This is a genomic window from Anaeromicrobium sediminis, from assembly GCF_002270055.1.
GTDB lineage: Bacteria > Bacillota > Clostridia > Peptostreptococcales > Thermotaleaceae > Anaeromicrobium > Anaeromicrobium sediminis.
In genome coordinates this window covers 1-57,671 of the sequence record NZ_NIBG01000005.1, presented here as the reverse complement: position 1 = coordinate 57,671, position 57,671 = coordinate 1, and the positions used below count along the sequence as shown (strand labels likewise).

The 57,671-nt window shown below is 31.5% G+C and carries 50 protein-coding genes (1 of these 50 running past the window's edge); 20 read left to right on the top strand and 30 right to left on the bottom strand.

From position 1 onward, the window contains the following. A protein-coding gene (locus tag CCE28_RS07640; protein ID WP_095132616.1) for a sensor histidine kinase crosses the window boundary here: on the top strand, nt 1–435 show its 3' end. Its footprint begins 1,425 nt before the window's first position; only the last 435 of its 1,860 coding nucleotides appear in the window; its start codon lies beyond the left edge, outside the window; it ends in the stop codon at nt 433–435. 38 nt (nt 436–473) lie between these two features. On the opposite strand, the gene CCE28_RS07635 is transcribed toward CCE28_RS07640, so the two are convergent. After that, the gene (locus CCE28_RS07635) at nt 474–2,858 is read right to left on the bottom strand and encodes a heavy metal translocating P-type ATPase (RefSeq protein ID WP_242972930.1); all 2,385 of its coding nucleotides are present in this window, start codon (nt 2,856–2,858) and stop codon (nt 474–476) included. 145 nt (nt 2,859–3,003) lie between these two features. After that, nucleotides 3,004–3,444, bottom strand: coding sequence for a hypothetical protein (locus tag CCE28_RS07630; RefSeq protein WP_095132613.1), 441 nt, complete (start codon nt 3,442–3,444; stop codon nt 3,004–3,006). 491 nt (nt 3,445–3,935) lie between these two features. Between CCE28_RS07630 and CCE28_RS07625 the strand changes: the two genes are divergently transcribed. Then, nucleotides 3,936–4,628, top strand: coding sequence for a response regulator transcription factor (locus CCE28_RS07625; RefSeq protein WP_095132611.1), 693 nt, complete (start codon nt 3,936–3,938; stop codon nt 4,626–4,628). Beyond that, the gene (locus CCE28_RS07620) at nt 4,618–6,108 is read left to right on the top strand and encodes a sensor histidine kinase (RefSeq protein WP_095132609.1); all 1,491 of its coding nucleotides are present in this window, start codon (nt 4,618–4,620) and stop codon (nt 6,106–6,108) included. Before CCE28_RS07625 ends, CCE28_RS07620 begins: the two co-directional genes overlap by 11 nt. 173 nt (nt 6,109–6,281) lie before the next feature. On the opposite strand, the gene CCE28_RS07615 is transcribed toward CCE28_RS07620, so the two are convergent. Then, nucleotides 6,282–6,626 carry a winged helix-turn-helix transcriptional regulator gene (locus CCE28_RS07615; protein WP_095132607.1) on the bottom strand — a complete coding sequence of 115 codons (345 nt, stop codon included), beginning with the start codon at nt 6,624–6,626 and terminating at the stop codon, nt 6,282–6,284. Nucleotides 6,627–6,766: 140 nt separating this feature from the next. Here CCE28_RS07615 and CCE28_RS07610 point away from each other — a divergent pair, with 140 nt between their 5' ends. After that, complete coding sequence (locus tag CCE28_RS07610) at nt 6,767–7,486, top strand: SDR family oxidoreductase (RefSeq protein ID WP_095132605.1); 720 nt, start codon at nt 6,767–6,769, stop codon at nt 7,484–7,486. 131 nt (nt 7,487–7,617) lie between these two features. On the opposite strand, the gene CCE28_RS07605 is transcribed toward CCE28_RS07610, so the two are convergent. From CCE28_RS07605 to CCE28_RS07595, 3 genes are all read right to left on the bottom strand, one after another. Then, entirely contained in the window at nt 7,618–8,229 is a 612-nt protein-coding gene (locus CCE28_RS07605) for a dihydroxyacetone kinase subunit L (RefSeq protein ID WP_095132603.1), read from the bottom strand. 238 nt (nt 8,230–8,467) lie between these two features. After that, complete coding sequence (gene glsA, locus CCE28_RS07600; RefSeq protein WP_095132601.1) at nt 8,468–9,385, bottom strand: glutaminase A; 918 nt, start codon at nt 9,383–9,385, stop codon at nt 8,468–8,470. Nucleotides 9,386–9,492: 107 nt separating this feature from the next. Continuing rightward, entirely contained in the window at nt 9,493–10,278 is a 786-nt protein-coding gene (locus tag CCE28_RS07595) for an IclR family transcriptional regulator (RefSeq protein WP_095132599.1), read from the bottom strand. A gap of 466 nt (nt 10,279–10,744) precedes the next feature. Here CCE28_RS07595 and CCE28_RS07590 point away from each other — a divergent pair, with 466 nt between their 5' ends. From CCE28_RS07590 to CCE28_RS07580, 3 genes are all read left to right on the top strand, one after another. Continuing rightward, the gene (locus CCE28_RS07590) at nt 10,745–11,722 is read left to right on the top strand and encodes an agmatinase family protein (RefSeq protein ID WP_095132597.1); all 978 of its coding nucleotides are present in this window, start codon (nt 10,745–10,747) and stop codon (nt 11,720–11,722) included. A 300-nt stretch (nt 11,723–12,022) separates the two neighbouring features. Next, on the top strand, nt 12,023–12,700 hold the full coding sequence (locus CCE28_RS07585) for a maleate cis-trans isomerase family protein (RefSeq protein WP_095132595.1): 678 nt from the start codon (nt 12,023–12,025) through the stop codon (nt 12,698–12,700). Nucleotides 12,701–12,717: 17 nt separating this feature from the next. Then, nucleotides 12,718–13,956 carry an Nramp family divalent metal transporter gene (locus CCE28_RS07580; RefSeq protein ID WP_095132593.1) on the top strand — a complete coding sequence of 413 codons (1,239 nt, stop codon included), beginning with the start codon at nt 12,718–12,720 and terminating at the stop codon, nt 13,954–13,956. Between the two features lie 74 nt (nt 13,957–14,030). Here the strand turns inward: CCE28_RS07580 and CCE28_RS07575 are convergent, their stop codons facing one another. The 9 genes from CCE28_RS07575 to CCE28_RS07535 all read right to left on the bottom strand — a co-directional run bounded on the left by CCE28_RS07575 (nt 14,031) and on the right by CCE28_RS07535 (nt 26,672). After that, entirely contained in the window at nt 14,031–14,888 is an 858-nt protein-coding gene (locus CCE28_RS07575; protein WP_095132591.1) for a class II fructose-1,6-bisphosphate aldolase, read from the bottom strand. Nucleotides 14,889–14,901: 13 nt separating this feature from the next. Further along, entirely contained in the window at nt 14,902–16,242 is a 1,341-nt protein-coding gene (locus tag CCE28_RS07570; protein ID WP_095132589.1) for a glucose-6-phosphate isomerase, read from the bottom strand. 21 nt (nt 16,243–16,263) lie between these two features. Then, nucleotides 16,264–17,973: a phosphoenolpyruvate--protein phosphotransferase gene (gene ptsP, locus CCE28_RS07565; RefSeq protein ID WP_095132587.1), complete on the bottom strand. Its 1,710-nt coding sequence runs from the start codon at nt 17,971–17,973 to the stop codon at nt 16,264–16,266. Between the two features lie 14 nt (nt 17,974–17,987). Beyond that, complete coding sequence (locus tag CCE28_RS07560; RefSeq protein ID WP_095132585.1) at nt 17,988–18,251, bottom strand: HPr family phosphocarrier protein; 264 nt, start codon at nt 18,249–18,251, stop codon at nt 17,988–17,990. 120 nt (nt 18,252–18,371) lie between these two features. Further along, complete coding sequence (gene ptsG, locus CCE28_RS07555) at nt 18,372–20,402, bottom strand: glucose-specific PTS transporter subunit IIBC (RefSeq protein WP_095132583.1); 2,031 nt, start codon at nt 20,400–20,402, stop codon at nt 18,372–18,374. 290 nt (nt 20,403–20,692) lie between these two features. Then, nucleotides 20,693–21,529, bottom strand: a complete 837-nt coding sequence (locus CCE28_RS07550; RefSeq protein WP_095132581.1) for a PRD domain-containing protein — start codon at nt 21,527–21,529, stop codon at nt 20,693–20,695. Nucleotides 21,530–21,879: 350 nt separating this feature from the next. Then, a complete protein-coding gene (locus CCE28_RS07545) occupies nt 21,880–23,034 on the bottom strand; it encodes an AI-2E family transporter (RefSeq protein ID WP_176461717.1) in 1,155 nt (384 codons plus the stop codon). Between the two features lie 820 nt (nt 23,035–23,854). Further along, complete coding sequence (locus CCE28_RS07540) at nt 23,855–26,293, bottom strand: CoA-disulfide reductase (RefSeq protein WP_095132577.1); 2,439 nt, start codon at nt 26,291–26,293, stop codon at nt 23,855–23,857. Between the two features lie 94 nt (nt 26,294–26,387). Next, nucleotides 26,388–26,672, bottom strand: a complete 285-nt coding sequence (locus tag CCE28_RS07535; protein ID WP_095132575.1) for an ArsR/SmtB family transcription factor — start codon at nt 26,670–26,672, stop codon at nt 26,388–26,390. A gap of 599 nt (nt 26,673–27,271) precedes the next feature. Between CCE28_RS07535 and CCE28_RS07530 the strand changes: the two genes are divergently transcribed. From CCE28_RS07530 to CCE28_RS07505, 6 genes are all read left to right on the top strand, one after another. Further along, nucleotides 27,272–27,622, top strand: a complete 351-nt coding sequence (locus tag CCE28_RS07530; RefSeq protein ID WP_095132573.1) for a hypothetical protein — start codon at nt 27,272–27,274, stop codon at nt 27,620–27,622. 20 nt (nt 27,623–27,642) lie between these two features. Next, nucleotides 27,643–28,491 carry a diguanylate cyclase gene (locus CCE28_RS07525; protein ID WP_207652870.1) on the top strand — a complete coding sequence of 283 codons (849 nt, stop codon included), beginning with the start codon at nt 27,643–27,645 and terminating at the stop codon, nt 28,489–28,491. Nucleotides 28,492–28,650: 159 nt separating this feature from the next. Further along, on the top strand, nt 28,651–28,845 hold the full coding sequence (locus tag CCE28_RS07520) for a hypothetical protein (protein WP_095132569.1): 195 nt from the start codon (nt 28,651–28,653) through the stop codon (nt 28,843–28,845). Between the two features lie 208 nt (nt 28,846–29,053). Further along, on the top strand, nt 29,054–29,827 hold the full coding sequence (locus CCE28_RS07515; protein ID WP_095132565.1) for a DUF169 domain-containing protein: 774 nt from the start codon (nt 29,054–29,056) through the stop codon (nt 29,825–29,827). A 103-nt stretch (nt 29,828–29,930) separates the two neighbouring features. Then, a complete protein-coding gene (locus CCE28_RS07510) occupies nt 29,931–30,578 on the top strand; it encodes a phosphoribosyltransferase (RefSeq protein WP_095132563.1) in 648 nt (215 codons plus the stop codon). Nucleotides 30,579–30,885: 307 nt separating this feature from the next. Continuing rightward, nucleotides 30,886–32,520 (top strand): ABC1 kinase family protein, encoded by a 1,635-nt coding sequence (locus tag CCE28_RS07505; RefSeq protein ID WP_207652869.1) that lies wholly within the window; start codon nt 30,886–30,888, stop codon nt 32,518–32,520. A 76-nt stretch (nt 32,521–32,596) separates the two neighbouring features. Here the strand turns inward: CCE28_RS07505 and CCE28_RS07500 are convergent, their stop codons facing one another. From CCE28_RS07500 to CCE28_RS07480, 5 genes are all read right to left on the bottom strand, one after another. Beyond that, complete coding sequence (locus CCE28_RS07500) at nt 32,597–33,214, bottom strand: LysE family translocator (protein WP_095132562.1); 618 nt, start codon at nt 33,212–33,214, stop codon at nt 32,597–32,599. A gap of 67 nt (nt 33,215–33,281) precedes the next feature. Further along, the gene (locus CCE28_RS07495; RefSeq protein WP_095132560.1) at nt 33,282–34,103 is read right to left on the bottom strand and encodes a MerR family transcriptional regulator; all 822 of its coding nucleotides are present in this window, start codon (nt 34,101–34,103) and stop codon (nt 33,282–33,284) included. A 17-nt stretch (nt 34,104–34,120) separates the two neighbouring features. Continuing rightward, a complete protein-coding gene (locus CCE28_RS07490; RefSeq protein WP_095132558.1) occupies nt 34,121–37,147 on the bottom strand; it encodes an efflux RND transporter permease subunit in 3,027 nt (1,008 codons plus the stop codon). Between the two features lie 12 nt (nt 37,148–37,159). Then, on the bottom strand, nt 37,160–38,275 hold the full coding sequence (locus tag CCE28_RS07485) for an efflux RND transporter periplasmic adaptor subunit (protein WP_095132556.1): 1,116 nt from the start codon (nt 38,273–38,275) through the stop codon (nt 37,160–37,162). Between the two features lie 57 nt (nt 38,276–38,332). After that, entirely contained in the window at nt 38,333–38,911 is a 579-nt protein-coding gene (locus CCE28_RS07480; RefSeq protein WP_176461716.1) for a TetR/AcrR family transcriptional regulator, read from the bottom strand. 193 nt (nt 38,912–39,104) lie between these two features. Between CCE28_RS07480 and CCE28_RS07475 the strand changes: the two genes are divergently transcribed. From CCE28_RS07475 to CCE28_RS07455, 5 genes are all read left to right on the top strand, one after another. Further along, nucleotides 39,105–39,677: a sodium:solute symporter family transporter gene (locus CCE28_RS07475; protein WP_095132552.1), complete on the top strand. Its 573-nt coding sequence runs from the start codon at nt 39,105–39,107 to the stop codon at nt 39,675–39,677. Between the two features lie 19 nt (nt 39,678–39,696). Beyond that, nucleotides 39,697–40,806 carry a sodium:solute symporter family protein gene (locus CCE28_RS07470; protein WP_242972929.1) on the top strand — a complete coding sequence of 370 codons (1,110 nt, stop codon included), beginning with the start codon at nt 39,697–39,699 and terminating at the stop codon, nt 40,804–40,806. A 383-nt stretch (nt 40,807–41,189) separates the two neighbouring features. Continuing rightward, nucleotides 41,190–42,290, top strand: coding sequence for an NAD/NADP octopine/nopaline dehydrogenase family protein (locus CCE28_RS07465; protein WP_095132548.1), 1,101 nt, complete (start codon nt 41,190–41,192; stop codon nt 42,288–42,290). 27 nt (nt 42,291–42,317) lie between these two features. Beyond that, a complete protein-coding gene (locus CCE28_RS07460; protein ID WP_095132546.1) occupies nt 42,318–43,754 on the top strand; it encodes a sodium:solute symporter family protein in 1,437 nt (478 codons plus the stop codon). Between the two features lie 169 nt (nt 43,755–43,923). Then, the gene (locus tag CCE28_RS07455) at nt 43,924–44,649 is read left to right on the top strand and encodes a FadR/GntR family transcriptional regulator (RefSeq protein WP_095132545.1); all 726 of its coding nucleotides are present in this window, start codon (nt 43,924–43,926) and stop codon (nt 44,647–44,649) included. A 64-nt stretch (nt 44,650–44,713) separates the two neighbouring features. Here CCE28_RS07455 and hcp read toward each other — a convergent pair whose 3' ends face one another. The 6 genes from hcp to CCE28_RS07425 all read right to left on the bottom strand — a co-directional run bounded on the left by hcp (nt 44,714) and on the right by CCE28_RS07425 (nt 51,463). Next, on the bottom strand, nt 44,714–46,363 hold the full coding sequence (gene hcp, locus CCE28_RS07450; protein ID WP_095132543.1) for a hydroxylamine reductase: 1,650 nt from the start codon (nt 46,361–46,363) through the stop codon (nt 44,714–44,716). 84 nt (nt 46,364–46,447) lie between these two features. Beyond that, nucleotides 46,448–47,209: an NRDE family protein gene (locus CCE28_RS07445; protein WP_095132542.1), complete on the bottom strand. Its 762-nt coding sequence runs from the start codon at nt 47,207–47,209 to the stop codon at nt 46,448–46,450. A gap of 208 nt (nt 47,210–47,417) precedes the next feature. After that, the gene (locus CCE28_RS07440; RefSeq protein ID WP_242972928.1) at nt 47,418–47,633 is read right to left on the bottom strand and encodes a DUF1450 domain-containing protein; all 216 of its coding nucleotides are present in this window, start codon (nt 47,631–47,633) and stop codon (nt 47,418–47,420) included. 16 nt (nt 47,634–47,649) lie between these two features. Next, nucleotides 47,650–48,861, bottom strand: coding sequence for an NAD(P)/FAD-dependent oxidoreductase (locus CCE28_RS07435; RefSeq protein WP_095132539.1), 1,212 nt, complete (start codon nt 48,859–48,861; stop codon nt 47,650–47,652). Between the two features lie 140 nt (nt 48,862–49,001). Beyond that, the gene (locus tag CCE28_RS07430; RefSeq protein ID WP_095132537.1) at nt 49,002–51,059 is read right to left on the bottom strand and encodes a thioredoxin domain-containing protein; all 2,058 of its coding nucleotides are present in this window, start codon (nt 51,057–51,059) and stop codon (nt 49,002–49,004) included. Nucleotides 51,060–51,277: 218 nt separating this feature from the next. Next, the gene (locus CCE28_RS07425) at nt 51,278–51,463 is read right to left on the bottom strand and encodes a DUF4489 domain-containing protein (RefSeq protein WP_095132536.1); all 186 of its coding nucleotides are present in this window, start codon (nt 51,461–51,463) and stop codon (nt 51,278–51,280) included. A gap of 276 nt (nt 51,464–51,739) precedes the next feature. On the opposite strand from CCE28_RS07425, the gene CCE28_RS07420 reads away from it, so the two are divergent. Continuing rightward, nucleotides 51,740–52,729, top strand: a complete 990-nt coding sequence (locus CCE28_RS07420) for a right-handed parallel beta-helix repeat-containing protein (protein ID WP_095132534.1) — start codon at nt 51,740–51,742, stop codon at nt 52,727–52,729. Between the two features lie 244 nt (nt 52,730–52,973). Here CCE28_RS07420 and CCE28_RS07415 read toward each other — a convergent pair whose 3' ends face one another. After that, on the bottom strand, nt 52,974–53,144 hold the full coding sequence (locus CCE28_RS07415) for a DUF255 domain-containing protein (protein WP_330396829.1): 171 nt from the start codon (nt 53,142–53,144) through the stop codon (nt 52,974–52,976). A gap of 486 nt (nt 53,145–53,630) precedes the next feature. Here CCE28_RS07415 and CCE28_RS07410 point away from each other — a divergent pair, with 486 nt between their 5' ends. Next, entirely contained in the window at nt 53,631–54,548 is a 918-nt protein-coding gene (locus tag CCE28_RS07410) for a patatin-like phospholipase family protein (RefSeq protein ID WP_095132532.1), read from the top strand. A 267-nt stretch (nt 54,549–54,815) separates the two neighbouring features. Here the strand turns inward: CCE28_RS07410 and CCE28_RS07405 are convergent, their stop codons facing one another. From CCE28_RS07405 to CCE28_RS07395, 3 genes are all read right to left on the bottom strand, one after another. Beyond that, nucleotides 54,816–55,010, bottom strand: coding sequence for a DUF255 domain-containing protein (locus CCE28_RS07405; protein ID WP_330396828.1), 195 nt, complete (start codon nt 55,008–55,010; stop codon nt 54,816–54,818). 114 nt (nt 55,011–55,124) lie between these two features. Next, nucleotides 55,125–56,651 carry a DUF4489 domain-containing protein gene (locus tag CCE28_RS07400; protein WP_095132530.1) on the bottom strand — a complete coding sequence of 509 codons (1,527 nt, stop codon included), beginning with the start codon at nt 56,649–56,651 and terminating at the stop codon, nt 55,125–55,127. 248 nt (nt 56,652–56,899) lie between these two features. After that, a partial coding sequence (locus CCE28_RS07395) for a DUF4489 domain-containing protein (protein WP_141228332.1) occupies nt 56,900–57,671 on the bottom strand: 772 nt, incomplete at its 5' end.

Genomic DNA, 57,671 nt, shown 5'->3' with positions numbered 1-57,671 from the left:
TTCATAGACAATATTGAACTTGAGACAAAAATATTATTAGATAATCGATCAAGAAATCTAATCTTCATTAAGGATTCTTTTATTGAATCAAAGGATACCATATTTATAGATGATTCTAAAATGAAAAGAGTTTGGAGTAACCTCATAAGTAATGCCATAAAGTACACAAATGAAGGTGGTACCATAGTTCAATCCTTTAAAAGGATAAACAATCATATGACATGGATTATAGAAGATGATGGAACGGGCATAAAAAAAGAACACATGAAGAAAATATTCAATATGTTCTACAGGGCCAACACCATAGATAAAAAGGGGTATGGATTAGGCCTTTATATAACAAAATCCATATTAGATGCCCATGGATTCACTATCAAAGTTGAATCTGAGTATAATAAGGGAACTAAAATAATAGTTAATATACCGATTGATTAAGGGATGGTTAATTATAACCATCCCTTAATTTTATGATTTTATTCTTTTAATATTCTCATGGAATTCATTACAGCTAATGTGGACACACCCATATCGGCAAATATGGCTAACCACATGCTACCTAAATTCATAAATGTTAATACGAACACTAATAATTTTATACCTATAGACATACCTATATTCATATTTACTATTTCCTTAGTTCTCTTGGCTATTTTAATAGCTGTGGCCAGTTTAGATGGTTCATCATTCATTATTACCACATCGGCAGCTTCTATGGCCGCATCAGAACCAACACCACCCATGGCAACTCCCACGTTAGCTCTTGCCAATACAGGAGCATCATTTATACCATCACCTACGAAGGCTAAGCCTTTAATATTTTCATTATATAATTCTTCTACCTTTTCCACTTTATTTTGAGGTAAAAGTTCTGAATATACCCTATCAATATTTAAGTCTTTTCCTACTAAGTCAGCTACTTCTTTCTTATCACCAGTAAGCATGACTACTTTCTTTATATTATTGTCTTTAAGTTTTCTTATGGCCTCTTTAGAATCTTTCTTAACTTCATCCTTTATTATTATATAACCTGCGTATTTTCCATCTATGGCCGTATATACTATAGTTCCTACTTCTTTTACAGGACCACATTCTACTTTAAATTGCTCCATGAGTCTTTTATTACCACTGGCTACACTCACTCCATCTACTAGAGCCATAACACCTTTACCCGTCACATCTTTATATTCTTTAACTAGCTTTTTATCTATTGCCCCTTCATATTCCTTAATTATAGATAGGGCAATCGGATGGTTTGAGAAACTTTCAACGTAGGATGTATATTTTAATAATTCATCCTTTGAAGTCCCATTAACACCTACTATTTTATCTACCGTAAAGTTTCCCTTAGTTAAGGTTCCTGTCTTATCAAATACTACCGTATCTATTTCAGTCAATGCCTCTAGATAATTTCCACCCTTAACTAGAATACCATTTTTAGAAGAAGCTCCCAGTCCTGCAAAGTATCCCATTGGTACAGATATTACTAGGGCACAAGGACAAGAGATTACTAGGAATATAGCCGCCTTATAAATCCATGTATCAAAACTTTGACCTTCCATTAAAAGTGGTGGCAATAAAGCAGTCATAGTAGCAGCTATTATTATTACAGGAGTATAGTATTTAGCAAATTTAGTTATTCTCTTTTCTGTTTTGGCTTTTTTACCGCTGGCATTTTCAACTAAATCTAATATTTTAGACACGGCTGATTCTTTAAAATTTTTAGTAACTTTTATAGTAAGAACTCCATTTATGTTGATGAAACCACTTATGATTTCATCCCCTTTTGTTACATCTCTTAAGGCTGATTCTCCAGTTAAAGCTGCTGTATCTAAAGAAGATGATCCTTCTATTATTTCACCATCTAATGGTACTTTCTCCCCAGGTTTTACTACTATTATATCTCCCCTATTAACATCGTAAGGTGAAACTTTTTTCAAATCATCTCCCACTTGTAAATTTGCATAATCAGGTCTTATGTCCATAAGATCTGCTATGGATTTTCTAGAAGATTCTACTGCCCTTTCTTGGAAGTATTCTCCTACTTCATATAACAGTACAACCATTATAGCTTCTGGATATTCTCCTATGGCAAAGGCTGCCACTGTGGCTATAGTCATTAGGAAGTTTTCATCAAATAATTCTCCACGTAATATGTTTTTTACTGATTTTAATATGATGTCCTTTCCTATAGCAAAGTAACTTATTATGAATAGGGGTAAACTAAAAGGTTCTTCTTTAAAATATAATGCCCCTAAGAATACTAATATTCCTAAAGCCATTCTATAAAGGCGTGACTTATTTGAAGTATCTTCTTCGATCTCCTTCTTATCTATATCTTTATTACTTGTATGATTTTTTTCTGTTACTATTGTTCCAGGCTCCACTTGGTCTACTATAATTTTTACTTCATCTACTATAGAATCCATATGTTTTTTACTACCTTCTATAGTTAACGTAGAAGTGGCAAAATTCATAATTACTCTGTTTACATTACTTAATTTCCCTGCTTTATCTTCTATCTTAGCTGCACAAGATCCACAGTGTAATCCCTTTACTAAAAATTCTTTTATCATATAATCGCTACTTATTGAAGCAGCTGTTTGTTTTACAGTATTATTTATTTCATTTTCTATATGCTCGTGTCCACAACAATGGTCATTGCCCTCATGTTCTTCATGGTCATTATGATGGACCTGGCCACAACACCCAACTTCCTTATGCTGATGGGATTCATCCTCATCTTCTTCACACTTAGTTTTAGTATTACATGTATCTACACCTTTATGTTCTTCATGATTTTTATGCTCATCATGTCCATGACAACAACATCCTTGATTATGTGTATGTTTTTCATTCATTTTCAAAACCTCCCTATGTGGCTTTATTATATTTATTTTTATAACATGTGAACAATTGCTCATATGTTAATTTAATGATACACCCTTTTTATCATATAGTCAATAAAAAAAGTGCCTTTTATTGAAAGACACCTTCTTTTATAATTTATTTAGATTTCTTTTTAATTCTAGCAGGAGTAAGAACTGTAATCATTACCAATATTAAAGTAAGGATATTTACTATATTCACCACATACTCCTTATAAGAATTTATAATGACCAGTTCCTTGTTATCTTTAGAATAAATCAATTTTACGTTCTCACCTACACCGTATAGGCTATTATACTGAAACTTTCCTTTAAATATTCTGGCCACATTATTTTCATCTACAAATTTTATAAGTGGAGCCCTTTTTATATAAGTTTCATCTCCCATGAAATTAACCTTATCTTCAAAACCTATAATTTCCCCTACAGTATTTACAGTATCTTGTCCTATTATTATGTAAGTAATATCCATCAAGTTTATATTAATACTCAATAATGCTACCCAAACTATAATTCCGAAACTGATTATAGATACATGTCTATTAAGTTCCTTTCTCATATAAGCCCCCCACAATATAATCTCCTAATTTCATTTTACCACTTACTTTAAAATACAGCCCGATTTATATTTTACCATTTTATGGATGAGAATAGTTATGTAAATAGATCTTATTTACAATTTTCTTCCTTTCCTTTTATAATTCCTTTTACTATGATAATATTTAGTTTGTTGTACAATAAAATTTTGCCTTCTAAAGAACATAAATATTAAGAAAATCATAAGGCCTAAAATGGTTAACAAAATGTTAAAATTAATCATAAATAAAGACGGTTAGTTAGTAGTTCTTATAAAAACTTTTATGTTAAAAACACATGGATAGTATGAAACTATCTAATAAGGTGAAACTTAATTCAAATGGAGTTTTTATTCCACCTGAATTTTAACTGAACCAATCCAGGGACTTTACAATTCTTTACTCTCACTTGCAAAAGAGAGAATATTAGAATTATTAGTCATCGTATAAGGTGCAACTTAAAGGAGTGTGTATTATGGAAAATGAACTTATACTAGTTGTTGATGATGAAAAAGAAATTAGAGACCTAGTTAGTATATATCTCAAAGGAGAAGGTTACGATACTGTCTTAGCTTCTGATGGTCAACAAGCTTTAGATATACTTAATAATTCAAAGATAGATCTTATAATATTAGATGTGATGATGCCTAATATGGACGGAATATCTGCATGTATAGAAATTAGAAAAAGTAAGAATATACCTATAATAATCTTATCTGCCAAAGGCGATGACACGGATAAAATATTAGGATTAACTATTGGAGCTGACGATTATATGACTAAGCCCTTTAATCCATTAGAGTTAATGGCTCGTGTAAAATCCCAACTAAGGAGATATAAACAATTCAATTCTAAATATATGGAAAATGATTTAATAGAAATAGATGATTTATCAATAAACACAAGTACCCATGAAGTTACTGTAAAAGGTGAAAAAGTAAAATTAACACCTAGAGAATTTAATATTTTAAAATTATTAGCTGAAAATAAGGGAGTAGTCTTTAGTATAGAAAAAATATATGAATCCGTATGGGGAGAAAGTTTTTTCGAATCGGATAATACAGTAATGGTTCATATAAGAAAGATTCGTGAAAAGATTGAGGAAAATCCTAGAAGTCCAAGGTATTTAAAGACTATATGGGGAGTAGGCTACAAAGTTGAAGGATAAAAAAAATACTCTAGCCTCCTCCTTAGTAAATAAGTATAATTCTACTACAAAAAATTTCAAATCATACTTAAGACTACAATTGTTAGCCATAACAGGCATATGCATAATAATGTCCATTATTTCAGTTGCATTTACAGTTAAAGTTCTTAAGTATAATGACTTTGGTAGAATTACTTATATTGACTATACAAATAGTATGAACTATATAGATAGGCTATCTACAAATGTTTCTTCTGAATTAGCAAATAGTAATTTTTCTTTAGAAAATAAAATAGGTATAGAAGAAATAATTAATAAATATAATATGAACTATAACTTAAATATTATGATTACAGATTTAGATGGAAACATTTTGATGTCTGTTGGAGATAATCCTTCTATAAAAGTAGACATACACAAATTAATACGAGATATACTTCATTCTAGGATAGATACTTCATTGTATCAACGAAAAGTATTTTATACCTTCTACCCCATCAATTTTAAAGATGAAAAAACTTATTTAATAGTAAGTTCCATACCAACTCCCGAAGTTAAATATAAGTATTCTGAAAATATATTAGGTGCAGGACTTTTAGTAGGTATTATTACATTTATAACTCTATTTTTATTTTTGACTAAAAAGGCCGTATCCTATGTAGAAGAAATATCTAGTGGTCTTATAGAAATAGCAAAAGGAGATTTAGATTATAAAGTTCCTGTAAGGGGAGGTAATGAACTAGCCCTCCTTGCCCAAAATATAAACCATATGGAATCAGAACTAAAAATAAAAATAGCAAAGGAAAGAGAAGCGGAAATAACTAAGAACCAGTTAATCACAAATGTATCTCACGATTTACGTACTCCACTGACTTCTATTATAGGTTACTTGAACTTAGTTAAAGATGGCAAATATTCAAATGAAGAAGAATTAAAGGAATATTCAACTATTGCCTTTAACAGGGCTGAAAAATTAAAAGTATTAATAGATGATTTATTTGAATATACAAAATTGAACAATAAGGGAATTGTCCTTAATGAATCTCCCATAAGATTAAATGGTATGCTAAAACAATTAGTTGATGAGATGATTGTTATGGCAGATAATAATAATGTGACTTTAAATTTACTTGTTCCAAATGAGCCTGTTATAGTGAAACTAGATGGAGATAAAATGGTTAGAGTTTTTGAAAATCTCATATCCAATAGTATAAAATACAGTATCAAACCTAGTATAGTCCATATAAAATTATATAATGATATGAACCATGTTCTTTTATCTGTCACTAACAAAGCAGATACTATTGATTCTAATGAACTAACTAAAATTTTTGATAGATTCTATAGGTTAGAAAAATCCCGAAATAGCTCTAAAGGTGGTAGCGGCTTAGGTCTTAGTATATGTAAAAGCATAGTGGAGCTACACGGTGGAACTATCTGGGCCGAATCTAAAAATGAATATGTAACCTTTAATATAAAACTACCAAAAGGCAGAGATTAGTTCTCTGCCTTTTAGGCATATGAAAATAAATAACAAGTCAAAGATGCGACGTATATTTTTCAAAATGCCAAGAGTTGGGCTCTGCTGATAGTAGACCCTATCAGTAGGTTCCAAGGATGAAGCAGTTTGTAAAATAGACGAGTATACTGACTAGTTATTTATTTGAATATGCCTTATTCACACAATGGATTTATAAGCTCATATTTGTCTCCCATGTTTTTCTCTCCCCATTCACACATGGCTTCTAGTATGGGCATTAAGGTCTTTCCCTTTTCTGTTAAGCTGTATTCCACTCTAGGAGGTACCTCTGGATATACTTTTCTCTGAACTAAACCATTATCTTCTAGCTCCCTCAATTGATTAGTCAAGGTTTTATGAGACACATTACAAATGAAAGATTTTAGTTCTCCAAATCTTTTTGTCCCTTCTTCTCCTAGGACATATAAAATTATGGCCTTATATTTTCCACCCATTATATCTACAGTGACTTCCATCTCACAAACTACCTTTTTTTTCATGAAAAACCTCCTCCATAGTTACCTTTTAGTTACTATGTTCATAAAAAGTGCATACTTAACAAACACTCCTTATGTCTATTATAATGTAAACATCTCAAAAATGAAAATAATATGAATTGAATATATAGGAGGATTTCAAAATGAAAAAATTAGTTGTTATTACAGGAGCAAGTTCAGGAATTGGAAGAGCTACAGCCATTAAGTTCTCAGAAGCAGGCCATCCAGTATTATTATTAGCTAGAAGATTAGAAAGACTAGAAGAATTAAATTTACCAAATTCCATGTGTAGAAGAGTGGACGTAACAGATATAGAATCTTTTAAGTCTGCTATTAATGAAGCTGAAGAAAAATTCGGATCAGTAGATTGTATTGTAAATAATGCAGGAGTAATGTTACTTGGAAATATACAAACTCAAGATCCTATTGAGTGGAAGAAAATGTTAGATGTTAATGTATTAGGTGTATTAAACGGAATTAAGTGTGTACTTGATTCTATGATTAAGAGAAACGAAGGAACTATTGTAAATATAAGTTCAATTGCAGGAAGAAAGTCTTTCGCAGATCATGCAGCTTATTGCGCTACAAAATTTGGGGTTCATGGATTAACTGAAACTATCAGAGAAGAAATAGCTCCATATAATGTTAGAATGACTACCATTGCACCAGGTGTTGTGGAAACTGAGTTATTAAGCCACACTACTAGTGATACAATTAAAGGTGGATATGAAGATTGGAAAAAGACTATTGAAGGTGGAATATTTCCAGAAGACATAGCTAATGCCATATTCTATGCTTACTCTCAACCTCAAACAGTTTGTATCCGTGAAATTGTCTTAGCTAAAACTCAGCAGGGAGCATAAATAAATAAAGCCGATTGAGTCAATATCCTAAAATAGACTCAATCGGCTCTTTTTATTTAGATTCCATCAATACAAATATAATATACCTCTAATTTATATACATTCCATTTGTATTGAATTATATAGACATATTAACTTAATCCTATTACCAACCCCTCAAAGAATAAAGCTATAGATACTGCTCCTGGGTCCTTATAGCCTAGGCTCTTTTCTCTAAGATTTTTAGTCCTACCATATTTAGCTACTAAATTAATTGTGCTGTCAGCTCCATTTTGGGCTGCTTTAGCGCCTCTCTCAAGGGCGTTAAATACAGATTCTTCTTCCTTTAATATGGCTTCTACGGCTGGGATTAAGCTATCCATCATAGTCTTATCTCCGACCTTTACTCTTAATATGTGATTCAACTCATCTAATCCACATTGAAATAGCTTCTTCGTATCATCTAAATTGAGTTCCTCCTTTTTACCTGCCCCTTTAGAAAATCCTAAAAAAAGTGATGCCCAAAGGGGCCCTGCTGAACCACTACGCACCCCCATTATGTTCCATCCTATTTGTTCAAATAGATCAGAGTAGTATTTAATATCCTCTTTACTAGTTTCTTCTATAGCCTTCACTATCTTACCTATAGTAACTCCATAATCTCCATCCCCTGTGGCAGAATCTAATTGGTATAAATAATCTACATTTTCTTTTAACACTTCACAAGAATTAGATAGGGCTTTTTTAAACTCATGTATATTCATATTTACCCTCCTTTTGCTTTTCTAGTTTTCTTATATTTATTTTTCCAATTAAATAAGCTTTGTACACTTATATATATGATTAAATGTACAAAGCTTATGTTAAATTTCTTATTTACCAATCACAGATTTTCAATTTTTAATAACAATATAAAACCTCTCAAGGATATATATTTTTCTCAAGAGGTTTAATTTTCACCTATACTTGTATTGTTTAATCTCATTTTACGATTGATTTTTCCTAAAAAATACTTAGATCCAGCCTATTGGATAAATCTTTTAAAATCTGAATACCACCAATACTATTACCTTTTTTATCTAATGCAGGGCCTACAACCCCTATACCCATTTTTTTAGGCACAACAGCAACAATACCTCCACCAACACCGCTTTTTGCAGGTACTCCAACACTTACTGCAAATTCACCTGAGCCATCATACATTCCGCAGGTAGTCATAACCGCCTTTACTATTTTACAAATATCTTTTGTCGTTACCCTTTCCCCATTAAAGGGCAACACACCGTCATTTGCAAGCAAAGCACCAATATAAGCTATATCCTTACATGTTACCTCCATGGAACAAAGTTTAAAATATACATCTAATATCCATTCCACATCATCCCCAATAATCCTTGTACTTTTCATAAAATAAGCAAGTGCTCTATTCCTATCCCCTGTATTTTTTTCAGAATGATAAACGTCATGATTAATATTTATATTGGGGTTATTTGTAATTTTCTTCATGAAATCTAAAATTCTATTAAACTTATCCTCAGGAGTATCCCCTTTTACCATGGAAATTGTAGCAATGGCACCTGAATTGATCATAGGGTTAAGGGGTTTATGTGAGTTTTTAGTTTCAAGATTTACAATGGAATTGAAGCCATCATGTGTAGGTGCTACGCTAATTTTTGTACAAAGTTTTTCAAAGTTATTATCCATGAGTGCACACATAAAAGAAACAATCTTTGAAACGCTTTGTATGGTAAACTTCACATCATAATCTCCTGAAGAATATTCATTTCCATCTACATCATAAACATAAACACCTAGTGCATGAGCATTGCCCTTAGATAATTCTGGTATATAGGTTGCAACATTTCCATATTGTGTCCAATGTCTATTGTTTTCAACAATTGCATCCAATAAATCTTTCATAGTGTATCTCTCATCCTTTCACTTGAATATTTAAATGAATTATCTACATGATATACCATTCAAAATTTATTTGCAACAGTCGAATTCAATCCTACATTATCAAATTGCTATAAATTAAATAATTCTTCTGTTATCTTTTTACTACTATTTTTCATATCCATTACTATTTCTTGAGTCATATCTTTTACTCTTCCAACGGGTGCCGTCAAACTGATCGTCCCAATGAAAACTTTATGATTATCATATATGGGTGCAGAAATTGAAAATACACCTGACTCTACTTCTTCATCTTCTATACAATACTCAGTACTTATAATTCTTTCTAACTCTTCCTTTAATCTATCTATATCCACCAAAGTCTTTTCCGTAAACTTTGTTAAGCTTTCCCCTTGAAGATAATTTTCTAATTCACTTTCTGTCATATGTGCTAAAACTATTTTGCCAGATGCCGTAGCATGTAAAGGCATTTCTTTGCCTATTACAGAGCTAACGATGTAATAAGCATTGCTTGGTGTTATCTTTTCTACAAATGAAAGTACCTTGTTCTTATAAGAGAATAGATGGGTGGTACTGCTATATTTTTCTGTTAATATTTTAAGATACTGTATGCCAATATCCTTGAGTCTTACTGCAATGCTATCTGATACCAACAAGCCCTTCATCATAAATTTCTTCCCTAACATATATTTCCCACTTTCAGAATTTTGTTCAATATATCCATTAATATGTAAAGTATTGATAATCCCATGTGCGGTACTCTTGTTTAAACCCAATCCTTTACTTATCTCATTTAAAGACAACTCTGTATCTGATTTAGTAAAGCAATCAATTATATCTAGGGCTCTTTGGATGGATTGTATTACTCTTGGATTACTGCTTTTTGAACTTATCATTTAGATTGCATCCTTTCTAGATTTTATCGAATCATAGTTTTCATTCTTAAGATAATAACATTATAGCATCTATTCAATAGTCATATAATGCCTTTTACAAAACTCTACCTATGATTCACTGTTATAGTTGAAAATGAATCTGTCTCTTCTTTGTTAATATTTTCCTCACATAGTATGTGGAAATACAAATACCTTAAATAGTAAAACCGATAGGATCTTTCTCCAACCTGTGCCCCTTGAATATTTTATCATGTGACCATAACATCAACAGGGTTTTATTTCATATTACCATATTCCATTTTTAATTTTTATAATTTTCTGTATTTTTGTTGACTTATTTTTCCTCCTCGTGTTAATATTATATTATCAAATCAAGTTCTATATTGTCATACATAAAACATTGTCCGTATATTAATAATTTTTCTTATTATCTTATTTACCAATTAAAAATGAGGAGGTATATTTTATGGAAAATAAGCCTGTATGCTATGTAAAAGACAGAGTTATCCCTGAAATTTATAGTGGAACACCAACTTTTATGGGTCTTCCAAAACTAAACGATGAAAAAGAGCTTAGAAATTATGATATTGTCTTTATGGGAGCTCCTTGGGAAGGAATATGTACCTGGGGATCTTATTCCGGATGTGAATTGGCAACAAAGTCCATTAGAGCGGCATCTGTGAGATATGGAGGATATTTACCAGAATTCAATTTAGATGTATTTGATTATTTTTCTGGTGCTGATTATGGAGATGTAGCTATAAATAGCGGGAATATTGAAGAAACACTGAACAATATCGAGACAAAAGCTGAAGAAATAATAAACGCAGGAGCATTTCCTGTAACATTTGGAGGGGACCATTCCGTTGCATACCCAATTATAAAGGCTTTAGCAAAAAAACATAATGGCAAAATAGGAATCATTCATCTTGATTCACATTTTGATAATATGGATACCTTTGGTGACAGCAAATATGCAAGATGTTCTCCTCTACACAGAGCCTATGAAATCGAAGGGATAGATACTAAAAATATCGTTCATGTAGGTGTAAGAGGTCCTAGAAACAATCCTTTAGGTATGAAAGCTATAAATGACACAGGCGCTACGTTAATCACAAGTTTTGAAATTAAAGAGAAGGGAATAGATTATGTTATAGAGAAATCTTTAGAAATTGCAAAGAAAGATACAGAAGCAGTATATGTAACTGTTTGCAGTGACATTCTTGATGTTGCCTTTAATCCTGGTGGCCCACCAGACCTTTGCGGCCTTACATCCTATGAGCTTGCAAAATTTCTTCATGTAGTAGCATCTAAAGGCATTGACGGATTTGACTTTGTAGAAGTATATCCGCCAACAGATAGTAATAATGTATCCAGCCACGCAGCAGTTTGGATGACACTTTATACCTTAAGTGGATTAGCTAAATACAAACATTTCAAATAAAAACTATAGACATTTTAAAAAAGACTATTACACTGAATTTACACACATTAAAATATGAAAAGAATACCCTAAGCTATTTTATAAAAATATTCTTGCATGAGTGCTTCATCTCTTATCATACAATATGCGTAATAAATCTTCCATCCATGGTGTTTCATGCATAATTACAATTTTTATAACATTAGGGTATTCTGAGATTATTTACTTTTTATGAAAATATACTTAAATCATCTATGTATTTTTTCAATTCAAATTTTCTGAATAATCAGAATCGATCCCGTATTGTTTGGAGGTATTATTTTGGAGAAAAAGAGGATTGCTTTACTTATTCCCCACACGGATATAACATTAGAAACAGATTTACAAAAGTACTTACCTGATCATTACACACTTCATACACAAAGAATATGGCTTAATGATGTAAGTGAAGCTGCAGAAAAAAAAATGGTAGATATAGATTTTCCTAAAGGCATTCAGTACTTAAAAAATATTACTACATTTGATACTTCAGTATTCGGCTGTACATCTGCATCGGCAGTTTATGGTGCCACAGGATTGAAAAGAATTGAACAACAATTATCAAATGAATTCGGTTGTAAATCCATTTCAGCACTTGGGGCCGTATTAAGACAAATAAAAAAGCTCCAAGCTAAAAGAATTGCCCTCTTTACACCATACACTGACTCTGTCAATCAATTTATGATTAATAGTTTAAAAGATTTTGGTGTCAATATTGTTTATTCAAATGGACTTGACTTAATTAATGACTTGGATATTTGTAAAGTTGAGCCAAGTGCTATATATGATTTTATCCATAGTCACAAAAATCATCTTAAACAAATAGAAACAGATCTATGCTTTGTATCATGTACGAATCTTCGTGCAATGGAAATCAGGAAAGATCTAGAAAATATGTTAGATATAAATGTAATCACAAGCAATTATTCCATTTACCAGTTTATACTTGATCATGATTAAAAAGGGGGAATATTTCAATGAATAGTTCAAATGTAAAAGTAAAATATACATGGAAAGATAAAATTAAGGCCATTGGACCGGGAGCAATGATTACTGCCTCATTCGTAGGACCAGGTACAGTTACAACTGCAACAAGAACTGGTACTACTTTTGGTTACTCATTACTTTGGACCATAGTATTTTCAATCATTGCAACAATTGTCTTACAAGAGATGGCTGCTCGATTAGGTATTGTTACAAAGGAAGGCTTAAGTGAAGCCATAAAAAAGCAATTCGATAACCCTATTTTGAAAGGACTTAGTGTCTTTTTAGTTGGAAGTTCCATCACTTTAGGTTGTGTTGCTTATATGGGTGGTGACTTAACAGGTACCGCCATTGGCTTATCAACTATTACGGGAATTTCAAATAGAATTTTAGGGCCTATTATGGGAGTCGTTATTTTATTAATAATTACTCGTGGCTCTATTCGTTGGTTAGAAAAATTATTAACATTCCTAGTTGCGCTCATGGCCGCTATATTTGTCCTCACCATGGTTATTGTAAAACCAGATTTAGGTGCAGTGGTAAAAGGGCTTATGCCAGTAGTTCCTGAAAATGGTTTAATGCTATGTATTGCCTTAATTGGAACAACAATTGTCCCATACAATTTCTTTATTCATGCTATTTCAGCTAAGAATTCATTCGATAGTACAGATAAGCTTGAACTTTCAAAATGGGATATCTATTTATCCATTAGTGTTGGTGGTTTAATTACTGCAGCAATAATGATCACTGCAGCAACAGTAATGCATGGTTTTACAGTAAAATCTGCAGCTGATTTATCCATTCAATTAGAACCGTTACTTGGCTCATCAGCAAAAATATTTTTAAGTATCGCACTTGTGGCAGCTGGCTTATCTTCTGCTGTTGTAACCCCACTTGGAGCATCTTATGTATTAGCAGGTTTATTCGGTTGGCAATATAGTAAAAAAGACAAGCGATTTATGACCGTTAATATTGGAATTTTAGTATTAGGAATCTTTGTGTCTGCAACAGGTTTCAACCCCTTAACAATTATCGTATTAGCACAAGCATTAAATGGAATCATTTTACCGGTTGTAGTAATTTACCTTGTCTATGCAACAAGTAGCAAAAAAATCCTAGGAGACTTTACAAATTCACTTTTTATAAAAATTGTTGGTATTGTAATTTCTGGTATTACAATCGTTCTAGGTACTACTAGTCTAGTTTCAGCAATTCAAACACTGTTATCCTAATCAAGTGAAAATCATATAAAGATAAATTTGAAAAATAAAAGAGTTCCTGATGTAAATCAGGAACTCTTTTTATATTATCTCCACGCTTTTCCAGTTGAACCGAACATTTCCATTTTAGTTTTGATTACTTCTTTCATAGCGTCTCTTGCAGGTCCTACAATCTTTCTTGGATCGTAAACATCTGGGTTTTCAGCTACGAATTTTTTAACTGCTCTATGGAATGCTTGTCTAATGTCTGTATCAATGTTGATCTTGTTGATTCCTAAAGATACAGCTTTTCTAATACTTTCTTCTGGAACTCCAGATGAACCGTGTAATACTAGAGGCATATTTAATCTTTCTTTGATAACTTTAATTCTATCAAAGTCTAATTTTGGCTCTCCCTTGTATGGTCCATGAGCTGTTCCTACAGCGATTGCTAAATAGTCAACTTCAGTTTCAGAAACAAACTTAGCAGCCTCATCTGGATCTGTGTATGTAGCATCCTTTTCGTCTACAGCAATATCATCTTCTACTCCACCGATTTTTCCAAGTTCTGCTTCTACAGAAACTCCAACAGCTTTAGCCATTTCAACGATTTGCTTAGTTCTTCTGATGTTTTCATCTAATTCATAGTGAGAAGCATCGATCATAACAGAAGTAAATCCATTTCTTAGACACTTCATAATTTGAGTAAAGTCAGTTCCATGGTCTAAGTGAATAGCCACTGGTACTGTAGTGTTTTCAGCAAGAGTCTTAGCCATTGCAGAAATTATCTCAACACCTGCATACTTAAGTCCACCTTGACTTGCTTGAATAATTACTGGAGATTGAGTTTCTTCTGCAGCTCCAATAATTGCCTGAACTTGTTCCATGTTATTTACGTTAAATGCTCCTACAGCATATCCATTTTCGTGTGCATGCTGAAGTATAGATTTTCCTGATACTAACATTTTGACACCGCCTTTATATTCTCTTTAATAATTCTTCTCTTAAGTCTTCAAAACCTGGCTTACCAAGTAATGCAAACATGTTTTTCTTATAGCTTTCTACTCCTGGCTGATCGAATGGATTTACACCTAATATGTATCCACTTAATCCACAGGCCTTTTCAAAGAAGTAGATTAATTTACCAAAATAGTATTCACTCATTTCAGGTATATTAATTATAATATTTGGTACTCCACCATCTAAGTGGGCAAGTAATGTTCCCTCAAAGGCTTTCTTGTTCACAAAGTCTATAGTCTTACCTGCTAGATAGTTTAGGCCATCTAAGTTTTCTTCATTAGCTTCAACTTCCATCTCAAGCTCTGGAGTTTCTACATTCAATACGGTTTCGAATAAATGTCTTTTTCCATCTTGAATATATTGACCCATAGAATGTAAATCTGCTGAAAAGTCTACTGATGCTGGGAATATGCCCTTGTTATCCTTTCCTTCACTTTCACCATATAATTGCTTCCACCATTCAGAAACATAGTGAAGAGATGGTTCATAGTTAACTAGTAACTCTATGTCTTTACCAGCTCTGTGAAGGGCATTTCTAACAACTGCATATTGATAACAATAGTTTTCATCTAAATTATCATTATTATACTCTTCCCTTGCGGCCTTAGCACCTTCCATCATTTTCTCAATGTCAATTCCAGCAGCTGCAATAGGTAACATTCCTACTGGTGTAAATATGGAAAATCTTCCACCTACATCGTCTGGAATTACGAAGGTCTCATAACCTTCCCCAGTAGCTAATTGTCTAAGTGCTCCCTTAGTGCTATCTGTTGTAGCATAAATTCTATTTTTAGCTTCTTCTTTTCCGTACTTTTCTTCCATATACTTTTTAAGAACTCTAAATGCAATAGCCGGTTCTGTAGTAGTTCCAGATTTGGAGATCACATTAACACTAACGTCCTTATTTTCTATTACCTGTAAAAGGTGTCTTAAATAAGTAGAACTTATATTGTTTCCAGCAAAATAAATTTCTGGAGTTTTTCTTTGTTCTTTTGAAAGCATATTATAAAAAGAGTGGGATAAGGCTTCTATAGCAGCTTTTGCTCCTAAATAAGATCCACCGATTCCAACTACAATTAATACCTCAGAATCATTTTTAATCTTCTCAGCTGCCTTTTTAACTCTTTCGAACTCATCTTTATCATAGTTAACTGGATAATCAACCCATCCTAAGAAGTCATTTCCTGGACCAGTTTTTTCATGAAGCATTTTATGAGCTACCTTTACTTGCTCTTTTAAATACTCTGTTTCATGTGCTTTAATACCTGATTTAGAATAATCTAGAGTTATATTTTTCATTATTACCCTCCTTTCCCTTTATTATTTTCTGAAAGTTTCCTCTATATAACTTTCTATTTCTTGCGCTGTAGCCATCCCTAATATTTTATCACTAAAGTCCTTCATTTGGCTATAGCTTAATGACCTAATTAAATTTCTTGCTGGTAAAATAGAGCTTGCACTCATACTAAACTCATCAAGACCGAATCCTAATAATATAGGAATCATTCTCTTGTCTCCAGCCATTTCTCCACACATACCTACCCAAATTTCATTTTTATGACCATTATCAATTACCATCTTAATAAGACGAAGGACAGCTGGGTTAAATGGATTATATAGGTTATGGATTTTCTCGTTCATTCTATCTACTGCCGTAGTATATTGAATTAAATCGTTAGTTCCTATACTAAAGAAATCCACATGTTTAGCTAGTATGTCACTAATAATAGCTGCTGCTGGTACTTCTATCATCATACCCACTTCTATATTATTAGAGTATCCAATTTTTTCTGAGTCTAACTCTACCTTACATTCTTCTAATATTTCTTTAGCTCTTAATAATTCCTCTAATGAAGAAATCATAGGGAACATGATCTTTAAGTTTCCATATACACTAGCTCTAAGTAATGCTCTTAATTGAGTTTTGAATATATCTACCTTGTCTAAACAAAGTCTTATGGCTCTATATCCTAAGAAAGGATTCATTTCTTCATCTATTTTTAAGTATGGTAGATTTTTATCTCCACCTATATCTAATGTTCTAATTACAATTGGCTTATCTTTTAGACCTTCAAGAACTTCTTTATAGCATTTAAACTGTTCATCTTCCGTTGGTAAATGATCACTATTCATATAAATGAACTCTGTTCTATATAGTCCTACACCTTCACCATCATTTTTTATAACTCCAGGTACATCATTTGGAGTTCCTATGTTAGCTGCAAGCTCCACATGTTTATCATCTGTAGTTACACTACTTTTTCCAATTACTTCCTGCAATTGTCTCTTATATTCTTCATAAGCTTCTTTTTCTGATCTCATATTATTAATTGTAGCTTCTTCTGGGTTTATTATAACTTCTCCACTTTCACCATTGAAAGCTATAATGTCTCCATTTTTAACTTCTTCCGTTATATTTCCAAGTCCTACTACTGCTGGAATCTCTAAACTTCTAGCCATAATGGCAGTATGGGAAGTTCTTCCTCCAATATCCGTTAAAAATCCTAATACCTTTTCTTTATTCATTGTAGCCGTATCGGATGGAGTTAAATCATTTGCTATTAAAATAACTTCTTCTTCTAATACAGATAAATCAACTACACTTTGTCCTGTTATATTTCTTAGAACCCTTTCTGATACGTCTCTAATATCAGCAGCTCTTTCTCTCATATATTCATTGTCCATAGACTCAAAGATAGTTATGAACTGATTAGTTACTTCTTTAAAAGCAAATTCTGCATTAATGGATTCACTCTCTATTTTTCCTAGAGTAGAATCAACTAATTCAGGATCTTGTAATATCATTAAGTGAGCTTCAAATATGGCAGCCTTTTCTTCACCTAATTCTCTTAACGCTTTTTCCTTAATCTTTGTTAATTGTTCTTTTGATGCCTCTATACTGTTCTTTAGTATATCCTTTTGTCCGTCTACGTTAGTTATTTCCTTTTTCTCAATATTTAAAGGTTCGTGAGTGATTACTAAAGCTTTGCCTATACTAATCCCAGGAGATGCTCCAGTTCCTTTTCTCATAGCTAGTCCCCTCCTTATTCTTCTCCAAACTTAGAGTTAACTAAATCAACTAATGCATCTACTGCAGCTTGTGCATCTTCACCATTAGCAGTAATATTGATTTGATCTCCCTTTTTAAGGCCTAAGCTTAATAAGTTCATGATTGATTTAGCATTAGAAGCTTTTCCGTTAAATTCAATGTTTATATCTGATTTAAAACTATTTGCCACCTTTACAAAATTACTTGCTGGTCTAGCATGCATTCCCGTTTCATTTAATATAGTTACTAATTTTCCCATAATCAAAATCCTCCTCTTTATTTTACAGGGGGCCTAAAAAGGCCCCACATTTATTATATTTTAACAGGGTGTTAGTTATACAGTAGAATAACCAATTGTCTTAATTTATATTTTAAAAACCTATTTTTCAATAGATATAATGTTTTCTTGTCCAGAGTTTACTTTCTTTCCAGATTCAAATACTACTTTTTCACCTTCTGAAAGATTAGTGAATATAACTGGTGTAATAATTGATGGAACTTTATCTTTAATAGAATCAATGTCTACTTTAAGAAGTTTTTGCCCCTTAGTTACCTTATCTCCTTGTTTAACTAAAGCTTCAAAACCTTCTCCATTTAAAGTTACCGTATCTATACCAAAGTGGATTAAAACTTCTTGTCCACCAGTTGATTTAATACCAATAGCATGTTTAGTTGGGAATAATGTTTCAATAGTTCCATCTACAGGAGCTACTACAAGTCCATTTGTTGGCTCAATAGCAAATCCATCTCCCATCATTTTTTGCGAAAACACCATATCAGGTACTTCTTCTAATCCTACAATTTTTCCTTCTATAGGAGATACAAAATTATTATCTGTTTCAACTGTCATTGCAACTTTTGCCTTAACTTCTTCTACTTTTTTTGATTTAGGAGTAGTTTTTCCACTCATGATATTTTTCATCTCAGTCTTTAATTGATCAGACTTAGGTCCAAATATGGCTTGAATGTTATTTCCTACTTCTAGTACTCCTGAAGCTCCTAAAGACTTTAATCTTTCTTTATCAACATTTTTAATGTCATTTACACTTATTCTTAATCTAGTGATACATGCATCTAAGTTCTTAATGTTTTGACCTCCACCTAGAGCTTCTAATATATTTGAAGGTAGTTCTCCTGATTCTACATTAACAACTTCTACACCATCTTCATCATCTTCTCTACCAGGAGTCTTAATGTCAAACTTTCTAATAGCAAATCTGAATCCAAAGTAGTAAATTGCTGAGAATGCTAATCCTACTGGTATTACTAACCACCAAGCAGTTCTGTTTGGCATTACACCAAATAGTAAGTAGTCAATTATTCCACCAGAGAATGTCATACCAATTTTAACATTTAAAATATGCATTAACATAAATGATAATCCAGCAAATACACAGTGTACTGCATAAAGAACTGGTGCTACAAATAAGAATGTAAATTCAATTGGTTCTGTAATACCTGTTAAGAAAGATGTTAGGGCTGCTGATGCCATAATACCTGCCACTAACTTTTTCTTTTCTGTTTTTGCTTCATGGTACATTGCAAGACCTGCTGCTGGTAATCCAAACATCATGAATGGGAACTTTCCTGTCATGAATGTACCTGCTGTTAATGCTACGTTATCCTTTAATTGTGCAAAGAAAATAGCTTGATCTCCTCTTACAACTTCTCCTGCTTTGTTTATATATTCCCCAAATTCAAACCAAAAAGGATTATAGAAAATATGGTGTAATCCAAATGGTATAAGTGCTCTTTCTACAACTCCAAATATGAATGCTGCTACCGTTTTGTTAGCATCGATCATTCCTGTTGAGAATGCGTTTAATCCCGCTTGAACTGGCGGCCAAATAATTATCATACCAAGACCTAATAATAAAGCTGATACAGCTGTTATTATAGGAACAAATCTCTTACCTGCAAAGAATCCTAAAAATGGAGGTAACTCCATGTTGTAATATTTATTATAAAGTTGTGCTGCTAGTACCCCTATGATAATACCACCAAATACACCTGTTTGAAGTGTTGGTATTCCAAGTACCATAGCGTATGCCTTACTTGTTCCTACCATCTCTGGAGTAATTCCTTTTACTACTCCCATAGTTACATTCATAACTAAGAATCCAATAGTTGCAGCAATTCCTGCTACACCTTCTCCTCCTGCTAAACCAACTGCAACTCCTACTGCAAATAATAATGGTAAGTTAGCAAATACAATTCCACCTGCTTGCTCCATAACCCTTGCAATTAATTGAAAACCATTAGCTCCTAGAGCTGGAATACTTTCAAGTAATGCTGGATTTTGAAAAGCATTACCAAAAGCCAATAATAAACCTGCTGCTGGTAATATGGCAACTGGAGTCATTAAGGCTTTACCTATTTGTTGTAAAACTCCAAAAAGTTTTTTAAACATTTGCACATCTCCTTTTCTATTTAATCTAGGTTATTAATTAATATTCTCTTACATAACTTTAAAGATACAAATAAAAAAGGCATGAATAAAGATACACGAAGCAAATCTTTTATGATTTACTTTCTTCGGTTCCTTTACTCATGCCTGATCGAATCAGTTACACGTAAAATAGAAATTTCTATATTTTATTTTTAATCAACTGTACTAGTACTAGGTTACGTTACGTATATTGAATTATATCATGGAACGTTTTCCTTTTCAATAGAGTTTTTTGCGAATTATACATTTTTCTACAAATTTTTCATTCCTCTTAATTTGTGTAAATGGAGAGCTATATAGCCTATTTCCCCTTGGGATACATGGCATTTTAATGTGTTCTCAATGATTTTTCCAATTTCTGTAGCCACCGCTATTTCTTTCCTTAATTCAAATTTTAATTTAGACATTAATATATTTTCTATATTTTTATTTTCATTAACTCTACTGATAACACCCTTTAAGTGCAGTATAAATCTTTGACAGATGAAAGAATTCCTATCTAAATTCACCCTTAATGTTTTTTCTACAAAATCCAATATATCCCTCATCAATTTTGATTTTTCTAAGGCTTCCATTTTATTTTTTTCTCCTCTTCCACCATAAATATGAAGAGCTAAAAAACCAATTTCCGCTTCTGGAATGGATATGTCCAAACCATGGGATAAAATCATTACTGCCTTTTCTGCCAAAGAGTATTCCTCTGGATATAGGAACTTAGTTTCTGTTAAAAATGGATTTACTATTTCAATACCTTCCTTTAACCGTTGGATAGCAAAGTTTATATGATCTGCAAAACCTAAGTAGGTATTAGGATTTAATTCTTCTCCTAAATCCTTTTTAACCATTTCTACAATTTCTTTTACTAGTTCAATTACCTTTGGATCTATTTGGTTTATGAAATTTTCCTTTTCATCTTCATCTAAACCTTTAAGAGATATAAATTTTTCGTCAATTCGTGGATTTTCCAAAAGATGCCCCTTCTTCTTTGAAAACCCGATTCCTTTTCCTACTAATATGTAGTTTTGATTATCCTTTTCTGCCAATACTACATTATTACTCAGAACCTTATTCACAGTGTACTTTTCCATTTCATTCCTCCATAACTTAAATACACATTTCATCAATTTATAATATCAAAAAATTATTAGAATTTTACGAACTATTAATACATGTCCATATTATAATATATATTTATTCAAAATTCCAAACAAAAAATTCATACGACCTATGATTCGTTATGGAACCCTATGGTTCCCGCAGGCGTCTGCTAACGCAATCTGAACACCTTCCTTCAAAGAGGCAGGGGAATTCTTCCCCCCTTCATTTTTTACTTATTTACAGTTTTGAAAAATTTATAATTTCCTAGTAAGTAAAAAATCTGCATTCTTATTATTATGCAGATTTTTATCATGTATTAGCCCTATGGAATTATATTTTTTTAAGATTTGCTAAATATTTTTTTCTTCTTTTTCTTTTTACTAGATATGGGAGCCAAGTCATTCATACACAAATCTTCCATATTCTTTTTTTTCAATTTTTCATGTACTACTTCTTCTATTAAAGTCTTAATAAGAACTAATACTGGTACTCCTAAAAGCATTCCTAATACTCCTGCAACTGCACCACCTACTGTTACAGCTACAATAATCCAAAATGCCCTTACTCCAACCTTATCTCCTAATATGATTGGCCCTAATACTAGTCCATCAAATTGTTGTAGTGCAAATATTACAATTCCCACTATGGCAGCCTTATCTAGTCCAGAAAAAAGAGTGATTAATACGGCTGGAACAGCTCCTATTATAGGTCCAAAATAAGGAATCATATTAGTTATTCCTACCACAATACCTATAACCATGGAAAAAGGAATTTTAAATATTAATAATATTACAAAACATAATAATCCAATAATTGCTGAATCTATGGCTTTTCCCACAAAAAAGTTGGAAAATATCTCATGGGATTTATGGGTAATATAAACTAGATAGTCTGCAGTTTTTGTATCTAAAAATGCATAATTAACCCTTTTAATTCTGCCTAATAAATCTTTTTTATCTAGTAACATATATATGGCTATAACGAAAGATACTATTATGCTAATAATACTTGAAGTAAATTTAATAGCTGTACTTAAAAGACCTTCTAACAGTTTTGACGAAAATTCTCCTACTTTTAAAAGTATTTTTTCTATGGCCGTTTTAGCATAAGTTACAGCATCAGCAAAATATTCTTCACTTCCCTTAGGTATATACTTTTCTACTGATTCAAATTGAAAATTATCTATCTCTGGAATTAATTTTAGTATATTAGATATATTCTCTACTACAGTTGGAATTACAATGGTAGCAGATATTAGTAAAATGGCAATAATTATTACTAATGATATTATAACCCCTGTATTTCTTCCCATTTTAGGTTCAAAAGCTTTTACTAAATTATCTAATATGTAAGCTATTGCAAAGGCCACTAACAATGGGTTAAATATTTTTATTACATAAACTTTCACATTAGGATTATTAATAAACATGTATACAAACATGCCTAAAAAAATCACTCCAATTATCTTCCTGTAGGAAAACTTTGTATCCGTCAAATTACCACCCTCTCCACTAAAAAACCCTTCTATATACATAAATATATACTAAAAAAAATGTCAAAACAATAGATTTTATGACTTTTAATATTTTTTAATATTTAATTAGATTTTTTCAAATGATTTTTACTAAAATCCCAATTAAAAAGTAAAAAAATGCTTCAATTGGAAATCGAAGCATTATACTTAAAAAATGAAATAGTTGAATGTGTTTATTATGGAATATTTAATAGAACATAAAAATCATGAAAAATACTAAAAATAATAGTAAGAAAAAGTTATAAAGGAAGTGAGTGTTTGTCATACTTTTTCTAACATTACTAAAATAATATTTTAATAATTTTAGTATAATAAATATTCCACTAAATTATACCTATTATCCCTATCCTTTTATTGTAAATTTCATCTTTATTAGTTTCATTATGTAAATAATTTTTCATCTTCTTCCTCTTATTGTACTAGTTCGGTTAAGATTCATTTTATTCATCATCTTCCTTGTGCGGATTAAAATAAAACTCAATTTTCATTGAGTTTTATTTTTCATTTATTTTATAACAACAATTTTAAAATAACGACATTTTTCCCAGGAAATAAAAATAAAATACTACTTTAATTGACAAAGTAAAGAGGTGGCAAAGCCACCTCTCAAATTGTAGACAAAGTCTACAAGATGATAGGCTTTTGACTAATTTGAAGTTCGAGGCGTGTTGAAACCGAGAGACCGTAGCGTATATAGACATACGTAAGGGTTCTTGGTTGAAACAACAACGAAGAAATTCGGGTTTGTCAAAAGCCTAAGAGGTGGCAAAGCCACCTCTATTTATATGAATAAATTTATATTTGAATCTTCTGCTTCTCCTAAATAAGCGGCAACTCCACCTAACTTTACACCATCTATTAATTCTTCCTTCTTTATACCCATTAGATCCATAGACATGGAACAAGCTACTAATTCTACTCCTAAATCTATAGCATTTTTAATTAAGGTTTCTAAACTATCCACATTCTTTTTCTTCATAACGTGTTCTATCATCTTAGTTCCCATTCCACCCATGTTCATATTAGATAGGGTTAATTTATTTGCTCCCTTTGGCATCATCATACCAAACATTTTCTCAAGTGTATCCTTCTCTACATTTGGTGAATCTTCTTTTCTTAGTACATTAAGTCCCCAGAAAGTGAAGAACATGGTAACCTTCTTGCCCATAGTAGCAGCTCCCGTACCTATTATAAATGAAGCTAAAGCCTTATCAAGATCTCCACTGAACACTACTAAAGTGGCACCTTCTTTTTCACTCTTTACAGATTGGACTACTTCACCATTTTTACTGCCTTTTTTTATGAATGCCTTAAAGCTTTTATTTACAAACTCTGTTTTTAAAAGGGTATTTCCAGTTTTTTTACACCAAGCTTTTATATCTTGCGAAAAGGCAGGATCTGTAACAGAAATCTCTAATATTTCTCCATCTTCTATTTGTTCCATGGCCTTATATACCTGTGTAATAGGTCCTGGACATTGTAATCCACAAGCATCTATTTTAATATGTGCACTTATATTTTCAATCATTCCATCATCCCCCACATCTTCATTGCAAACCATCTGGCTTTCTCCATCATCACTTACACATGCATAAGTTCTATATCCACCATCTAGATTTATGGCTTTAAATCCATTTAATTCAAGTAATCTACAAGCTAAATATCCCCTAAGGCCTACTTGACAAGTTACATATATAGGTTTATCCTTTGGAAACTCATTTAAATGTTCTCTTAACTCTCCTAATGGAATATTTACTGTTCCCTCTATATAACCCATTTCTGTCTCTAGTACTTCTCTCACATCAATGAACAATGATCCCTTTTCAATAACCTCATCCACTTCATACCATTGTATTTGCTTTAAGGATCCTTCCATAATATTTGTAGCTACGTATCCTAACATGTTAACAGGATCCTTTGCAGAAGAATAAGGTGGTGCATAGGCCAACTCTAAATCTTGTAAGTCTTCTACTTTAAGGCCAGCTTTTATGGCTGTTGCTATCACATCTATTCTCTTTTCAACGCCATCATACCCTACACCTTGTGCTCCATAAATAGTTCCATCTTCAGGGTTAAAAGTTAATTTAAAAGCTATAGGTAATGCTCCTGGATAATAACCTGCATGGGATTTAGGATGTATATGGGCAACCTCATATTTAATTCCTAGTCTCTTTAAAGTCTTTTCATTGTTACCTGTAGTTGAAGCAGTCATATGGAATACTTTTGCTACACTAGTACCTAAGGTTCCATTATATTTTCTATTTTTTCCATATATATTATCTGCTACTAATCGTCCTTGTCTATTGGCTGGCCAAGCTAATGGAATCATAGTTGGCTTTTTATTCACATAATCAATTACCTCGATGGCATCTCCTATGGCATAAATATTTTTATCATTAGTTCTTAAATATTCATCAACTTTAATTCCACCTCTGTCACCTAAATCTAAACCAGCATCCTTTGCTAATTTATTTTCTGGTTTAACACCAATGGCTAATATTATCATATCCGTATCTATTTCTTTTCCACTTTGTAATACAACCTTTGTACCATGATTTTTAAATTCTGCCACACCATCTTTTAGAATCAAATCTACACCATTTTCCTTCACATGATTGTGTAGGATAGATGCCATTTCAAAATCAAGAGGAGCCATTATTTGGTCCATCATTTCAACTAAACTTACCTTTACTCCTCTTTCATGAAGGTTCTCAGCCATTTCAACTCCTATAAATCCACCACCAATTACAACGGCTGACTTAGGAAGATTTTCATCAACATAGGCCCTTATTTCATCCGTATCCTTCATGTTTCTAAGGGTAAATAAACTCTTAGCCTCATCTATCCCTTTAATAGGTGGCTTTATAGGACTAGCCCCTGGAGATAAAATCAGGTCATCATATTTTTCTTCATATACTTCTCCACTTTTTAAATTCTTTATTTTTATTTTTTTATTTTGTCTGTCTATACTTTCTACTTCACTAAAATTTCTTATATCTAAGTTGAACTTTTTAGACATACCTTCTACCGTTTGCACCAATAGGCTACTTCTTTCCTTTATTACATCTCCTATATAATAAGGTAGTCCACAATTGGCAAATGAAATATATTCGCCTCTTTCAAATACTATTATTTCTGATTGTTCATCTAATCTTCTTAGTCTGGCTGCTGCTGTAGCTCCGCCTGCCACACCACCAACTATTAATATTCTTTTTTTCATAATCAGTCCCCCATCCTTATATTCTTATATCGTTATATCGTAATATATAGATATTATGTTTGTTTTTTTAGGACAATTCACTTGTCCTTTTAGTTTAAAAAATTTCTTTTATGATCTTTTTTACCTTCTCATTTGAAACTCTATAAAATACTTCAAGGCCTTGTCTGTCACCTTCTATGACATTTGCCTTCTTTAAATTAGATAAATGCTGCGATATGGTAGATTGAGGCATATCTAGGCAACTGTGCATACTTGTCACATTGCTAGGACCTCTTTCTAAAAGGCCTTTCACTATACATAATCGCACTGGATGTGCTATGGCCTTTAGTATTGCTGCATTCTCTTCGAATAATTTAGGATTATTCTTATAATATTCCATACCTTATCCTCCAATATCATTATATTGTAATAATACGATATAGTTTTATTTTTGTCAATATTTTATTATTTCCTATAAGACAAAAAAAATAAGAAAATCTATCAAATAGATTTTCTTATTTAAAAGGGTTTAGAGAATGTAGTATGTTAGTAAAGTTGTTTTCCTTTCGGAAAATTTAATTTTTTATCTTAAGGGCCTTAAGGGCTTCCCTTGTCTATAATTATATACTTAATTTGTGAATATTCTTTTAAGTAGAGTTTAACTTTTTCTTAATTTTATTGCTATATATTGACTTTTTATCCTTTTATACCTTTTTTTCACCCTTCAAAACCTATAAAATTTTGTAATTTAATCTTTTCCTATGAATAATTTATAGGTCTTTTTTTCATCTATTAAATCATCTCCTGTATAAATATCCATTTTTCTTGTAATCAAATCCTTTAAAAACTCATTTAATACATTTACTAATGGGTTGTTACTATTTGTAATATTTTGTAATATCTTAGTAATTTAGTCCTATAATTATGATATACTATTATCTATACGAAGTAAATTATAATCATAGTCATATATTAGTAAAATAGGAGGTTGAATTAGTAATGTCTCAATATATAGATACTGCAAAAAAAGCTGAAGTTAGTATACGTTTATCTGAATTTGAAATGCCACCTATGCAGGATGTTTTACTAGTAGGAAAAAGAGCTCCAATTGGAGCTGAAGGTGCAAAACGAATGGTTAATATTTTATCTCCTGATCAATATAAAATCATTAAACTGGACCACCATGCGCTCGAGGCTCTCGTAGTGAGAAAAACTTTATTAGAAATGTTACCTGAGGATAAATTGGTGAAAGTAATTCTTGAAGAAGGAGGGCAAATTGCTAACGAATCCATTATTCTAAAAATGCAAGTTAATATTACTATACAAGTTAGCAGATCAATAGACTTATGATAAAAAAAATTTCTGAAATTATGCTTAATAATTTTATATGTGTAGATGTATGCGATGGCATATTAAAAGTAGAAAGAATGATTACTGAAAAAAAACTAGATATGGCTTTAGTCTTTGAAGGAGGCACTTTAGTAGGTCTTTTAACATATAAGGACTTACTCAAAAGTCATCCTAATAGGATAGTTGCCGATGCAATGAATACCAATATAATATTCATAGATCCTAATAGTTCCATATGGCATGCTAAGGAAACCTTTGATAAACAGGATACATCTGTTTTAGTAGTAATGGATAATTATATGCCAATGGGATTCATAACGGACAATCATGTGTATGTGGAAATAGGTAGATATATAGATTCATTGACAAATTTATATAAAACTAACTATATATTTTATAAGGCAGATGAAATAATAAGAACTAAAACTACTCTAGGCATTATATTCATAGATGTAAATAATTTTGGGTATATAGATAAACATTATGGACATTCTATTGGTGACGTAATTTTAAAAGAAATCTCTTATCTATTAAAAAATAGTATTCCTAAGGATACATATATTTGTAGATTTGGAGGAGATGAATTTGTCTTAGTAACACCTTATGAAAAAAAGAATTGTACCAACCTAGCTAGAGAATTATCCGCATTAATTGCTGGTCACAAATTTATAAAGGATATACGTTTAACAATTTCTTGTGGAATTGTTTCATTTGATAGTAATAATAACAGATCAGAGAATTATTTTTCACATATTACTAATCTAATTAATATGGCTAGCTTAGCATCTACAAAAGCAAAAAAAGAAAACGCAGAAATATCTGTTGCAACAAATTTAAACCAATTAGAAATGACCTTGGACTTAGCTTAGAAAATCCTAACTTAAATCCATGGCATTTATTTTTTATAAGCAAGTTCAACTATATATATCCTTACGAATTTATTTACCTCATAATGCATATTAATGTAATATTTATCTTATTTAGTTTAATAATAAGATTAGATTTTATTCGTTTAAGGAGGGATATATATGGATACTATTGAAAGAAATCAATTTGAAACCTATCAACATGAATTTAATCAATTAGGCTATGTCTTAGATAAGTTTGAAGGATTTTGTGGCTATGGTTATTATCACATGACAAAATCCAAGTTTGATAAGGGATCTAAAATATGGTTTTTCACAGGAGATGTGGAATCCACATTAGAACTATTGAAAATCTAAAAAACAAACCCAGACCCCATAAGGACTATTTCCCTTATGGGGTTATTCATGGAATAATATCTATTATTTATTCATTCTTATAATTGTAAGAACATAATTCCGTCTAAATTTCCATAATTTTTGCTCCTTAAATATTTATTTTTTGACTTTATATAGATGATAGTTTTATATAATATATATAATTAATAATCTTACGGAGGTGTACCTTTTGAATTCTAATATGATAAAAAAATTAAATTGTACTCTTAATTTAGAGAGGCAAATTGTAGGAATAAAGTTCATATTCACTGAAGAAGAGTTTGAAAAAATTAATGTGAAGCAAGTTGTTCATAAGCTTTCTTATTGTAATACAGTAAGATTAGCCACTAAGGGTAGCTCTTTTAAATCTTGTATTGATAATTTCTTTTGCAAAGCTTCTGCTAGGGCATTAGGTTTAATGGATGTTAATAATGATATAGTATCAGGAAGAGTATATCATTCCTATGGTATGTACAACAGCCTAGGTGTGGCTAAAAGTGTTCAAAAGGAAGTAACTTATATTGACCACAAAATCTATGGAGTAGTAGTAATGCCCCTTGAAAAATTTGAGGAGAAGCCGGACATAGTTATAATGATTGTCAATCCATACCAAGCCATGAGAATAGTTCAAGGTTATTCTTATAATTTTGGAGTAACTAAAAACATTAAATTCACAGGAAATCAAGGACTCTGTTCTGAATGTACTGCTACACCTTATGAAACAAACGATTTAAACGTTTCCCTTTTATGTTCAAACACTCGCCTTGCAGCTAAATGGGAAGATTCAGAATTAGGAGTAGGCATGCCTTATCATAAATTTGAATCAGTTGCCAATGGAATACTAGAAACTTTAAATTCTAGTGACCCAAATAAAAAGAAAAGGGAAATGATAGAGAGAATAAATAAAGATAATTTAGATTTAAATGTAACTTTAAACAGTAGCTATTACAGAAGTGGTAAATAGAGTAATTATTTATTATTATATTTTTTCATATTAATATTATTTCTAAATTTTACACACACTAAGGTATGATATTTTTTAAGTATTAGCAAAAGGTGTGAACTATATGTTTAAAGACAGATTTGAAGCTTCAAAGAGATTATCTAAATTATTAAGTAAGTATAAGGGACAAGATGTGATAGCTCTCCCTATTCCCCGTGGCGGATTACCAGTAGCCTATGATTCCATAATAGACAATAATTTTTCCTGGGATTTAATCATTCCTAGAAAAATTCGTTCTCCTATAAATGAGGAAGTAGCCATAGGTGCTGTGGCTCCAGACGGCACTTACTTTGTGAACGACAATTATGTTTACGATGCAAATATATCTCAGGAATATATTGAAAGGGAAGTTGAAACTCAAATAAAAGAAATCCATAGCAGAACAGAAAAATTTAAAGGAAATACTAACTTTCCAAAGGTAAAAGATAGAATTGCCATATTAATAGACGACGGTATAGCAACAGGCTTTACTATTTTAGCCGCAATTGAAGCTTTAAAGAAACACGGTGCTAAAAAGATTGTAATAGCTACCCCTGTGGCTCCAGAAGATACGGTACATTATTTAAGTACTTTAGTAGATGAAGTAATAAGTATTGTAACCCCCATAAATTTCATGGCAGTTGGTTTTTATTATGACGATTTTAGTCAAATAGAAGATAATGAAGTATCCTCCTTAATAGAAAAATTATCTTCATATCAAGAAAACAGTTAGATATTAGGAGAAACACCTAAAATCTAACGCCATAAAAAGCATCTTTCCCATAGTCTAAATATCCTATGGGAAAGATGCTTTTTATGTTAAAAAATATCATGTGCAATATGAATCTATATAAGATAGCTAAATTGTTATTTCTTAAAGATCTAATAAAAGGGCATAAAATAGAATGTTATTTATAAAAATATATTATGAACCATTTTAAAGAAGTAATAATCAAAATAAGATTGTAAATAGGTTGTGATATTAATTGATACCCATTAGTAGATATAAGCATATAAAACGATATAGAGAAATAATTAGAGTGTTCATAAAATATGGTTTCGGCCTAGTGTTAGACCAACTGGGTATTTTAAATTACTTAGATATAAAAAGTAGAATAATAAATAAAGAAGAAAATGAGAAACAACTATCAACTGAAGAAAGACTTAGATTAGCATTAGAGGAACTTGGACCAACCTTTATAAAACTTGGTCAAATAATGAGTACAAGGCCAGATTTGCTACCTGAAAATATTATAACTGAGTTGGAGAAGCTCCATGATAATGCTCCCACCTTTTCCTTTGACGAGGTTAAGTCATGTATTGAGTATGAGCTAGGTGAAAAATTAGAAGATATTTTCATTAATTTTAATAAAGAACCCTTAGCAGCAGCCTCCATAGCGCAAGTCCATTCAGGAAAACTACAGGATGGCCAACAGGTTGTAGTAAAAATACAAAGGCCAAGGATAGAAAAGAAAATTGAAGAAGATATGATGATTCTAAAAGATTTAGCTTGGTTTATTGATAATCATACAAAGTACGGCAAACTGTATGAATTTAGCACTATGGTTAGTGAATTCCAGAATATATTAAGAAATGAATTGGATTTTATAATTGAAGGAGAAAATACAGATATTTTCAAAGAAAATCTGTCAAAGGATAAAAAAATTATTATACCAACAGTTTATTGGAATTATACAACTAGACGAATATTAACTTTAGAGCATATAGATGGTATTGGTTTAAATGATTTTGAAGGATTAAAAAAAGCTAATGTTGATTTTAAATTTACTGCTAGAACAATTTCCAAATCCATATTTGAACAGATACTACGAGATGGCATTTATCATGGTGATCCACATCCAGGAAATATTATGGTTTTCCCAGATAACAAAATTGCATTCTTAGACTTTGGAATGATTGGAAAATTAAAAGAAGAACGAAAAAAACAGTTTTTAAAAATATTATTAGGAATTACTTTTAGAAATAGTAAGCTCATAGTTGAAGCTATAACAGGACTGAACATAATGAATAAACGTTCAGAGATAAAAAAGCTTCAATATGAGATAGATAATCTAAGGGATAAGTATATTGAGTTACCATTAAATGAGATAAAGTTAGGAGAATTTTTTAATGAAATCTTTAATTTAGCATTTAAATATAACATTACTATACCAAATGAGTTTACCATGTTAGTAAAAACTTTAGGTACTATGGAAGGGGTCGTTGAAAAACTGGACCCCGAATTAAACGTATTAGAAGTGGCAGAACCTATTGCTAAGAAACTTATGCTAAATATATTTTCACCCAAAGCAATTAAAAACAACATAACAGAAAACATATTAGACTATGGCACTCTTGTACAAGGTTTTCCAGAGTTTATCCTTAATTTTTTTAGAAAGTTGGAAGATGATGATTATAATCTCAATTTAAAGCTTACAGGAACAAAGGTCATACTAAAACATTTTGATAAGATAACTAATAAAATTTCCTTTAGTATTGCCTTATTATCTCTGAGCATTATTATAGCAGGACTTATTGTAGGCTTTGGAATGGCTGCCCGTGTTGGAGCAGAAGAGTACCTATTTAGCTTATCTATCTTAAAATTTGGATTAGTTGCAGCATTACTTATGTATTTATGGTTAATATTTTCCATATTCAAAACGGGACGTTTCTAAATATGTTTTTTACAACTTTAAAACAAAATTGCCCCCAATAGAATATGGGGGCAATTTCATGAATTCTTTCTAAGTTCTAATCTATAGCCATTTTTAAACCTATCATGGTAAATACTAAGGACTTTACGATACCTATTTTTCCCCATATATTTTCATTGTGCATAATCTTTTCACCTAGCTTCTCACTAAATAAACATATAATTGTAAAAATTAATAGGGCTTGCATTATAAATACTAGTCCTAAGAATACCATTTGTAGAGGAATACTTCTTCCACTTTCATTTATGAATTGGGGTAAAAAGGCTAAGAAAAATAAAGATACTTTAGGATTTAGTATATTCATTATTACTCCCTTTTTATATAGACTCACTGAATCTAGCTTCTCCCCTTCTTGTGGATGTAAAATCTCATTTTTATCTTTATAAGCCTTGTAGGCTAAATATATTAAATAAAAGGCACCTAAATACTTAACTAATTTAAACATTAAGGCAGACTTGTATATAATAGCAGATATACCCAATGCTGCTGCTGTAGTATGAAATAATACACCCGTACATAGCCCAAGAGATGTGGCTATACCAGCCTTTTTACCTTGAGTAATACTTTGAATCATAACAAATAAATTATCTGGACCTGGTGCTAATGTTAACACTATTGATACAGATAAAAAATAAAATATTTTACTAAATTCCATAATTGACCTCCTAAAAAAATAGACATATAATCATATGCCTATTTTAAAGGTTCCATTAACTGGAGAGTCAATAGCTTTCTATAGGAATTTGAATTTCCGTTAGATAATCTTCCTTTTCTTTAGAAATGAACTGATCTATTATGGTTCTTTCCATAGAATCACCTATTATCTTATAATTATTTTCTTTCAAATACCCTTCTATTTTCTTGTAATATCCCTCTGATTCACTATGGTTTCCCCTATAGTATATACAAACATATAAACCCTCTTTTATAGAATCTGTCTCTATATTTTTATCTACCTCATCTTCCATAAGAACAAAGACGGAATTATATTTATTAAAGTAACCCTTTTCTAAATTTTCTTTAGACACAGTAAGGCCTACTCTTCCTATGAATATATTGGATTTCATATTAAATTTATTTTCCAATTTCCTAATGGATATTTCTAGTTGAGGAATAGAATTTATACTTTCTTTTAATCTAATTATATTTCTTTTTTTTATGTTCTTTGTAAATACTTCACCTATATTTGTTATCTTCCTAGCTTCATTTATTTCTTCTATTCTATTTTCAAATCTATTTTTTATTTTTTCTAGTTCCCGTATCCTTCTATCCGTTTCCTTTTTCTGAGCTTCCAATAAATCTAAAAAATCATCTATATTCCCCTTACTTAAATGATCTTTTATTGACTTTAAGGGAATACCTAAAAATTTTAGATAATTAATAGTATTAAGCTCCTCAAATTGCGCTGTAGAATAATACCTATATCCATTTTCCTTATTAACTTCTATAGGTTTAAATAGATCTATTTCATCATAATATCTAAGAGTTTTAACTGGCGTATTGTGAATCTTAGCCATTTCTCCTATGGTAAATCTATTTTTCATATTAATTATCTCCCACATTAATTATTAAAGGATTTCTCCTTATTGACCAAGGAGTATACTGTAGGTACTACTATCATAGTTAAGAAAGTAGATATTAATAACCCACTCATCAATGCTATAGACATACCCGTAAATAGTGGGTTTTTTGATAAATAAAGGGGTACTAATCCTATTATGGTAGTGGCTGTAGTAGATATTATAGGTCTATATCGTTTATCAACTGCTGACTTACAAGCTTCATCTAAAGTAAGCCCTACCTTTCTACCTTCTTCAATATATTCTATTAATAGAATACCGTTGTTTACAACAACTCCTGATAAACTTATTATACCAAGCATTACCATTAAACCTAAAGGTTCTCCCATTAAAAATAATCCATTAAATATACCTATAGTTGATAAGGGTATGCTTACCATTATTATAAATGGACTTTTAAAGGAATTAAACTGTACTAATAAAATAGAATATATTAATAATACGGCTAACATAAATAGTATTTGCATATCACCAAATACATCATCTATCTCTTCACGTTCTCCATCAAATACAACCCTATTTATGAATACTTCCCTATCCATTTTTTCTTCAAGTATGTTTTCTATATCTATAGGACTATATCCAAATTTATTATCACTAGTTACCGTGATAGATAATTCACCGTTATAATTTTTCAAAGTATTTATTTGGGATTTTATATTAGTTTTTGAAAACTCCTTTAATAAAACTTTATTTCCTGTCATAGAAGATTTTATCTTCATATTACCTAGGCCTTTTAATGAAGCTATGTCCGTATCTACCACCACATCATATTCATTTCCACTTTTTCTAAATAGGGTAGCCTTGTTCCCCTTTAGAGCTATATTTATTTGTCTCCCTATGTCATAATTGGAAATTGCATATTTCTTACTTAAATTATGATCTATATCTAATGCGTAGGCTATACTTCTTTTTTCTCCATCATTTTTAACATTCACACTTCCCTCAATAGATTCTAATATGTTTTCTATTTTCATTACATCTTCATATATGGAATCATAATTGGTTCCTATTACTCTTATTCTTATGGGATTACCTATGGGTTTTCCATATTCTAGCATCTTAACAGTAGCTTTACCACTAATTATCTTTGAATCTAATTCTTTCTGAAGATAATCTGTTAACTCTTCTTTATTTTCAAATCTATCACCCTTATTCAAATCAAATCGCAACATTATTTGACCAAAATCTTTAGATGGCACGGAAGGAAACATGGACATATAAAACTTAGGCATACCATCACCAATGGCAGCTGTAGTGCTAGTTACTTCTGGCGTATTTTTCAATATTTTTTCAATGTCCATTATTAAATTTTCTGTTTTATCCATATCTCCCGCCACTTCATTATCCACATTTATATATAAAATATTTTTATCTGCATAAGGGAAAAACTTTGTTCCTATTACATTTTTCATATTCATAGAAAATGCAAACATTAATAAGACTATGACTATGGCCTTTTTCTTATTATTTAAAGCCATATTTAATAATTTTTCAAAAAATCCTTTAAATGGAATAGTTCTTTTCTTTTCATCTGATGGCTCTAAGAAAATATAGGCCATAACAGGAGTCATTATCATGGCTATTAAATAGGAATTTAATAAGGTGGCAATTACAATCTTAGGAATATCTCCTATTACTTTCCCTGGTGCCCCTGGTAAAAATAAAAGTGGTAAAAATGCTCCTATAGTAGTAAGTGTAGATGATAATATGGGAGAAGAAGATTTTAAAGCTCCTTCTATTATTGCCTTTTTCTTATCCATGCCCTCATCTAAATTAACTTGTATAGTATCGGCCACTACTATGCCATTATCTACTAACATTCCTAGGGATATTATGAGACCTGCCGTTGACATGAAGTGAATATCTACCCCTAGAATATTCATTATGTTAAATGTAAATAGAACAGATAATGGTATTCCAGCAGACACTACTAAGGCATTTTTAAATCCTGTTATGAAAAATACTACTATTATTACGAATGCCATTCCTTGGATTAGATTCATACCAAAATCTGTGATTGATTTATTCACATCTTCTGGCTGAAACATAACTTCATTTATTATTAGATCTTTAGAAAAGACTTCCTTTATCTCATCTAATTTTACCCTCACATCTTTTCCAATTAATACTATGTTTTCTTTTTCTTTAAAATATCCTGCTATTAATATGGCATTCTTTCCATCTTGCTTAAATTTTTTACTGCCATCTTCCAAATCCATGTAAATTTTTGCAATATCCTTTAGTCTTACCATTCCTCCATCCCTTGTTCCCATTAGGATAGTTTCCTCTATATCTCTTATGGAATCATATGTTTGAGGAATTATTATTTCCATCTTTCCATCTTCATACTGAATCTCTCCCGATGGCAATTGTATATTTTCAGCACTTATTATCTTATAAACATCTTCTAGAGATAAATCATATTGATTTAATCTATCCATATTTACTTGAACTTTTACTTCTTTTTCCACTTCTCCTATTATATCTATCCTTGACATACCATCAATAGTGAGAAGTTCATCTCTAAAATCCTCTGCATAAGAATTCAATTGCTCATAGGAATATTTTTCTCCAGATAAACTTATTATAATTCCTGTGGTTTCTGCTATATCAGTATTTAACTGAGGTATGAAGCAACCCTCTGGCAATTGATTTTCAACAGCTTTTAACTTATCTTTCAAATCATCCCAAGCCTTATCTGTATCCGTATCCATTTCAAGCATGACTAATATATTAGATACACCCTTTTTACATGTGGTTTCTATGTGATTAAGACCATCTATATCTATTATTTCATCTTCAATTTTTTTGGCCACCAACTTATTCATGTCTTCAGCTGTAGCCCCTGGATAAATTGTAGTTATTATGGCGGCAGGAAGAGATACATCTGGATTTTCTTGTTTTGGAACAAAATAATAGGATATGATTCCTGTTATACTAAAAAATATGGCAAAGAATAAGGTTATCTTTCTTTTGTTTATGGCTTTTTCTATAATCTTTCTCATCCTTTATTCCTCCTACTTTTTAATATTAACTAGATATCCGTCTTTTAAATTACTCATACCGCTTATGACTAATTTATCTTCTTCTGATAAACCCTTTACTAATACTCTGTTCTCATCTATCTCTTCTATACTAACTATTTTTTTAAAAGCCCTCTCATCTTTTATTACGTATACATAATCTTCTCCATCATTTAGGACACTTTTAACAGGTATCCATATACCCTTTTCATCTCCTAATTTAATTGTTACGTCTACTATAGCTCCCACTAAAAAATCTTCCTGTGAAAATTTATCTATTATTTCTATATCTATCATATAAAGATTAGTCCTTTGGTCAGGACTTTTTTGTATATTAGTAACTGCCCCTTCCTTAGATATGTCATTTAAGCTCACATATGTTTTTTGGTTTATTTTGATTGTATTCATATCCCTTTGAGAGATTCCCACATTTACAATTTGTGTCTCTCCCCTTTGAATAATTACAGGAGCAGATGGGCTAGTATTTTCTCCTTCCTTTCCAATAACATCTACCACATAACCATCTTCTACTGCTCTAATAGTTCCATCTTCTATAGACTTTTTAATAGAATCATATTGGGCCATGACCTGATTTTTCTGTTTTTTTACAGTGTCTAATCCTAATTTCGTTTTATCATATTTAAGTTCCATTTCATCTAAGGCATTTTTAGATATAACACCACTTTCATATAACTTTTTAGTTTTCTCATAATTAGTTAATATAAAATCATAATCTTTTTTGTTCATTTCAAGTTGAGTATCTAATATGCTTAATTGTTCAATTAATTCTTTTTCCTTCAAGTCTAAACTAGTAGTGTCCATAGTAGCTAAAATCTGTCCTTTGGATACTTTCTCACTATCTTTAACATATATTTTTTCTATTTTACCAGGTGATTGAAAGGATATTTTTCTTAGATTATCTTCTCCTATAACACCCGTATACTTTAATGTTCTTCCATAGGTACTACTCTCTACCTCCAACACCTTCACGGGCCTACCTAGTATTTTATTTTCACTGGTGGCTTTTTTATTTAAAAGCCCCCTAGCTGAAAATAAAATCACCACAATCATTGGTATTACTAATAATTTTTTAACTCCTTTTTTACTCATTATTCTTCCCCCTATTTCAAAACGCAAGTATTGACTTGCATTTTAATTTAAAAATTTTTATACCTCATATCCTTTTACATAAATAGGAATCATATGGTCTATACATTCACCCTTACTTAATTTTGTTATGTTTCCATTGGTCAGCAAATTGGACATGAACATACCAAAACAATATATCAAAAAATTAGCTGCTAATAATTCAGGGTTTTCTTCTTTTACTTTTCCCATTTCCTGCATCTTTTTAAAATACTCTACTAATAGCTCCTTTAGTTTTTTAGGAAATTTTGTGAGTTCATAATTTTCTTTCATGTGAAATTCCTTAAAAATTATCATAATTATTTTTTTATTTCTATCCAAGTATTCATTATATTTTTTAGCTATATATGTAAGGTCCCTTTCAAGGTCATAGCTTACAGTCTTATGAAAGACTTCCTCAACGGCCACCTTAAAAACAAGCTCTTCTAATATATTTTCTAATATATTTTTCTTATTTCCAAATCGTCTAAATACAGTTACCTCATTTACACCTGCTGCTTTTGCTATCTCCTTTGTAGTAACTGAGTTGTATCCCTTTTCTGAAAATAAATCTAATCCTGCCTTTAATATGTTATACCTGGTTATTTCTTTCCTGTTCAAACTCTCTCCTCCATTTATGCAAGTCTCGACTTTCATTTTTAGAATACTCCTTTATGTATTATTTGTCAACGCCATCATGCTCCATTTTTTATAAATAACTACTTAGACATTTCTCATATGACAAAAAAGGAAATAGTTGATTACTCGTCTAATATTATATCTTAGAGAACTTACAAAGCGAGGAGGATAATTAATGGATCTTGGTACTTTAATATGGATTTTAACAGTTTTAATGTGTGGAGTTTTTTTATATATTTCAGTAAAGGTTAAGGATACTGCCCAATCAAGTTTTTCCAATTACGCCATAGGAGGGAAGAACTTCCCCTTATATCTTCTGTTATTTACTCAGTTATCCACCATAATGGGAGTAGGAAACTTTGTAGGTCATGCCGGAAAAGGTTATCAAATAGGTTTGCCTTGGCTTGCCTTTATATTAGGTGAGCAAGGATCTAAGATTATTTTTGCATTAGTATTTGCAGGACTGGCAGGAAAATTTAGTTATAATACTTTCCCTGAGATGATTGATAATATCTTTGTAAATGACAAAATTACAAGGGCTTTCGGAGGAATTTTGGCATCTGTGATTATGATTGCATGGGTTGGAGGTCAAGGAAAGGCTTTTGGGAATATATTTAACATAATTACAGGAGCAAATCCCATCCCAATAATTTTAGTATTTTCTAGTATATTTATCCTATATACCACTTTAGGTGGCATACATNATTATTTTTGCATTAGTATTTGCAGGACTGGCAGGAAAATTTAGTTATAATACTTTCCCTGAGATGATTGATAATATCTTTGTAAATGACAAAATTACAAGGGCTTTCGGAGGAATTTTGGCATCTGTGATTATGATTGCATGGGTTGGAGGTCAAGGAAAGGCTTTTGGGAATATATTTAACATAATTACAGGAGCAAATCCCATCCCAATAATTTTAGTATTTTCTAGTATATTTATCCTATATACCACTTTAGGTGGCATACATTCTGTTGTTTGGACAGATTTAATACAGGGAATTTTAGTAGTTTTCTTTGGTGCTGCCTTTTATATTTATGCCTTTTCTCCTGTGCACTGGAGTTTTGCAGAGTTAGGTATACAATTAGCTGAAGTAGGAAAAAGCCAGCTGTGGACCTTTGAACATACTGATAAAGTCACTCTCTTATCTAAATTTTTCACAGGTTGCATAGGTATTTTAGTAGTCCAAGCCTATTGGCAAAGATGTTTCTCTGCAAAGGATAGTAAAACAGCCAGAAATGCCATGTTATTTAGTGGGTTCATAGCTATTTTTATGGTAATACTTACTACATTTACAGGAATGGTAATTTTAACTTTAAATCAAAATTTATCTCCAGACGATGCCATACCATGGTTTATGCTAAATCATGTACCCCTATGGATATCCGCCATGATATTTGTTCTTATTCTTGCAGCTGGAATGTCAACTGCTGACTCTAGTTTAAACTCTGCTGCTGTTTTAATAGTTAACGATATTATAAAACCTTTCAAAGAAAATGTTTCAGAAGATGATTTAGTAAAATACGCAAAAATTTTAACTGTCTGTATTGGCGTCTTCTCTGCTTTGGCAGGCATTTATGCGAGTTCCATATTAGGATTATTTTCTAAAGCTTATGCCATAGCTGGAGGAGGCTTAGCCCCCCTATTAATAGTAGGTCTCTTATGGAAAAAAGATAAGAGTGTTGATTTTAAGGAAGGAACTATTAATAGTAACATAACTCCTTGGGGTGCACGAGTTGGAGTAATAATAGGTTCTATATTAACTCAAGTGAATGCTCTTGGTAGTCATAGATTATTAATAGCTCTTTTAGCTTCAACAATATCAATTATTGTAGTTTCCATGCTCACAAAAGAAAAGGAAAAACAAATACTATAAAACATCTTTATATAAACATTAAATAATAAGTTAAAAATAGGATGTGAAAAAAGACTCTAATATCTTTTTTCACATCCTATTTTATTTTATCCTAATATAATTTGAAATCTTCATGGGCATACTTTTTTCATAAAATTTCACAAGTTCATATTTCCTTTGTAATAACTGAGTTGTATCCCTTTTCTAATCTTGCCTTAATATACTATTTGTCAATGCTGTCATGGATATTGTCCTTTTGTTTGTTTTTTTAAAATATAAATATTTTTAAAAATTTTAAAAGTTTTTTGAAAATTAAGAAGGGATTGAATGTTTTATGCAGAATTGTTTATTTGTACAATTGTAGGACAATTAAACATATTAATTTAATTAAGGGGGAATTCAAAATGATAGGTGAGTACAAATTTGCAATCTTAGGTTGTGGAAATGGCGGTAAAGCGCTAGCAGGACAAATAGCATCTCAAGGATATTCTGTCAGCATGTTCGAAGCATTATCAGAAAGTGAAGATTTCAAAAAATTCCAACAAGAAAAAAATCTCCATGTAAGAGGATCAATTTCTTGTGATGGTGCATTAGACCTTATAACTACAAATATGAAAGAGGCTGTAAAAGATAGAGACATAATTTTTGTTGTTGTGCCTGCTTTTGCACACAAACCAATTTTTGAACTACTAGTTCCACACTTAGAAGACGGACAAAAGGTGATTGTTACTCCAGGTAATTATAGTACATTTATGATTAAGAAAATCATGAATGAAATGAACGTACATAAAAATATATCCATAACAGAAGTGGCTTCTTTACCTTATGCCTGCAGAGCTACTTCCCATGATACAGTAATGGTTTATAAACAAAAAAACAAACTAAAAATAGCCACATGTCCTACAGATAAGAATGATGAAATATTGAAAATCATGAATTCTATAAGTGATATATACATTCCGGCTAAGAATGTATTAGAAGTAAGCTTAGATAACTTCAATGCCATACTACATCCTTTACCAGTATTATTAAATATTGCAGGTATTGAAAAGAACTCTGATAATTTTAGACATTATATAGATGGCGTAAGTCCTCTAGTTTCAAAAAAGATGGAGGAAATGGATGAAGAAAGACTTTATATTGGAAAAGAATATGATTTAAACCTTATAAGTACTTTAGAACAAGAAAAAATGTATTACGGACTTAATGATTCTTCTAGCTTATATGAATACTTCAATAGTGACGAGAGCCCTTATAAAGAAATATATGGCCAGAATGTATTTGGTCGTTACATAACTGAAGATTTACCTTATTTATTAGTTCCAGCAAGTCAGTTGGCACAAAAAGTAGGTGTGGATACGCCTTTATTAGACATGTGTATCAGCTTGGCATCTACATTACATGATAAGGATTATATGGAAAATGGATATAATTTGGAACATTTAGGTATTTCTCATATGACAAAAGAGGAAATACTTGATTACTCGTCTAATATGATATTTTAGTGAACCTACAAAGGAGGAGGATATATAATGAGTCTTGGTACTATAATATGGATTTTAACAGTTTTAATGTGCGGAATATTTTTATATGTTTCAGTAAAGGTTAAGGATACTGCCCAATCAAGTTTTTCTAACTATGCCATAGGTGGAAAGAACTTTCCTCTATATCTTCTGTTATTTACTCAATTAGCCACTATAATGGGAGTAGGAAACTTTATAGGTCACGCAGGAAAAGGTTATCAAATAGGTTTACCTTGGCTAGCCTTTATATTAGGTGAGCAAGGATCTAAGATTATTTTTGCATTAGTATTTGCAGGGTTAGCAGGAAGATTTAGCTTCAATACTTTCCCTGAAATGATTGATAATTTATTTGTAAATGATAAGATTACAAGGGCCTTTGGAGGAATTTTAGCATCCATGATTATGATTGCATGGGTAGGAGGTCAAGGAAAGGCTTTTGGTAATATCTTTAATATAGTTACAGGCGCAGATCCAATTCCAATAATTCTAGTATTTTCTGCTATATTTATCCTATATACCACTTTAGGCGGTATACACTCTGTTGTTTGGACAGATTTAATACAGGGAATTTTAGTAGTTTTCTTTGGTGCTGCCTTCTATTTTTATGCTTTTTCTCCTGTACACTGGAGCCTTGCAGAGTTAGGTGTAAGATTAGCTGAAGTAGGAAAAGCTGAGATGTGGACCTTTACACATACTGATCCAATCGGTCTCCTATCTAAATTTGTCACAGGTTGTATAGGTATTTTAGTAGTTCAAGCATATTGGCAAAGATGTTTCTCAGCAAAGAATAGTAAAACTGCAAGAAATGCCATGTTATTTAGTGGATTCATAGCTATTTTTATGGTAATGCTTACTGCTTTTGTAGGAATGGTAATTTTAACTTTAAATCAAAATTTATCTCCAGATGATGCAATGCCGTGGTTTATGCTAAATTATGTACCCGTATGGATATCAGCCATGATATTTGTTCTTATTCTTGCAGCAGGAATGTCATCTGCTGACTCTAGCTTAAACTCTGCTGCTGTTTTAATAGTTAACGATATCATAAGACCTTTCAAAGAAAAGGCTTCTGACGATGATTTAGTAAAATATGCAAAAATTTTAACAATCTGTATTGGTGTCTTCTCTGCTTTAGCAGGTATTTATGCTAGCTCCATATTAGGGTTATTCTCTAAAGCTTATGCCATAGCTGGTGGAGGATTAGTTCCCCTATTAATAGTAGGTATTTCATGGAAAAAAGATAAAAATGCAGATTTTGAGGAAGGAAAAGCTAATAGTAATATAACTCCTTGGGGAGCACGAACTGGAGTAATCGTAGGTTCTGTATTAACTCAAGTAACTGCTCTAGGTGCTAATAGAGTATTAATAGCTCTTGTAGCTTCAACAGTATGTATTATTGTAGTTTCTATACTTACAAAAGAGCCTGCACAAAATAAGGCATCTTAATATAAATTAAACATAATTCATTCTTATGAAATTAATTAAATATACTTAGGGGAGATTTTTTCTGAATCTTCCCAATTTTTTTCTAATTCAAAGTATTTATTGTAAATTCAAACCCTCTATGGGATAATAAATAATATATACCTAAACTTATATAAAGGGAGGACTTTAGATGATTAAGCCAGCATCTAGAACTACACTCTATGAGGATATTACAAAACAAATCATAGATCAAATAAAAAATGGACATTGGATCCCTGGAGAAAAAATCCCTGGAGAAGTTGAATTATCAAAACATTTCCAAGTGAGTCGAAATTGTATTCGGGAATCCCTTAAGGCTTTAGAATTATCAGGAATTATTAATGCAAAAGCTGGAAGAGGCACATATTTATCAGATGGTGCCCTAAAAAATATACACAAAATGGAATTATTATGGTTACTAAAGGATAAGGATGCTTTAGTTGAATTGATGGAGATTAGATTACTCCTTGAAGTACAATTAGCCCATATGGCAGCTGAAAAAGCCACACCTTCCCAAATTGAAGAATTAGAAAATTTAGTAGATGAAGCTAAAAAGGCTATTGAAGAAAAAAAATATTCCATTGACTACGGTTATGACTTTCACATGAAGCTTATTGAAATATCCGATAATAGAATAATGTCTCGATTTTTAAATTCCATAACAGATGAACTTATGGCTCAAAGAAGTATGCTCATAATAAAACATTTAGATGAAAATCAATTAATAAAAGAAAATGATGAACACAGAGCCATTTTAAAGTATATCAAAGAAGGTAATGGAAAAGAAGCCAGTAGGGTAATGTATCAGCATCTATACGATGCCATGAAACTCCTTAACAAGGATTTTTCCTCTAGAGTAGGTTATTTTCAAGTTTAATAATCATATGAAAAATAGGATGTGACTAAAGACTTTAATGTCTTTTGCCACATCCTATTGTATTTTATCCTAATATAGTTTTTAAATCTTCATCTGGTGTACTTATACTTTGAATATTAAATTTGTCTATTAGGACTTGTAATACATTAGGAGTAACAAATGCTGGTAGTGTTGGTCCTAAGTAAATATTTTTTAATCCTAAATATAACATAGTTAAAAGTACTGCCACTGCCTTTTGCTCATACCAAGAAATTATATATGAAACTGGTAGTTCATTTACATCACAATCAAAGGCCTCAGCTAAAGCAAGGGCTATTTGTATAGCAGAATAAGCGTCATTACATTGTCCACAATCAAGTATTCTAGGGAATGGTCCTATACTTCCTAAGTCAAGCTTATTAAATCTATACTTTCCACAGGCTAATGTTAAGATAATTGTATCTGGTGGAGTTTTTTCAGCAAATTCAGTAAAGTAATTTCTACCTGGTCTTGCTCCATCACAGCCACCAATTAAGAAGAAGTGTCTTATTTGTCCAGCTTTAACTGCATCTACTATAGTTCCTGCATGGCTAAGTACTGTATTTCTTGCAAATCCAATAGGAATTTTCTTTTCTTCTTCATCCTGTGGGAATCCACCTAGTTCTAATGCCTTTTCGATTACTGGTGTAAAGTCTTTTTTTCCATCAATAGTTTCAATATGTTGTACGTCTTCAAAACCTACTATACTAGATGTGTATATTCTATCCTTATAGCTTTCCCTTGGCTTCATAAGACAGTTACTAGTCATTAAAATGGCTCCTGGTAAACTATCAAACTCCTTTTGTTGGTCTTGCCATGCTCCACCAAAGTTTCCAATTAAATGCTTATATTTTTTAAGTCCTGGATAAGCATTACATGGTAACATTTCTCCATGGGTATATATATTTACGCCCTTTCCTTCTGATTGCTCTAATAGATCTCCTAAATCTCTTAAATCATGTCCTGATACAACTATAAAAGGTCCCTTTTTCTTAGTTATTAATACTTCTGTTATTTCTGGATGACCAAATGTATCTGTGTTAGCTGCATCTAATAAAGCCATACATTTTAAATTTACTTTTCCTAATTCCATATTTAAATCAAAGTAATCTTGTACAGTTAATTTTTTATCTAAAGTTGAACCCATGGCCTTACACATGAATTCTGCCACTTCTTCATCATATTTACCTAATACATAGGCATGATGATGGTAAGCACCCATTCCTTTTATACCATAAATTAAAAATTCCCTTAAGGCACGAATATCCATATCTAGATTTTCGTCATCCATAACTCCTAAGTTAGGCATTTTAGGGATATTTAACATTTCACCCTTAGTCTCTGGAGCTATAAAATCAGCACCTTCTGGCACCTGGCCCACATCTCCAGCGCTTTCTTTTAATTGCATTTTAACTTGGTTTGCTTTTCTTATGTATTTTACAAATCTACCTTCATCAAAATTCACATTAGTTAAAGTTGCAAATACACATTCTGTAAAAAATTCTCCAATTTCTTGAGATATTTTATTCCCCTTTTCTATATTCTTCATGGCATAGAAACCTACGCCTTTCATTAAGAATATGAGTACATCTTGCAGGTTAGCTACGTCAGGAGATTTACTACATACTCCTACCTTAGTACATCCCTTGCTCCCTGCCGTTTGTTCACACTGATAACAAAACATGGCATTATCCATATGACATCCTCCTAATTTAATTTTTCTCTAGAATAGTTTTCCCTAAAAAAAAAAATCTAGTATAAATACTAGAATTTTTTTTCTTTACTTTATATTAAATTCTACTTTTTTCAATCTCCAAGTGTAATCGTTAAAACTCTTTTCTACTAAAGTGACCCTGTCCTTTTTATCTACTAAAAGAATAGTACAGGCTCTAGTACCATATTCAGGACTTTCTACAAACAAAGGAGCTAAAATTCTTTCCCACTCAATTCCTACTCCCGTATCTGGAAGCTTGTCATCACTGGGAATAGTCTTATTATATAAAATATTTAGTAAGTCCTCTTCGAATATTTTTTCCTTATTTTCTATTAAACCTGTAAGCTTCTCCTTAGCCTTGTTTACTTTAAACCAATCCGTATCTAAAAGATTATTGCTAAGTCCATACACACCTGGTTCTAGTTCTTTTATTTCATCTGATACATTTGAATAATAATAAATGGAATTTAAACTTCCTACCAATAAATTATATGGATCATATAAGTTCTTTTCCCTCTTAACTTTGTTCATATACTCAAGTGGAGATTCTTCACCTGTTAAATAATCCTTTACTAGATTTCCCCTACTCTTAGGATTTTTTACATTTAATGAATTATCTCTATAATTTGTAACTGCCGAAAGTCTTCCTTCCTTAGTTATGCCAAGCCAAGTCCCCATTTTTTCCAAATCTCTGCCTGCTAACACATTTTCATGATCTTCCCAAAAGTGTACTTCCCTTGTTGGACGACTATAAAATTCATCTCTATTGGCTGCCAATATTAGTTTATATTCCGGATGCTTCTTATAAGCTAAGACTATTGTACACATATGATTTAATTCCTACTTTCTCTATTTATTTTCCTTATAACAACTTAACTAAAATTTTTTCATGCTCCCTCTTAATATTGTAACTAAAATAGAAATTAAATCAACTTTTTGCACCTATTAAATTTATTGTTAATAAATAGGCTACTCATATAAAAAGAAGGCATAAGCCTTCTATATATATGTATATTCCCATTGTTTTTTATGTCTTTTACAAGTATCCTTTAATTTCTTCAAGTAATTCTTCTGGTGTATCTGCCTGGACTAATTCATCATCTACTAATGCAAAGGGACCTACAGCACAATCGCCACAATAGCCTAGACAACTTTCCACTTCCACAGTGACATTTTCCAATTGTTCCTTTATCTTATTAACTACATCTTCTATTCCATGGGTATAATTATTTTCACAAAATTTTATTTCCAAAATAAACTCTCCTTACTTATATATTTTTATTTTTTATTATTCCGATCAACTCATTTATTGATACATTTTCAAAATCTACTTCTTCTAAATTTATTTCTTTCTCTATGGCCTTTTTAAGTGCTGGAGATTTTTTCACATCTCCCACCACAATGGCACCTATTACCCTATTATCTTTTATGAAAATCTTCTCATATTTATTCTCTTCTGGTTCCTCTACTATCACGTAATCAGCTTCTTCTATTGTTCCCATGGAGAAGAGTCCTATTCCAAAGGCATTTAGAGTTGTTACAGGGACCACTTCTTTGTAGTTTTCACCTTCACATACCATATTGTGTCCAGCAGTTTTCCCCTGTTCTATGGCTATATTCCAAAGTCCATATACATGTCCTTTATATTCTGCCACATCTCCAGCGGCATAAATATTCTCAATACTAGTCCTCATCTTATCATCTACTATTATGCCCCTATTAGTTTTTATATTAGTGTCCTTAGTCATACTAATGTTAGGCTTTATACCTGTAGAATATATGACCATATCACACGCCACATGATCATATTTATCAGAACTGACACCTTCTACCCTATTCTCACCTAGGATTTCATTTACCCCCGTATTTAATAGTATGTTAACACCAGAAGATTCCACAGTATCTTTTAATATTTCAGAAGCTTTCATATCTAGTTGCTTAGGCATGAGCCTTTCATTTATTTCTACCAATATTACTTTCTTATTTGATTGGGACAAAATATAGGCTGTCTCTAAACCTTGGATTCCTCCTCCAATGTTTAATATGACATTTGAGTCCTTTACCTTGTCCATTATTCCCCATGCATCATCTAAGGTTCTTAGGGTATATACACCCTCTTTTTCAATTCCATCTATAGGGGGCTTAAAATTGTGGGCTCCACTTCCTATTAATAATTTTGTGTATTCTAAAGAAGTTTCATCAGATAAGAGTACCCTATTATTTTTTTCATCAATGGATATGGCTTTTACACCCTTATGTAAATTTATATTATTAGTTTCATACCATTCCCTCTTTTGAAGAAGTAATTTATCCTCCTCTAAGGTAGATAATAAACCTTTAGATAACCTTATCCTATTATATGGATAAAATCTTTCTTCTCCTATTAAATGTATTTCCACCTGAGGATTTTCTTTTCTAATTGCTTTAATTGCCGTTATGGACCCTATTCCATTTCCAATAACCACTATCTTTTCACTCAACTTCTACACTCCCTTTATTTTTATGGTTCACTTATTTTCTCCATTGGTAAATGGGTCTATTCTGGATTTTCAATTATAAGTAAAAATGCAAAACCTATTCTTTATCGGAATAGGTTTTGCATTTAAAGATTTATTAATAATTATAATTTATTGTTTTTAATAATAGTTTCAAACTCCTGAACATTATTTGTAGGTATGTTGCAAGTAAAATTCTCACATACATATGCCGTAGCTTTTTCATCTACCATTTCTTTATTCTTTCCTATTGGAATTATCTCATCTAATTCTTCATTTGCATCCTTTAATACGGTTACTGTAAAGGGTGAAAAATCTTCATTCACAACTTTTAATAACTCCCTTGTATCTTCCTTATTCTTATCTCCCACAACTACAACTTCTTTTACTCCCATTTCATGAAGTAAAAAGGCCATCATAAAATGAGTATAGGCATTAGGTATTTCAGATACCTTTCCACCGAAAGTAGTAAATTGAGATATGGCTTTTTCTTCTAATTCTGTATTTCCCGTTAATTTTGATAATCTTAACATATTCATAGTTGCTACAGAATTTCCCGATGGAAGAGCACCATCATAAATTTCCTTTGGTTTCATTATTAAGTCATGGCTATCTTTCCCTGCTATGAACAGCCCTCCATGTTCCTTATCCCAGAATAAATCCAACATGGAATCATTTAATTCTATGGCCTCTTTCAAGTACTTTGTATTAAAGGTACTTTCATAAAGTTCTATTAATCCCCATATGAAAAAGGCATAATCATCTAGTGTTCCAATATATGCAGCTTCACCATCCCTATACCTAGCTAACAATCTTTTATCCTCTCTTATTAAATTATTCATTATAAAGTCATGGGATCTCTCAGCAAGCTTAATATACTCTTCATTGTTAAATACTTTTCCAGCATTAGCTAGAGCACTTATCATGAGACCATTCCAACTAGTAATTATTTTGTCATCCTTGTGGGGATGTATTCTCTTTAACCTATATTTAAATAACTTCTCCCTGCACTTGTTTAGTAGGCTTTTCAGTTCTTCATTATCTTCTATCTCATCTAAATTCTGATCTATTAAATTAGGAATACTACTCTTTTCAAAATTTCCTAGGGCAGTTATATCGTAGTGTATACAAAAGATTTCCCCATCCTCTTCTCCAAGTACATCTATTACCTCACTCTTTTCCCACACATAAAATTTACCTTCTACACCTTCTGAATCTGCATCCTCTGCTGAATAAAAGCCACCTTCTGGTGATGTCATATCCCTTAATACATACGTGAATATATCTACAGCAACTTCCTTATATCTTTCTTCTTTAGTTATTTGATACAATTCAGTATAAGCTATACCTAAGAGGGCATTGTCATAAAGCATTTTTTCAAAATGAGGTGCTAACCATTTTCTATCTGTTGAATATCTAGCAAAACCAAAACCTATATGATCAAATACGCCCCCCTTATACATATGGTCTAATGTGTCTATGACCATATTTAGGGACTTTTCATTTTTAGTAGCCATATAATATCTAAGTAAAAAAGATAAATTATGAGGTGTGGGAAATTTAGGAGCATTTCCAAAACCACCATAGGTAGGATCGAATAATTTTTCTAACTCATTAAAGGTTTTATGAATAATATCCTTATCTATAGAACTCTTTTTACTAGATCCAAAGGAATCTAACACTGCACCATAAATGTCTTCACTAGATTTTTCTAGACGATCTCTCTCTGTGCTCCACATTTCATTTATCCTATGTAATAATTCTATAAGTCCTATTCGACCATATTTATTAGTTTTAGGTAAATAAGTTCCTGCATAGAAGGGCTTTTTATCAGGAGTCATAATAATAGTTAAAGGCCATCCACCACTTCCTGTTAAAGCCTGACAAAAGGACATGTATATGGAATCCACATCAGGTCTTTCTTCCCTATCTACCTTTATAGATATGAAGTCTTTATTCAAGATTTCACCTACTTCATCATCTTCGAAACTTTCATGGGCCATCACATGACACCAATGACAGGTAGAATATCCAATACTTAGAAATATGGGTTTATCCTCTTCTTTAGCTTTCTCAAAAGCCTCATCATTCCAAGGGTACCAATGTACAGGGTTATCTACATGCTGTAATAGATATGGGCTTTTTTCATTTATTAATCTATTAGATTTTTTATCTGAACTCATACTATCATCTCCAAATATTTTCATAGTTACTTTTATGATGCCCAAAAAATAATGAGGTATTATAAATTGTATACCTCAAAGCCTAATGTATTGATTTTTATTTTCGACTCATAAAGTAATTTAATTTTAAGTCCTGAGACTTCAACAGTATATACAAAAAAGAACAAAGACCGCCATAATAGCTTGCTCTTTCAAGTTCCTGATTTCTAGTAGCTTTTTTATCTTTCCTGTGCCAATGCAGCTATTCTACCATTCCCCACCGTTACTATGGCATCTCCTACTTGAATAGGAGTAACTGTAACAAAATATTCACAGCATCCTGGCCATGTAATATAATCGCAAAAAATAAAATTGAATATGTTTGTGGTTTTATCAGAACGAGAGATATCTATTCTTTCTGACATCCAAATACCTAGGAACACAGGTCTTCTATTGTCACATACTCTAATAAATCATTTCTTTCTCAAAATAAAAAAAGAATATGCTTTATGCATTTTCTCTCTCATTTCTTTTCATTTTGTTGAATATAGTCTTTTTTAACTCTAGTAGTTCTCTACATAGCTCATTTCTAACGAGGAGCTGCAGATTGTAACACTGTTATGCTTAAAAACATATATTTGTACTAGCTAAAGGTTCTTTAGTGACTTATTAAAAGATTTTATAAAATAAGGAGTGATTTTATGGCAATATTAATAGTTCCAACAGATTTTCCCAATATTCAATCTGCTGTTGATGCAGCTTCGCCAGGTGATACTATTTTAATACAAGAGGGGATTTATCCTAACTCGGTAATAGTAAATAAAAACAATATTACAATTAAAGCAATGGATAACGAACTTGTTGAGCTTAATGGCGTAACTGATGAAGGTATAGGTATTGATATAAGCGGAGCTGAAAAGGTCTTATTACAAGATTTACGTATATCAAACTTTTCTATAGGTATTTTTTTAAGAGGAGATAATAATTCAATTGTTAATGTGAGATGTGTATCCAATGGACGTTATGGTATTCTTCTAAGAGGAAATGCAAATAAAATCGAAGAATGTGTACTTGCAACAAATAATCTCTCTGGAATAAATATGTTTGGTAGTGATAATGCCATTAAAAATAATATAATCAATTTAAACACTATAGGAGGAATCATCAATGTTGGAGGAAAAGCATGTGAAAACTTAATAGAGAATAATTCCATACGTTTTTCCAGAGTAGCAATTGGATGGTATTCATCAGATTCTTCAGGAAATATTTTCAAAGAAAATTTATTTAATGACAATGAAAATGCTTTCATTATGTATGGAAAATGTAATAACATACAGCAAAACATTCTTATAGGTACTTCAAAGACAGGGATAATTATCAATAACAGCTATAACAAAGTTATAAATAATAATATAAGTTCCAGTTTGGATGGAATCATTATACAAGGAACCAACACTTCCGTCATTGGTAATATCATACAATCAAATGTTCAAGATGGTATAAATGTATTAAGTGATAGTAATTTATTTCAAAGAAATATAATAAACTCAAATAATATAGGTGTGTCTATAACTGGCAACTTTAATTCAATAAATGACAACGTCATTTCAGGCAATGAACTATTTAATATAGTAAATAAAGGTACCGACAATAACATCTTTAGTAATATCACTGATGGTAAAGTTGTGTGAATATAATATAAATAGTTTGCAGCATCTAATTAATTTAGTTTAAAATAACACATACATCAGATGTGAAACCAAAGTAAGTCTTTAGTTCTGGACACTAAAAATGATTAATCAATTACAAGATGATTTCTGTATTCAATAGAAGTCATCTTTTTCTTATTCTATTCTCTCAGTATTGTAGAACTCAATATAGCTAGAAATTATAACTTTCAAATCCTCAAAAAAGGATACCTTAGTAAACATGACATCAATGACAGGTGGAGTACCCAATACTTAGAAATATGGTTTTATCCTCTTCTTTAGCCTTTTCAAAGGCTTCATCTTTCCAAGGATACCAATGTACAGGGTTATCTACATGTTGTAATAGATATGGACTTTTTTCATTTATAAGTCTATTAGATTCTTTATCTAAACTCACACTATCATCTCCAAACATTTTTCATAATCAGTAATATAATACCAAAAAAAATAATGAGGTATTATAAATAATCTACCTCATAGCTGAATGTATCGTTTTCTTTTTTGTATTGTTGAGTAAGTAAATTCTCAAGGCCTCTGACACTCTATTGGACTTACCATTTGGGTTCATAGCATCGGCTCCATAAAAAATATATTCACATTTATATTCACCTGCAACTCTAAACATATGCTTTCAATGTCCTTTATGAACTAGATGGCTTTAAATAAAAAAAATAACAGACTATTCACCTGTTACTTTTTGTGTATCCTCTATCAAACCTCCCTTGTTTAATGAATTAGCGTGAAAATAATTTATAAGAGAAACAGCATAGATCATAACATGATCTAAAATACGCTAAAAACCTTAGAGAATTTTGTTTTTTGGAGCATGGGCTTTCCTACTTTCACATAAGTTATATAAAAAGTTTATTAAGGAGTGTGTTTTATGGATAAGTACAGGATTATGACCTTTGACGGTGGAGGCATTAGGGGTGTGCTGACAGCAACTCTCCTAAAGAGATTAAAAAATGAACATGAAATTTCTGAGTTTATAAATATGACTGAACTTTTTGCCGGCACCTCTACCGGTTCTATCATTGCCTTAGGCCTTGCTTACGGTCTTTCACCAGAAGATCTTGTAGATTTATATGTCCGTTATGGTAAATACATTTTTACCCCTCGTTATTTGGAATATTATAGGCCTAAGTATGATAATAAACACCTCAAACAAGCACTCAGTATGATATTTCCTAAAGATCTACGCCTATCTGATTTATCTCACAAGGTGTTGATACCTTCATTTAGGGTATCTGGTTCTTATTCGAAACCTTATTGGAGTCCTGTCTTTTTTAACAATTTGCCCGGTTCTACAAATATGGAAGAATTAGTGATAGATGTGGCCCTCGCTAGTAATGCCGCACCAACCTATTTTCCCTCTTACAAAAGTCATGTTGATGGGGCAGTTATAGCGAATAATCCTAGTACAGCAGCTATAGCTGCTGCAAGAGGTGAACAGGGAAATATAAAAGCCCTTGATGACATGTATCTTTTATCAATCGGTACCGGAATATATCCTCAGCAAATTACCGCTGATACAACTAAATGGGGAGCTATTGATTGGTCTTTCTATCCCAAACCGCCCTATCCTCTACTAGAACTCTTGTTCAACAGCGATATAGGTGTTAACGAATTTTATAGTTCCCAGCTTTTAAAAGAGCAGTATTGTCGCTTAAATTTAGAAATTCCCAAAAAAATTGGGCCAATACCGCTTGATGCATATTCTAAAACACCTACCTTGATATCCCTAGCCAATGATTTAGACTTGGAGATGACTATTAAGTGGATTAAAAATAGTTGGTTTTAATATTAAGAATATTAGAGTATGGTTATGTCTCTTTATTTTATCTTTTTATATATTCTGTGAGATAAGAAATAAATATACGTATGGCACATTACAAGAAAAATGTGTACTAAATGAATGATTTTCTCCATGAACATTTTCTTTAACAGTTCATTAGATAGTAAATATAAAAAGAGGAAAGGGAGAAAGTAATAGCTTGAACGTACAGTTTATATAAAAGAGTCATTATTGGCTCTTATTTTATTATTGGATACTTTATTAAACATAGTACTAGTGGCAGGTAGAGTATCCAATACTTAGGAATATTGGTTTATCCTCTTCTTTAGCTTTCTCAAAGGCTTCATCTTTCCAAGGATACCAATGTACAGGGTTATCTACATGTTGTAATAGATATGAGCTTTTTTCATTTATTAGTCTATTAGATTTCCTATCTAAACTCATACTATCATCTTCAAATATTTTCATGGTTATATTGTTACATATATATTACCCCCAAAAAAATAATGAGGGATTATGAGTTGTATGCCTCATTATTTTTTTTAGGTATTAGTTTTCTTTTTTAAGTTTCTATTCGTTCTACTATTCTTCTTGTACCAATGCAGCCATTTTACCATTACTAACGGTTACTTGACCTTCCTCTATTTGAATTGGTGTTACTTTTACAAAATATGTGCAGCAGTTTGACTTGCATATTATAGATTCACAGAAAGTAAAATCAAATGATTCTGTAACCTTAATAGTATCTTGATCTACTCTTGTAAGCACCCAGACTCCTTGTGATTCTTCACTACCATCGTCCCATACTCTAAATAATTCATATCTCAGCAAAGCATTTAAGTCATTATTGGTTCTCTCGAAGCTTACAATGCTTGAAAACTCAATATTAATCGTAGGCTTACATAACTGTGTAGTATCTATGGTAACCTGTGCTAATTGAAAAGCAGAGTCGTCCGATGAAGTAAAAGTTCTCCTTCCAGTTCCACTACCACATTCTAATAATATTTCTTTAGACTTGATGTGTTTTGGTTCACAATCTATTATGCCATAGTTTCCATCACCAGCTTTAGATGATTGAGCAAGTGCAGTCATTCTTGAATTACTAATCATTGCATTCTCTGGATCTCCTGTGGGTACTTCAATAGGAGTTAATATTACAAAATATTCACAGCAACCTGAAAAATTCACGCATTCACAGAAAGTAAATCCGAACCCTTGTGCTGATTGAATCCCTCCTCCTATTTCTCCCACTTCATATGCCCAAACACCTCGAGATATGGGCTCTTCTTTATGGCATCTTCTAAACAATTCAAATTGAAGCTTAACAGTATTATCAGGTAATGTCTGTTCAATATAGCTAACAATGCTAGAAAACTCTATTAAAACTTTAGGCTTGCACAAACCTGATGTATCAATTGTAACATTTGCTATGCGCACTGGTGGTTCGTTTTCCGTTCTGAAAATAACACTTCCATTTCCATTTCCGCATTCTAGAATTGTCTCTTTTGATTCAAAAAACTTAGTTTTATATTTAGTACACTCATATTTTGGTTCATGCGTTTTACATTCATGATTTGAACGGTCCTTTAAGGATTGAGCCAAGGCTGCCATCCTACCATTACTAACCGTTGCTGTAACATCAGTTACTTCAATAGGGGTAACTTTCACAAAATAATCGCAGCAGGAAGGGCAAGTAGAACATTCACAAAAGATGAAATTAAATGATTCCTCAGCAGCATCTTCAAAATCCGAATCTGAAATGTCAACTTTCTCAAACATCCAAGTTCCAAGGGGTATAGGCTCTTCATCTTCACATGATCTTAATAATTCGTATTTTAATCGAACTGTTCCTCCACTATTTAATCTTTCCACTTTAACTAGACTAGAAAACTTTATTAAAATTTCAGATTTATTTAAACAGGTTGTATCAAGAGTAACATGGGCTAATTGGAATGGCGCATCATTGGATGAAGTAAAGGTTTTGCTTCCAGTTCCCTCCCCACATTCCAGGAGTATTTTTTGGGGTTTAAGATGCTCTGGTTTGCATTTAGCTCTGTCCCTATTTGGTTTACATGTTTCATATTCGCCATAACCGTTATTATAAGTCACCTATATACCTCCTCATAGATTTTATTAATTTTTCATTTTAAATGAACAGAGTATACTTTAGAAAAATATCCTTTATATCTACAATATTCTTACAATACGTATACTTCCTTTCCCTTACATCATATGTTGTTTTATCGAATCAGTGATGGATTCTGTTCTAACAACTCCTTTTCTTCTGAAAATAAAAAAAGAACAAAGATAACTAAATCGTCTTTGCTCTTTTGATCTTCAATATGTTATGCATTCTATTATATCTCTTGAGCCAATGCAGCTATTCTACCATTGCTAACAGTAGCAGTAATTACACCTTCTGTAATTGTAATAGGTGTAACAGTTACAAAGTATTCACAGCAACCAGGACAGGTGACGCAGTCACAGAATGTAAAATCAAATGTGTTTGTGGACTTATCAATAAAAACGATATCCATGTCCATTCTATCCACCGACCAAATACCTACTGATATAGGCTTTCTATTATCGCATACTCTAAATAATTCATATCGTAATTGAACATCCCCATCGTCACCAATTGCATCAAAACTCACAATGCTTGAAAACTCAATATTAACCATAGGCCTGCATAGACAAGTTGTATCTAACTTAACATGGGCTAATTGAAAAGCTGAGTCATTTGATGAAGTAAAGGTCCTGCTTCCAGTTCCCTCACCACATTCAAGTAATATTTTTTTCTCCTTAGGGTGCTTTGTTTTACAGTCAATGCAGTCCCTTTTTCCATCTAATTTTTTATAATTATCCTCATAGATACAATCTCCTGATGATTGGGCAAGGGCAGTGATCCTTACATTATCAACTACTGCATCATGATCATCACTATCTGTTACTTCAATTGCTGATACTGTTACAAAATATTCACAGCAGCCTGATGGAGCTTCACACTCACAGAATATAAAGCTAAAGGCTTTTTGTAATTCTAAATCGTCAATATCAACTCCCGATCTTTCAAATGTCCAGATACCACGGGATAAAGGCTCATTATCTCCACACATTCTAAATAATTCA

Excerpts from the sequence above, each read along its gene's own strand:
- CCE28_RS07635 (WP_242972930.1), bottom strand. The coding sequence starts at position 2,858 with ATGAATGAAAAACATACACATAATCAAGGATGTTGTTGTCATGGACAT.
- CCE28_RS07630 (WP_095132613.1), bottom strand. The coding sequence starts at position 3,444 with ATGAGAAAGGAACTTAATAGACATGTATCTATAATCAGTTTCGGAATT.
- CCE28_RS07625 (WP_095132611.1), top strand. The coding sequence starts at position 3,936 with ATGGAAAATGAACTTATACTAGTTGTTGATGATGAAAAAGAAATTAGA.
- CCE28_RS07615 (WP_095132607.1), bottom strand. The coding sequence starts at position 6,626 with ATGAAAAAAAAGGTAGTTTGTGAGATGGAAGTCACTGTAGATATAATG.
- CCE28_RS07610 (WP_095132605.1), top strand. The coding sequence starts at position 6,767 with ATGAAAAAATTAGTTGTTATTACAGGAGCAAGTTCAGGAATTGGAAGA.
- CCE28_RS07605 (WP_095132603.1), bottom strand. The coding sequence starts at position 8,229 with ATGAATATACATGAGTTTAAAAAAGCCCTATCTAATTCTTGTGAAGTG.
- glsA (WP_095132601.1), bottom strand. The coding sequence starts at position 9,385 with ATGAAAGATTTATTGGATGCAATTGTTGAAAACAATAGACATTGGACA.
- CCE28_RS07595 (WP_095132599.1), bottom strand. The coding sequence starts at position 10,278 with ATGATAAGTTCAAAAAGCAGTAATCCAAGAGTAATACAATCCATCCAA.
- CCE28_RS07590 (WP_095132597.1), top strand. The coding sequence starts at position 10,745 with ATGGAAAATAAGCCTGTATGCTATGTAAAAGACAGAGTTATCCCTGAA.
- CCE28_RS07580 (WP_095132593.1), top strand. The coding sequence starts at position 12,718 with ATGAATAGTTCAAATGTAAAAGTAAAATATACATGGAAAGATAAAATT.
- CCE28_RS07575 (WP_095132591.1), bottom strand. The coding sequence starts at position 14,888 with ATGTTAGTATCAGGAAAATCTATACTTCAGCATGCACACGAAAATGGA.
- CCE28_RS07570 (WP_095132589.1), bottom strand. The coding sequence starts at position 16,242 with ATGAAAAATATAACTCTAGATTATTCTAAATCAGGTATTAAAGCACAT.
- ptsP (WP_095132587.1), bottom strand. The coding sequence starts at position 17,973 with ATGAGAAAAGGAACTGGAGCATCTCCTGGGATTAGTATAGGCAAAGCT.
- CCE28_RS07560 (WP_095132585.1), bottom strand. The coding sequence starts at position 18,251 with ATGGGAAAATTAGTAACTATATTAAATGAAACGGGAATGCATGCTAGA.
- ptsG (WP_095132583.1), bottom strand. The coding sequence starts at position 20,402 with ATGTTTAAAAAACTTTTTGGAGTTTTACAACAAATAGGTAAAGCCTTA.
- CCE28_RS07550 (WP_095132581.1), bottom strand. The coding sequence starts at position 21,529 with ATGGAAAAGTACACTGTGAATAAGGTTCTGAGTAATAATGTAGTATTG.
- CCE28_RS07540 (WP_095132577.1), bottom strand. The coding sequence starts at position 26,293 with ATGAAAAAAAGAATATTAATAGTTGGTGGTGTGGCAGGCGGAGCTACA.
- CCE28_RS07535 (WP_095132575.1), bottom strand. The coding sequence starts at position 26,672 with ATGGAATATTATAAGAATAATCCTAAATTATTCGAAGAGAATGCAGCA.
- CCE28_RS07530 (WP_095132573.1), top strand. The coding sequence starts at position 27,272 with ATGTCTCAATATATAGATACTGCAAAAAAAGCTGAAGTTAGTATACGT.
- CCE28_RS07525 (WP_207652870.1), top strand. The coding sequence starts at position 27,643 with ATGCTTAATAATTTTATATGTGTAGATGTATGCGATGGCATATTAAAA.
- CCE28_RS07520 (WP_095132569.1), top strand. The coding sequence starts at position 28,651 with ATGGATACTATTGAAAGAAATCAATTTGAAACCTATCAACATGAATTT.
- CCE28_RS07510 (WP_095132563.1), top strand. The coding sequence starts at position 29,931 with ATGTTTAAAGACAGATTTGAAGCTTCAAAGAGATTATCTAAATTATTA.
- CCE28_RS07500 (WP_095132562.1), bottom strand. The coding sequence starts at position 33,214 with ATGGAATTTAGTAAAATATTTTATTTTTTATCTGTATCAATAGTGTTA.
- CCE28_RS07495 (WP_095132560.1), bottom strand. The coding sequence starts at position 34,103 with ATGAAAAATAGATTTACCATAGGAGAAATGGCTAAGATTCACAATACG.
- CCE28_RS07490 (WP_095132558.1), bottom strand. The coding sequence starts at position 37,147 with ATGAGAAAGATTATAGAAAAAGCCATAAACAAAAGAAAGATAACCTTA.
- CCE28_RS07485 (WP_095132556.1), bottom strand. The coding sequence starts at position 38,275 with ATGAGTAAAAAAGGAGTTAAAAAATTATTAGTAATACCAATGATTGTG.
- CCE28_RS07470 (WP_242972929.1), top strand. The coding sequence starts at position 39,697 with ATGATTGATAATATCTTTGTAAATGACAAAATTACAAGGGCTTTCGGA.
- CCE28_RS07465 (WP_095132548.1), top strand. The coding sequence starts at position 41,190 with ATGATAGGTGAGTACAAATTTGCAATCTTAGGTTGTGGAAATGGCGGT.
- CCE28_RS07460 (WP_095132546.1), top strand. The coding sequence starts at position 42,318 with ATGAGTCTTGGTACTATAATATGGATTTTAACAGTTTTAATGTGCGGA.
- CCE28_RS07455 (WP_095132545.1), top strand. The coding sequence starts at position 43,924 with ATGATTAAGCCAGCATCTAGAACTACACTCTATGAGGATATTACAAAA.
- hcp (WP_095132543.1), bottom strand. The coding sequence starts at position 46,363 with ATGGATAATGCCATGTTTTGTTATCAGTGTGAACAAACGGCAGGGAGC.
- CCE28_RS07445 (WP_095132542.1), bottom strand. The coding sequence starts at position 47,209 with ATGTGTACAATAGTCTTAGCTTATAAGAAGCATCCGGAATATAAACTA.
- CCE28_RS07430 (WP_095132537.1), bottom strand. The coding sequence starts at position 51,059 with ATGAGTTCAGATAAAAAATCTAATAGATTAATAAATGAAAAAAGCCCA.
- CCE28_RS07425 (WP_095132536.1), bottom strand. The coding sequence starts at position 51,463 with ATGTCAGAAAGAATAGATATCTCTCGTTCTGATAAAACCACAAACATA.
- CCE28_RS07420 (WP_095132534.1), top strand. The coding sequence starts at position 51,740 with ATGGCAATATTAATAGTTCCAACAGATTTTCCCAATATTCAATCTGCT.
- CCE28_RS07410 (WP_095132532.1), top strand. The coding sequence starts at position 53,631 with ATGGATAAGTACAGGATTATGACCTTTGACGGTGGAGGCATTAGGGGT.
- CCE28_RS07405 (WP_330396828.1), bottom strand. The coding sequence starts at position 55,010 with ATGAAAATATTTGAAGATGATAGTATGAGTTTAGATAGGAAATCTAAT.